Source organism: Mycobacterium sp. OTB74, assembly GCF_029892685.1.
Classification (GTDB): Bacteria; Actinomycetota; Actinomycetes; order Mycobacteriales; family Mycobacteriaceae; genus Mycobacterium.
Window position 1 is genome coordinate 1 of the sequence record NZ_JARXVD010000029.1, and the last position, 57,671, is coordinate 57,671.

49 protein-coding genes and 1 tRNA gene (1 of these 50 running past the window's edge) are annotated in these 57,671 nt (G+C 65.2%); 18 read left to right on the plus strand and 32 right to left on the minus strand.

The window, feature by feature from the left end; all coding sequences use genetic code 11:
- Positions 1-309: 309 nt before the first annotated feature.
- Both tyrS and M2432_RS26160 read right to left on the minus strand, forming a co-directional pair.
- A complete protein-coding gene (gene tyrS / locus M2432_RS26155; protein WP_280829763.1) occupies positions 310-1,584 on the minus strand; it encodes a tyrosine--tRNA ligase in 1,275 nt (424 codons plus the stop codon).
- Positions 1,585-1,601: 17 nt separating this feature from the next.
- Positions 1,602-2,213 carry a DNA-3-methyladenine glycosylase gene (locus tag M2432_RS26160; protein WP_280829764.1) on the minus strand — a complete coding sequence of 204 codons (612 nt, stop codon included), beginning with the start codon at positions 2,211-2,213 and terminating at the stop codon, positions 1,602-1,604.
- Positions 2,214-2,271: 58 nt separating this feature from the next.
- Here M2432_RS26160 and M2432_RS26165 point away from each other — a divergent pair, with 58 nt between their 5' ends.
- From M2432_RS26165 to M2432_RS26175, 3 genes are read left to right on the plus strand one after another with little or no spacing between them, the layout of a single operon-like run.
- On the plus strand, positions 2,272-3,027 hold the full coding sequence (locus M2432_RS26165; RefSeq protein WP_280829765.1) for an ABC transporter ATP-binding protein: 756 nt from the start codon (positions 2,272-2,274) through the stop codon (positions 3,025-3,027).
- Entirely contained in the window at positions 2,964-3,779 is an 816-nt protein-coding gene (locus tag M2432_RS26170) for an ABC transporter permease (protein WP_280829766.1), read from the plus strand. The genes M2432_RS26165 and M2432_RS26170 overlap by 64 nt, the downstream gene beginning before the upstream one ends.
- Positions 3,776-4,381, plus strand: coding sequence for a TetR family transcriptional regulator (locus tag M2432_RS26175; protein WP_280829767.1), 606 nt, complete (start codon positions 3,776-3,778; stop codon positions 4,379-4,381). Before M2432_RS26170 ends, M2432_RS26175 begins: the two co-directional genes overlap by 4 nt.
- Here M2432_RS26175 and M2432_RS26180 read toward each other — a convergent pair.
- The 3 genes from M2432_RS26180 to M2432_RS26190 all read right to left on the minus strand — a co-directional run bounded on the left by M2432_RS26180 (position 4,378) and on the right by M2432_RS26190 (position 8,060).
- The gene (locus M2432_RS26180) at positions 4,378-4,584 is read right to left on the minus strand and encodes a Trm112 family protein (protein ID WP_280829768.1); all 207 of its coding nucleotides are present in this window, start codon (positions 4,582-4,584) and stop codon (positions 4,378-4,380) included. The genes M2432_RS26175 and M2432_RS26180 overlap by 4 nt on opposite strands.
- 4 nt (positions 4,585-4,588) lie before the next feature.
- Positions 4,589-5,029, minus strand: a complete 441-nt coding sequence (locus M2432_RS26185) for a hypothetical protein (RefSeq protein ID WP_280829769.1) — start codon at positions 5,027-5,029, stop codon at positions 4,589-4,591.
- A 64-nt stretch (positions 5,030-5,093) separates the two neighbouring features.
- Positions 5,094-8,060 carry an acyl-CoA synthetase gene (locus tag M2432_RS26190; protein ID WP_280829770.1) on the minus strand — a complete coding sequence of 989 codons (2,967 nt, stop codon included), beginning with the start codon at positions 8,058-8,060 and terminating at the stop codon, positions 5,094-5,096.
- A 124-nt stretch (positions 8,061-8,184) separates the two neighbouring features.
- On the opposite strand from M2432_RS26190, the gene M2432_RS26195 reads away from it, so the two are divergent.
- Entirely contained in the window at positions 8,185-9,981 is a 1,797-nt protein-coding gene (locus M2432_RS26195) for an ABC-F family ATP-binding cassette domain-containing protein (protein WP_280829771.1), read from the plus strand.
- A gap of 16 nt (positions 9,982-9,997) precedes the next feature.
- On the opposite strand, the gene argH is transcribed toward M2432_RS26195, so the two are convergent.
- The 8 genes from argH to argC all read right to left on the minus strand — a co-directional run bounded on the left by argH (position 9,998) and on the right by argC (position 18,497).
- Complete coding sequence (argH, locus tag M2432_RS26200) at positions 9,998-11,422, minus strand: argininosuccinate lyase (RefSeq protein WP_280829772.1); 1,425 nt, start codon at positions 11,420-11,422, stop codon at positions 9,998-10,000.
- 88 nt (positions 11,423-11,510) lie between these two features.
- Entirely contained in the window at positions 11,511-12,710 is a 1,200-nt protein-coding gene (locus M2432_RS26205) for an argininosuccinate synthase (RefSeq protein WP_280829773.1), read from the minus strand.
- 27 nt (positions 12,711-12,737) lie between these two features.
- Entirely contained in the window at positions 12,738-13,211 is a 474-nt protein-coding gene (locus M2432_RS26210) for an arginine repressor (RefSeq protein WP_280829774.1), read from the minus strand.
- 31 nt (positions 13,212-13,242) lie between these two features.
- Complete coding sequence (argF, locus tag M2432_RS26215) at positions 13,243-14,175, minus strand: ornithine carbamoyltransferase (protein WP_280829775.1); 933 nt, start codon at positions 14,173-14,175, stop codon at positions 13,243-13,245.
- On the minus strand, positions 14,172-15,374 hold the full coding sequence (locus tag M2432_RS26220; RefSeq protein ID WP_280829810.1) for an acetylornithine transaminase: 1,203 nt from the start codon (positions 15,372-15,374) through the stop codon (positions 14,172-14,174). The genes argF and M2432_RS26220 overlap by 4 nt, the downstream gene beginning before the upstream one ends.
- 8 nt (positions 15,375-15,382) lie before the next feature.
- Positions 15,383-16,264, minus strand: coding sequence for an acetylglutamate kinase (gene argB / locus M2432_RS26225; protein ID WP_280829776.1), 882 nt, complete (start codon positions 16,262-16,264; stop codon positions 15,383-15,385).
- On the minus strand, positions 16,261-17,466 hold the full coding sequence (argJ, locus tag M2432_RS26230) for a bifunctional glutamate N-acetyltransferase/amino-acid acetyltransferase ArgJ (RefSeq protein WP_280829777.1): 1,206 nt from the start codon (positions 17,464-17,466) through the stop codon (positions 16,261-16,263). Before argJ ends, argB begins: the two co-directional genes overlap by 4 nt.
- A complete protein-coding gene (gene argC / locus M2432_RS26235; protein ID WP_280829778.1) occupies positions 17,463-18,497 on the minus strand; it encodes an N-acetyl-gamma-glutamyl-phosphate reductase in 1,035 nt (344 codons plus the stop codon). Before argC ends, argJ begins: the two co-directional genes overlap by 4 nt.
- 160 nt (positions 18,498-18,657) lie before the next feature.
- Here argC and M2432_RS26240 point away from each other — a divergent pair, with 160 nt between their 5' ends.
- Entirely contained in the window at positions 18,658-21,816 is a 3,159-nt protein-coding gene (locus tag M2432_RS26240) for an adenylate/guanylate cyclase domain-containing protein (RefSeq protein WP_280829779.1), read from the plus strand.
- Positions 21,817-21,831: 15 nt separating this feature from the next.
- Here M2432_RS26240 and pheT read toward each other — a convergent pair whose 3' ends face one another.
- Together pheT and pheS are read right to left on the minus strand one after the other, a co-directional pair.
- The gene (gene pheT, locus M2432_RS26245; protein WP_280829780.1) at positions 21,832-24,318 is read right to left on the minus strand and encodes a phenylalanine--tRNA ligase subunit beta; all 2,487 of its coding nucleotides are present in this window, start codon (positions 24,316-24,318) and stop codon (positions 21,832-21,834) included.
- Positions 24,318-25,391 (minus strand): phenylalanine--tRNA ligase subunit alpha, encoded by a 1,074-nt coding sequence (pheS, locus tag M2432_RS26250; RefSeq protein ID WP_280829781.1) that lies wholly within the window; start codon positions 25,389-25,391, stop codon positions 24,318-24,320. Before pheS ends, pheT begins: the two co-directional genes overlap by 1 nt.
- A 64-nt stretch (positions 25,392-25,455) precedes the next feature.
- Here pheS and M2432_RS26255 point away from each other — a divergent pair, with 64 nt between their 5' ends.
- Positions 25,456-27,024 carry an FMN-binding glutamate synthase family protein gene (locus M2432_RS26255; RefSeq protein WP_280829811.1) on the plus strand — a complete coding sequence of 523 codons (1,569 nt, stop codon included), beginning with the start codon at positions 25,456-25,458 and terminating at the stop codon, positions 27,022-27,024.
- On the opposite strand, the gene M2432_RS26260 is transcribed toward M2432_RS26255, so the two are convergent.
- Positions 27,012-27,764 carry a rhomboid-like protein gene (locus tag M2432_RS26260; protein WP_280829782.1) on the minus strand — a complete coding sequence of 251 codons (753 nt, stop codon included), beginning with the start codon at positions 27,762-27,764 and terminating at the stop codon, positions 27,012-27,014. The genes M2432_RS26255 and M2432_RS26260 overlap by 13 nt on opposite strands.
- Positions 27,764-28,669 (minus strand): adenylate/guanylate cyclase domain-containing protein, encoded by a 906-nt coding sequence (locus M2432_RS26265; RefSeq protein ID WP_280829783.1) that lies wholly within the window; start codon positions 28,667-28,669, stop codon positions 27,764-27,766. Before M2432_RS26265 ends, M2432_RS26260 begins: the two co-directional genes overlap by 1 nt.
- Positions 28,670-28,904: 235 nt before the next feature.
- Between M2432_RS26265 and M2432_RS26270 the strand changes: the two genes are divergently transcribed.
- Together M2432_RS26270 and M2432_RS26275 are read left to right on the plus strand one after the other, a co-directional pair.
- Positions 28,905-29,966 carry an oxygenase MpaB family protein gene (locus M2432_RS26270; RefSeq protein ID WP_280829812.1) on the plus strand — a complete coding sequence of 354 codons (1,062 nt, stop codon included), beginning with the start codon at positions 28,905-28,907 and terminating at the stop codon, positions 29,964-29,966.
- A gap of 4 nt (positions 29,967-29,970) precedes the next feature.
- Positions 29,971-31,248, plus strand: a complete 1,278-nt coding sequence (locus tag M2432_RS26275) for an acyl-CoA dehydrogenase family protein (protein WP_280829784.1) — start codon at positions 29,971-29,973, stop codon at positions 31,246-31,248.
- Here M2432_RS26275 and M2432_RS26280 read toward each other — a convergent pair.
- The 5 genes from M2432_RS26280 to infC form a co-directional block, all read right to left on the minus strand.
- Complete coding sequence (locus M2432_RS26280; protein ID WP_280829785.1) at positions 31,237-31,680, minus strand: hemerythrin domain-containing protein; 444 nt, start codon at positions 31,678-31,680, stop codon at positions 31,237-31,239. The genes M2432_RS26275 and M2432_RS26280 overlap by 12 nt on opposite strands.
- A gap of 99 nt (positions 31,681-31,779) precedes the next feature.
- Positions 31,780-32,520: an RNA methyltransferase gene (locus tag M2432_RS26285; RefSeq protein ID WP_280829786.1), complete on the minus strand. Its 741-nt coding sequence runs from the start codon at positions 32,518-32,520 to the stop codon at positions 31,780-31,782.
- A 41-nt stretch (positions 32,521-32,561) separates the two neighbouring features.
- Positions 32,562-32,951, minus strand: coding sequence for a 50S ribosomal protein L20 (rplT, locus tag M2432_RS26290; RefSeq protein ID WP_280829787.1), 390 nt, complete (start codon positions 32,949-32,951; stop codon positions 32,562-32,564).
- Between the two features lie 37 nt (positions 32,952-32,988).
- A complete protein-coding gene (rpmI, locus tag M2432_RS26295; RefSeq protein WP_280829788.1) occupies positions 32,989-33,183 on the minus strand; it encodes a 50S ribosomal protein L35 in 195 nt (64 codons plus the stop codon).
- Between the two features lie 70 nt (positions 33,184-33,253).
- Positions 33,254-33,853, minus strand: coding sequence for a translation initiation factor IF-3 (infC, locus tag M2432_RS26300; protein WP_280829813.1), 600 nt, complete (start codon positions 33,851-33,853; stop codon positions 33,254-33,256).
- A 259-nt stretch (positions 33,854-34,112) separates the two neighbouring features.
- Here infC and M2432_RS26305 point away from each other — a divergent pair, with 259 nt between their 5' ends.
- From M2432_RS26305 to M2432_RS26325, 5 genes are all read left to right on the plus strand, one after another.
- Positions 34,113-34,484 carry a DUF1844 domain-containing protein gene (locus M2432_RS26305; protein ID WP_280829789.1) on the plus strand — a complete coding sequence of 124 codons (372 nt, stop codon included), beginning with the start codon at positions 34,113-34,115 and terminating at the stop codon, positions 34,482-34,484.
- 82 nt (positions 34,485-34,566) lie between these two features.
- Entirely contained in the window at positions 34,567-37,905 is a 3,339-nt protein-coding gene (lysX, locus tag M2432_RS26310) for a bifunctional lysylphosphatidylglycerol synthetase/lysine--tRNA ligase LysX (protein ID WP_280829790.1), read from the plus strand.
- Between the two features lie 114 nt (positions 37,906-38,019).
- Positions 38,020-39,348 carry an alpha/beta hydrolase-fold protein gene (locus M2432_RS26315; protein WP_280829791.1) on the plus strand — a complete coding sequence of 443 codons (1,329 nt, stop codon included), beginning with the start codon at positions 38,020-38,022 and terminating at the stop codon, positions 39,346-39,348.
- A 57-nt stretch (positions 39,349-39,405) separates the two neighbouring features.
- Positions 39,406-39,741 carry a hypothetical protein gene (locus M2432_RS26320; protein WP_280829792.1) on the plus strand — a complete coding sequence of 112 codons (336 nt, stop codon included), beginning with the start codon at positions 39,406-39,408 and terminating at the stop codon, positions 39,739-39,741.
- Between the two features lies 1 nt (position 39,742).
- A complete protein-coding gene (locus M2432_RS26325) occupies positions 39,743-40,909 on the plus strand; it encodes a winged helix DNA-binding domain-containing protein (protein ID WP_280829793.1) in 1,167 nt (388 codons plus the stop codon).
- A 6-nt stretch (positions 40,910-40,915) separates the two neighbouring features.
- Here the strand turns inward: M2432_RS26325 and M2432_RS26330 are convergent, their stop codons facing one another.
- The gene (locus M2432_RS26330; RefSeq protein WP_280829794.1) at positions 40,916-41,545 is read right to left on the minus strand and encodes a flavin reductase family protein; all 630 of its coding nucleotides are present in this window, start codon (positions 41,543-41,545) and stop codon (positions 40,916-40,918) included.
- A 64-nt stretch (positions 41,546-41,609) separates the two neighbouring features.
- Between M2432_RS26330 and M2432_RS26335 the strand changes: the two genes are divergently transcribed.
- A complete protein-coding gene (locus tag M2432_RS26335; protein ID WP_280829795.1) occupies positions 41,610-42,293 on the plus strand; it encodes a winged helix-turn-helix domain-containing protein in 684 nt (227 codons plus the stop codon).
- Between the two features lie 23 nt (positions 42,294-42,316).
- On the opposite strand, the gene uvrA is transcribed toward M2432_RS26335, so the two are convergent.
- Positions 42,317-45,211 carry an excinuclease ABC subunit UvrA gene (gene uvrA / locus M2432_RS26340; RefSeq protein ID WP_280829796.1) on the minus strand — a complete coding sequence of 965 codons (2,895 nt, stop codon included), beginning with the start codon at positions 45,209-45,211 and terminating at the stop codon, positions 42,317-42,319.
- Between the two features lie 123 nt (positions 45,212-45,334).
- On the opposite strand from uvrA, the gene M2432_RS26345 reads away from it, so the two are divergent.
- Complete coding sequence (locus tag M2432_RS26345) at positions 45,335-46,009, plus strand: MBL fold metallo-hydrolase (RefSeq protein ID WP_280829797.1); 675 nt, start codon at positions 45,335-45,337, stop codon at positions 46,007-46,009.
- A 4-nt stretch (positions 46,010-46,013) separates the two neighbouring features.
- Here M2432_RS26345 and M2432_RS26350 read toward each other — a convergent pair whose 3' ends face one another.
- The 6 genes from M2432_RS26350 to uvrB all read right to left on the minus strand — a co-directional run bounded on the left by M2432_RS26350 (position 46,014) and on the right by uvrB (position 52,598).
- On the minus strand, positions 46,014-46,928 hold the full coding sequence (locus tag M2432_RS26350; protein ID WP_280829814.1) for an LLM class F420-dependent oxidoreductase: 915 nt from the start codon (positions 46,926-46,928) through the stop codon (positions 46,014-46,016).
- Between the two features lie 132 nt (positions 46,929-47,060).
- On the minus strand, positions 47,061-47,504 hold the full coding sequence (locus M2432_RS26355; RefSeq protein WP_280829798.1) for a universal stress protein: 444 nt from the start codon (positions 47,502-47,504) through the stop codon (positions 47,061-47,063).
- Positions 47,505-47,786: 282 nt separating this feature from the next.
- The gene (locus M2432_RS26360) at positions 47,787-48,647 is read right to left on the minus strand and encodes an acyl-CoA thioesterase domain-containing protein (RefSeq protein WP_280829799.1); all 861 of its coding nucleotides are present in this window, start codon (positions 48,645-48,647) and stop codon (positions 47,787-47,789) included.
- A gap of 126 nt (positions 48,648-48,773) precedes the next feature.
- Positions 48,774-48,844 (minus strand) — tRNA-Cys (locus M2432_RS26365).
- Between the two features lie 190 nt (positions 48,845-49,034).
- A complete protein-coding gene (locus tag M2432_RS26370; protein WP_280829800.1) occupies positions 49,035-50,432 on the minus strand; it encodes an MFS transporter in 1,398 nt (465 codons plus the stop codon).
- Positions 50,433-50,438: 6 nt separating this feature from the next.
- On the minus strand, positions 50,439-52,598 hold the full coding sequence (uvrB, locus tag M2432_RS26375; RefSeq protein ID WP_280829801.1) for an excinuclease ABC subunit UvrB: 2,160 nt from the start codon (positions 52,596-52,598) through the stop codon (positions 50,439-50,441).
- A gap of 97 nt (positions 52,599-52,695) precedes the next feature.
- Here uvrB and M2432_RS26380 point away from each other — a divergent pair, with 97 nt between their 5' ends.
- Positions 52,696-53,205 (plus strand): DUF402 domain-containing protein, encoded by a 510-nt coding sequence (locus M2432_RS26380; protein WP_280829815.1) that lies wholly within the window; start codon positions 52,696-52,698, stop codon positions 53,203-53,205.
- 39 nt (positions 53,206-53,244) lie between these two features.
- The gene (locus M2432_RS26385; RefSeq protein WP_280829802.1) at positions 53,245-53,829 is read left to right on the plus strand and encodes a hypothetical protein; all 585 of its coding nucleotides are present in this window, start codon (positions 53,245-53,247) and stop codon (positions 53,827-53,829) included.
- Here M2432_RS26385 and coaE read toward each other — a convergent pair.
- Both coaE and rpsA read right to left on the minus strand, forming a co-directional pair.
- Positions 53,826-55,040: a dephospho-CoA kinase gene (gene coaE / locus M2432_RS26390; protein WP_280829803.1), complete on the minus strand. Its 1,215-nt coding sequence runs from the start codon at positions 55,038-55,040 to the stop codon at positions 53,826-53,828. The genes M2432_RS26385 and coaE overlap by 4 nt on opposite strands.
- A gap of 164 nt (positions 55,041-55,204) precedes the next feature.
- Positions 55,205-56,644 carry a 30S ribosomal protein S1 gene (gene rpsA, locus M2432_RS26395; RefSeq protein ID WP_280829804.1) on the minus strand — a complete coding sequence of 480 codons (1,440 nt, stop codon included), beginning with the start codon at positions 56,642-56,644 and terminating at the stop codon, positions 55,205-55,207.
- Positions 56,645-56,897: 253 nt separating this feature from the next.
- Here rpsA and M2432_RS26400 point away from each other — a divergent pair, with 253 nt between their 5' ends.
- Positions 56,898-57,671, plus strand: partial view of a PrsW family intramembrane metalloprotease gene (locus tag M2432_RS26400; protein ID WP_280829816.1) — the 5' portion only. It continues 327 nt past the right edge of the window; only the first 774 of its 1,101 coding nucleotides appear in the window; it begins with the start codon at positions 56,898-56,900; its stop codon lies beyond the right edge, outside the window.

Sequence of the window (57,671 nt, forward strand, 5' to 3'; positions counted from 1 at the left end):
CAACCACACCCCACAAACGGGAAAACACGAGGTGCAGCCAAAAAACAACAAACAAAAACCACCAAACACACTATTGAGTTCTCAAACAACACGCCCGACCTGACCGCGCAACAAACCCGCGGCTAAAAGCCGCGGTCCGTGTGCGGGCATTGAGGAACCCCCACTTAATGGGTGTTACTCTCGGATTTTATCTTCGCTCTCCGGCGCTTGTCCGTGTCGCTCTGACCTGGAATAAGTTACGTGAGGGCATACGCAGAGTCAAATCGGCAGGTAGACGGCCTATAGACGGTGAAATCCCGTCGTCGGACCTCAGCCCGCACGGCGTATGCCGGCGATGTTCCGCTTGCCCCTACGCACCACTAACCAGCGACCGTAAAGGAAGTCCGACGACTGGGGGGCCCATTCGTCGGATTCGATGCGCTGGTTGTTCACATAGACACCGCCCTCGGCGATGGTTCGCTTTGCCGCCCCCTTGCTCGGCGACAACTTCGAGGCGACCAGCAGGTCGGTGATCAGGTCTGGTCCGCCAGGTGCCAGCTCGGCGACCTCGGTTTCGGTCAGCGCTGCGGCCAGCGTGGGCTCGTCAAGATCTGCCAGGTCGCCGCGTCCGAACAGCGCGTGTGACGCGTATTCGACTGCATCGGTGGCTGACTGACCGTGCACTAGCGTCGTCAGCTCGCGGGCCAGTCGCTTCTGCGCTGCCCGCTCGTGCGGACGTTCGGCCGTTGCAATTTCCAGTTCGCCAAGCTCATCGGAGCTCAGGAAAGTGAACCAGCGCAGGTACCTGACCACATCAGCGTCGGCGGTGTTGACGAAGTACTGGTACCAGGCATAGGGCGTGGTCAGGTCGGGATCCAGCCACAAATTGCCGCCACCGGTCGACTTGCCGAACTTCTTGCCGTCGGACGAGGTGACCAGCGGCACCGTCAGCGCATGAGCGGTGGCGCCGAGCTTCTGCCGGACCAATCGCACCCCGGCGATGATGTTGCCCCACTGATCAGAACCACCAATCTGCAGCGTGCAGCCGTGCCTCTGGTGCAACTGCACGAAGTCGTTGGCCTGCAACAGCATGTAGCTGAACTCGGTGTAGGAGATGCCGTCGCCTTCCAGCCGGCGGCGAATGGTGTCCCGGTCGAGCATCACGTTGACTGAGAAGTGCTTTCCCAGGTCACGCAGGAACTCGATGGCTGACATCGGTCCCGTCCAGGTCAAGTTGTTCTCGACGATGGCACCGGTGTCTGAGTCATTGAACTCGACAAATCGCTCGAGTTGGCCGCGGATGCGTTCGGCCCACTCGGCCACGGTGTCCGTGGTGTTGAGCGTGCGTTCAGAGCTTTCCCGCGGATCGCCGATCAGGCCCGTCGCGCCGCCGGCCAGCACAATCGGCCGGTGACCGGCCTGCTGGAACCGACGCAACGTCAACAGCGGCACCAAGTGACCGGCGTGCAGGCTCGGCGCGGTCGGATCGAAGCCCGCATACAGCGTCAGCGGCCCCTCTGAGGTCGCGGCCGCAAGCGCATCACGGTCGGTTGATTGCGCGATCAGGCCGCGCCAGTCCAGCTCTTCGAGGATGTCGACACCCATGTGTCGATTTTGGCCTATCAGTCGCTGCCGCCGGGCGCGGGTGCACGCGGACTGCGCCGATAGGCCGAAACTTCCGGCGTATCGGCCAGCCAAAACCGCCATTCACGATCAGCAGCTTTACTGACGCCGACTCGCGGGCCCCGTCGCACGTCACCCGCCGATGCCAGCTCCAGCTGCAGCTCGGTCTGCGGAGAGAACAGATCAATTCCGTTGTCGCCCATAGTGATTCCCAGGGCGGCACACAGATTGCCCGGTCCCCTGGCCAGCGCGCTGGTCGCAACATCAGGTCGACGTCGGTGTCGCGCGATGTCGACTCCGTCGGTTATTCGGGCGGCGCGCACCAACACCGCAGCAGCCTCGTCGGCACCACCGCAGACCACATTGGCGCAGACGTGAATGCCGTGGCTGCGGTAGGTGTACAGCCTGCCGGGCGGCCCGAACATGATGCTGTTGCGTGCGGTCGGGCCGCAGTACGAGTGCGCAGCGGCGTCCGGCCACGAGCCGCCGGTGGGGCCGCCGTAGGCCTCGACCTCGACGATCGTGGCGCGTGCACCGCGGCCGTGCAGGGTCGCACCAAGCAATGCCAGCGCGGCATCGACCGGATCGACGGGCAGGTGACCGGCACTCATTCCCGCGATTCTGCCGTGCCCATTGACCGGGTAGGCAGTCTGGAGGATTATTCATCCTATGGTGATTTCATCCAGTGATGAATTTATCCCGGCCGAACCCGCCATCGCGGTCGACCACCTCACCGTGGTCCGCGGCAAGCGCACCGCGCTCGATGACATTTCTGTCCAGATCGCCCGCGGCACCATCACCGGACTGCTCGGGCCGTCCGGGTGCGGCAAGAGCACTCTGATGCGGAGCATGGTGGGCACCCAGATCATCGCGAAGGGCACCGTCACCGTGTTGGGCCGCCCGGCCGGTTCGGCCGAGGTGCGCAGGCGAGTCGGCTACGTGACCCAGGAGGCCACCGTCTACGACGACCTACGGGTCATCGACAACGTGCGGTACTTCGCCGCACTTACCGGCGCCACCCCCTCGGCCGCCGACAATGCAATCACCGCGGTCGGCTTACAAGACCATCGAACGGCGTTCTGCGGCAACCTGTCCGGCGGACAACGAACCCGCGCATCGCTGGCCTGTGCGCTGGTGTCCGATCCGGAACTGCTGGTCCTGGACGAGCCGACTGTCGGGCTGGACCCGGTGCTTCGCGTCGACCTCTGGGAGCAGTTCCGCGAACTCGCCCGGGCCGGAACCACTTTGGTGGTGTCCAGCCACGTGATGGACGAGGCCGACCACTGCGGCGACCTGGTGCTGATGCGCGAAGGTCGGATACTCGCCCACACCACGCCCACGAAACTACGAGAGGACACCGGATGCACGTCACTGGAAGAAGCGTTTCTCACCGTCATCCGGCACAGCACCGCAGCAACAGCCTGACCCTGCGGCCCTACCTGGCCAGTACCGCACGGATCCTGCGACAGCTCGCGGCCGATCACCGCAGCATGGCGATGATCCTGGTAGTGCCGAGTGCGGTTATCACGTTGATGTACTTCATGTTTAACGATCTGCCGCATCTGCCGGGCATGCCGTCGCCGTTCAACAACGCGTGCCTGATCCTGCTCGGGCTGTTCCCCCTGATCGTGATGTTCCTGATCACCTCGATCACCATGCAGCGCGAGCGGGTGTCGGGAACGCTGGAGCGGATTCTGACCACTCCCTTGCGCCGGGTAGATCTGTTGGCCGCGTACGGCACGGCGTTTTCCATCGCAGCGGCCGCCCAGGCGAGTCTGGCCTGCGCGGTGTCATTCGGGTTCCTCGGCTTCAACACCGAAGGGAGTCCCGCGCTGGTGTTCGTCATCGCCATCGTCAACGCAGTCCTCGGCGTCGGGCTCGGCCTGCTGTGTAGTGCGTTCGCCCGTACCGAGTTTCAGGCGGTGCAGTTCATGCCGGTGGTGATCGTTCCGCAGCTGTTGTTGTGCGGCATCATCGTTCCCCGCGAAGCGCTACCCGACTGGCTGCGCTGGATCAGCAATGCGCTACCGGCGAGCTACGCCCTTGAGGCACTGCAGCAGGTCGCCGCCCATCGCGACGCAACGGCGACCGTCATCCGCGACATCGCCATCGTGGTGGCGTTCGCGCTAGCCACGCTGGTGCTAGCCGCCGCCACCTTGCGCCGACGGACGCCATGACCGGCCGGAAGCGTCCCGGCCGACCAGCCGGCGCCACGGATACCAAGGAACAGATCCGGGATTGTGCGCGGGAACTGTTCGCCCGCAATGGTTTCCAGAACACGTCGATCCGGTCCATCGCAGCGGCGGCCCGTGTCGATTCAGCACTGGTGCATCACTATTTCGGTACCAAGCAGCAGTTGTTCGCGTCCGCCGTACACATTCCAATCGATCCCGCCCAGGTGCTGGGGCCATTGCATGACACCCCGGTCGAGGACCTCGGGCTCACCCTGCCGGCACTGTTGCTACCACTGTGGGATTCGGAACTGGGAACCTCGTTCATCGCGGCGCTACGGTCGATGCTGGCCGGTGACGAGGTCAACCTGCTGCGGACTTTCCTGCAGGAGGTCATCACCACGGAAGTTGGCCCACGCGTTGATAATCCGCCCGGCACGGGCAGACTCCGCGTGCAGTTCGTGGCGTCCCAGCTGATCGGGGTGGTGTTGACGCGGTACATCTTCGAGCTGGAACCGTTCGCGTCACTGCCGGTTGACCAGATCGTCGAAACCATCGGCCCGAACCTGCAGCGCTATTTCACCGGCGAATTGCCAGCTCTGACTTAGCTTTTCGCGCTGTCCAGCAGCCTCTGATGCTCGGCGTCGTCGGTGACGTCAACGGCTTCATCGATCAGCAGCACCGGAATGCCGCCGTCGATGCGGTAGGCGCGACGTAACCGGGGGTTGTACAGGCACTCATCGCCGACCAGCAGCAACGGGCCCCGGTCCTGTGGACAGACCAGAATGCTGCGCAGAGCCTCGTCGATCATTGCGCTAACCTCCGGCGATCGGAATGTTCGAGCCACCGGTACCGGGCAGGATGCCTGGTGGGAATCCACCGCCGCCGATCTGAACCGGGCTCTGGTGTGTGGGCTGCGAACGAGCCTGATTGCGCTGCTGGAACTTCACCGTGTTCTGTAGCGCGGTGATCAACGGAACCTGATTGGGCCGCGCGTCCAGCCCCGCCTGAATGTCGGCCAGATTGCCCTTCGACGGACCGAACCCTTGGGCTCGCAACTTCAACACCTTGTGGATCAGTAGCGAAATCTCGCCACCGCCGGCACCGGTGTCGTACTGGGCGTCGATGTCGTCGAGCACGTCAGCACGGGCCGGGCATGCTGAGACCACCGCGCCGGCCGACATGACACCGACGGTCAGCGAACCCACCAACAGCACGCCGGAGACACCGCGTCGCCATCGCCTAGCAGAAGTCATCTGTCCTCCGTTCCAGCGTCGACCCGACCGCAGCCTAACAGCGCCGGGCAGCCCGAGCCGAGCCTCACTGTCCTGATCCGGAGGTCACTGCGGCGCTCGCGGCCTCGGTGAACTCCTCGAACGACTCACTGACCGTGTCGAAGTACCAGGCCGAGTCCGACGGCCCAGGAAGCCCAAAAGCCCGCAGTTCGCTGAGGTCCGGACGGTACGCCGCAGTCAATGACACCCGTGGCACCACGTACACCACATCCGGTGCAACGCCGACCGAGAGGTCGGCCAGTGCCTCCGACAGGTCCGCAGCAGACACCGATCCGCCCGGCTGCAAGTCGAGAGCGGTCACCGCGACTTCACGATCGCCGACGTCCACCCGATATGTCAGGGCCAGGTCGACGGATGCGATAGCACCCAGCGCGTCGCTGATCGCCTTGGTGAACACCGGGCCTCGTGGCGTGCGGATAACGGTTCGACGGTTGCCGACCATCCAGTAGTCACCGTCGTCGTCCCGACGGAACAGGTATTCGGTGGACACCCATGTGTCCCCTGGCGCGAAGACGCCGCGCTTGACCGACGCAGTGGGGTCCACCGGTCCCCGCGGACTGGCCAGCAGGACACCGACCTCGTTCGGATGGGCGTGCTCGACAAAGCCACGTTCGTCCTCGAGGATCAGGTCGTCCTCGACGTCGTAGGCCGCAAGCGCGATCCGACCGGCTCCGGGCAGCACCCGGCCCTCGCTGCCGACCTTGGCTCCAGACACATTCGCCAGGACCGCCTGACCATCGGTGGTGGCGAAAAACTCAACGACGTGTGCCGGGTGGAACGCCTCTTCAACGCGGCGCCACAGTCCGGCCGGCATGCCCGAACCAATGAACAACCGAACCGGATGGGTTCCGTTGAGCACGAACGACGGGTCATCGATGACGTCGCGCAGCATGGCCCAGGTGTAGGACACCACGGTGACGCCGTACTGACGTAGCTCGTGCAGGAACCGGTCCGGTCGCAGCCCACGGGACAGCGCGATGCGCGCACCGCCGACCACCGCGCCGCCGAGGGCCACCAGCAGGCCGGACGGGTGGTGCAGTGGGGTCAGGCAGTAGACGGTGTCGCCGCGGCCCAGGTTGGCCGCCGACGCGGTGCCGAACGCTGACAGGGCCCACCGGAAGTTGGTGATCTGGCGGGCCACCAACTGACCGCTGACGTTGGCGAACGCGATGTACGCCAGATCCTGGGCATAACCCGGATTGGGGCGGTACCAGCCGGGCAACTCGACGACGTCGGGGTCGATCTTCTCCATGTCGATGACGTCGGCGTCGCCCGGCAGATCCAGTTCGCGGGCCTCGCCGCCACCGAGAACCAATACGCGCATGGGTAACTGACGCGCGGAGTCCAGGTTGCTCGGGTCGCAGATCACCTCGGACACGGCACCGAGTCGGGCGGCTTCGGCCAGGTCGGCGTCCGGTGGCATCAACACCGCCACCGCGCCAAGCCGGGACAGCGCGGCAATAGCAACCAGCGCGCTGGGCCGAGTCTCCATCAGCACACCCACTCGGGTGCCTTGCCTGACCCCCACGCCTATCAGACCGCGCACCACGTTGTTGATGCGTCGGTCCACCGCTTCATAGGTATGCACCCGGCCGTCAAAGAGCAGGAACTCGCCGCCGGGCGCACCCTCGGCCTGCTCAGTGATGATGCGGCCCAACGAGATTCGGGTGTGATCGTTGATCTGCCCGAGCCGGGCCAGGCGCGGCAGTGTGCGGATGGTCTCGATGGCCAGGGCCCGCGCGGACTTGTTGGCCGACACCACCGCGCCCGCCGCCGACCTGGCCAGCGTGAACGTCATCTCCGTGGCTGCAGCGGCGCCGTGCGCGACCCGGGTGGCCAGCGGGACAGTTTCGCTCTGCGTTGCCGACTGCAGCGGCATCGGCACGACGTCGGCCGGCATCTCGCCGTCCTCGTCGAGCCACTTGACCCACGCAGCCACGGTGGGCCAGCTCTGGGTGGCTGCTTTGGAACCCACGACCAACCCGAAATGTCCTGCGCGGATGAGGTATTCGTATACATCGGCCTGCGGAGCTGCGCGCTTGATGCCACGTACTGCGGCCGGCTGGCCGATGTCGTCGACCTCACCGACCACAGCGAGCACCGGGCAGTCGATGTCGGACAGCGTCACCAGATCGCCGTGAATGGCGAAGCCTCCGCTCATCATCCGGTTGTGGGCGATGAACTGCTTGAGCAGTTCGGCGATGGCCGGACCCGACCATGCGATCCAGCCGTCGGAGGCGAGAAAGCGGCGTTGCTGTTCGCGCGGCAGCAGCGCCTCTCGGTCGTGTAGCTGGAACAGGAAATCCAGCCGGGACTGCGCGGTCTTGATTGGGTCGAGCATCTGAAAACCGGTGCGCGCCAACCAACCGGGGATGTCAAGGCGGCTGAAAACGTGGTCGGCCATGAAGTCGGCGGCACCGGCTGCCAACCCTGCCGGCAAGCCCATCGGCATGGCGGCCAGGGTGTCCACCGGCGCACCGAACGCCACGATGCTTGCCAGATCACGGGATTGGCGATAGGCAGCGGTCTGGTAGGCGAACATGCCGCCCTGTGAGTAGCCGGCCAGATGCACGTCGCGACCGGTGACCTGTTTGACGGTGTCGATCGCCTCGCTCAGTGCGACAACGTGATCGGCGAGGTTGCGGTCCATGCCGCCCTCGACCTGATCGGGCGAGCCGAAGTCGATCACCCACGGGTCGATACCCGCAGCGTGCAGGATGCCCACCGCGCCGTCGTCGCGGGTGACGTCCCACATGTCCGCCGACATCATCATCGGATGCACCATGAGAACCGGAGGCCCGGCAGGTGCCGCCCCTGGACGCGCGTCCGGCGGAAAGTAGCGCCGCAGGCGATACATCGGGACGCTTTGCACAATCTGGAACGGTGACGGCAACGCGCCAGTCTCCAGTCCCCCATACCTCAGCACTTCAAGGCCGTTCTGGGCGGTTGCTACCAAACGCCCGACCGGTCCGGTGACTGCTGAAAAATCCACCCGCGCCCACTCCCTCGTGGTCAATTGTTTAACCATCCCCCGATTGACGTGGCCATCATGGCATAACGCGCAGATCGCCCCGTACGAATGGGTGTCGCGTCGGTCAACCTAGAATCGGCTGCTGATGGCGCACCTACTGGGGGCTGAAGCCCTGCATCTGGAATACCCGACCCGCGTGGTTTTCGATTCGCTGACGATCGGCATCGAGGAGGGTGACCGGATCGGCATCGTCGGCCGAAACGGCGATGGCAAGTCGAGCTTGCTCGGCATGCTTGCCGGCCGGGTGCAGCCGGACTCGGGCCGGGTGACGGTGCGCGGCGGCGTCCGGATCGGGGTGCTCGACCAGGGCGACACCCTCGACCCCACCGACACAGTCGGCCACGCCGTCGTCGGTGACGTTCCCGAACACGAATGGGCCGGCGACCCGCGCGGCCGTGACGTCATCGCCGGACTGCTCGGCGACCTGGATCGGAATGCCGTGGTGGGCATGCTGTCGGGCGGTCAGCGCCGACGGGTGGCGCTGGCCCGACTGCTCGCCGGTGATCACGACGTGTTGATTCTCGACGAGCCGACCAACCATCTCGATGTCGAAGCGATCACCTGGCTGGCCGCTCATCTGAAGAACCGATGGGCCGCCAACGCCGGCGGCCTGCTGGTGGTGACGCACGACCGCTGGTTCCTCGACGAGGTCTGCACCAGCACCTGGGAGGTGCACGACCGCATCGTCGAACCCTTCGAAGGCGGTTACGCGGCTTACATCCTGCAGCGGGTGGAGCGAGACAGGCAGGCCGCGGCCAGTGAGGCGCGGCGACAGAACCTGGCGCGCAAGGAACTTGCCTGGTTGCGCCGCGGCGCACCGGCCCGCACCTCCAAGCCCAAGTTCCGGATTGACGCCGCCAACGCACTGATCGCCGATGTGCCCGAGATCCGCGACAAGGTGGCGCTGCAGTCGCTGGCGGTAACCAGGCTGGGCAAGCAGGTCGTCGACCTTTTGGACGCATCAGTCACCTACGGCGACCGCGAGGTGCTGCACGACGTCGAGTGGCGGATCGCACCCGGCGAACGCACTGGCATCCTCGGGGTCAACGGCGCAGGCAAGTCGACGCTGCTCGGCCTGATAGACGGCTCGGTCGAACCGACCGGAGGCCGGGTCAAACACGGTAAGACCGTGCAGATCGCCACCCTCACCCAAGGGGTCGAGAAGCTCGCCGAACATCTCGACGAGCCAGTGCGGGTGGTCCTGAGCCGACTGGCCACCACCTACACGTTCGGCTCCGGTTCCAAGGCACAGGAACTGTCGCCGAGCCAGTTGTTGGAACGCCTCGGGTTCTCCAGCGCCCAGCTGTCCACCCCGGTGCAGGACCTATCCGGCGGCCAGCAGCGTCGACTCCAGCTGCTGCTGATCCTGTTGGAACAGCCCAATGTGCTGATCCTGGACGAGCCGACCAACGACCTGGATACCGACATGTTGGCCGCCATGGAGGATCTGCTCGACTCCTGGCCCGGCACACTCATCGTGGTCAGCCACGACCGTTACTTCCTTGAGCGGGTGACCGACCAGCAGTTCGGAATCCTGGGCGGCCGGTTACGTCACCTGCCTGGCGGGGTCGACGAGTATCTGCGCCTGCGCGCCTCCCATGCCGCTCAGACCGGGACCGCGGCAGCCAAGCCGGTCGCGGCGGTATCTGAGGGTTTGTCCGGTGCCGAATTGCGCGCGGCCCAAAAGGAACTCACCGCGATCGAACGGCGACTGGAGAAGCTCGCCGGCCAGATCGACACCGAGCACCAGCGTCTCGCCGAGCACGATCAGGGCGATTACGAAGGGCTGCAACGCCTTACGGGCGCACTGAGGGAGCTCGAATCCGAGGTGACCACCCTGGAAGACCGGTGGATGGAACTGTCCGAGGAGATCAGTAGCTGAACGCGGTCGCCAGTATCTAACTGATAAGCGAACGCAGTCGCGTCGCCGCATCCCGAACGATGTTGAGCTGCTCGGCAACCCGGGTGGGCGCGGTGCCGCCGCGCGCGTCACGGGAGTTGACCGAGCCCGCGATGGTCAGCACGTCCCGCACCTCCGCGGTGAGTCCCGGGTGGATGCCGGCCAGCTCGTCGTCGGCAAGCTCCTCGAGTCCAACGTTTCGGGCTTCGGCGGCCTTGACCGCGGCGCCCGCGGCCTCGTGCGCGACACGGAACGGAATCCCCTGGCGCACCATCCATTCCGCGATATCCGTGGCCAGCGTGTAACCCAGCGGAGCGAGCTGTGCCATGCGGTCCGTATCGAACGTCAGGGTGCCGACCAACCCGGCCATCGCCGGCAGCAGCAACTGGAGCTGAGCGACGGAGTCGAAGACCGGCTCTTTGTCCTCCTGGAGATCCCGGTTGTAGGCCAGCGGCTGAGCCTTGAGCGTGGCCAGAAGTCCGCTCACGTTGCCGATCAGCCGGCCGGACTTGCCGCGAGCCAGTTCGGCGATATCGGGGTTCTTCTTCTGCGGCATTATCGAGCTGCCGGTCGACCACGAGTCGTGCAGCTTCACGTAGCCGAATTCGGTTGTGCTCCAAAGGATGATGTCCTCGGAAAGCCGGGACAGGTCAACCCCGATCATGGCGCAGACGAATGCGGCCTCGGCTGCGAAGTCACGCGACGAGGTGGCATCGATCGAGTTGTCGGCTGCCGCGGTGAATCCCAGGTCGGCGGCAATGGCGTCAGGGTCCAGCCCCAGCGAGCTGCCCGCCAAAGCGCCTGAGCCGTAAGGTGATACCGCAACTCGCTTGGCTAGATCCAGCAGCCGGTCGACGTCACGCAGCAGCGGATGTGCATGGGCCAGCAGATGATGCGCCAACAGCACCGGCTGAGCCGACTGCAGGTGGGTCTTGCCCGGCATGATCGCCGTCGGGTGCGCGGCAGCCTGGGTCGCCAACGCCGCAACAACGTCGAGCACCCCGTTGCCGAGCGCCCTGATAGCCTCCCGCAACCACATCCGGAACAGCGTGGCCACCTGGTCGTTACGGGACCGGCCCGCACGCAGCCGACCACCCAGGTCGTCGCCGACCCGGTCGATCAGCCCACGTTCCAGCGCGCCGTGCACGTCCTCGTCGGTGGGTAACGGGCCGAAGCTGCCGTCGGCAACATCGTTGCCCAAGCTGTCCAGACCGGCCAGCAAGCCGTCGCGCTGCTCCTCGGTGAGCAGCCCGGCGCGGAACAGCACTCGGGTGTGGGCCTTGGAGGCCTTGACGTCATACGGCGCCAGTGCCCAGTCAAAGTGCGTCGACTTGCTCAGCGCGGCAAGCGCTTCGGACGGGCCGGAGGCGAATCGACCGCCCCACAGGGAGCCTTCGTTGGTCGAACTTTCGTTGGTACTCATGTCATTTCCCCTCCCGCCGCGCCGAGATCGACGTTTTGGCCGGATCTACTCGCACTTTTCGGCCCGTTTGTCCGTTTGGGCGAAATGGTTACAGGCCCAGGTCGCGCTTGGCTGAAATCTTCGAGCTCAGACCGTGCAGCTGGACGAAGCCCTTGGCGGCGCTCTGGTCGAAGCTGTCGCCCTCGTCGTAGGTGGCGAGGTTTAAGTCGTACAGCGACTCGCCCGAGCGGCGGCCGTTGACCGAGATGTGCCCGCCGTGCAGGACCAGCCGGATATCGCCGGAGACGTGCTGCTGGGTGTGCTCCACGAATGCCTCCAGGGAGGCCTTCAGTGGGCTGTACCAGAGGCCGTCGTAAGTGAGCTCGCCCCACTTCTGGTCCACGCCACGCTTGTACCGGCCGAGCTCGCGTTCGAGGGTCACGTGCTCGAGCTCGGTGTGTGCGGTGATCAGCACCATGGCGCCCGGAGCCTCGTAGATTTCGCGGGACTTGATGCCGACCAGGCGGTCCTCGACCACGTCGAGGCGGCCGACGCCCTGAGCACCGGCCCGGGCGTTGAGTTCCTGGATTATCTGCAGGACGCTCAGCGGCCGGCCGTCGATGGCAACCGGGCGGCCCTTGTCGAAGCTGATGATCAGCTCGTCGGGGGTGTTGAAGTGGACCGTCGGGTCCTCGGTGTAGTCGTAGACGTCCTTGGTCGGGGCGTTCCAGAGGTCCTCGAGGAAGCCGGTCTCGACCGCGCGGCCCCAGACGTTTTGGTCGATCGAGAACGGCGACTTCTTTGTGACGTTGATCGGGATGTCGTTCTCCTGCGCGAAGGCGATGGCCTTCTCGCGGGTCCACGCATAGTCGCGAACCGGGGCGATCACCTCCAGCTCAGGAGCCAGGGTGTTGAAGCCGACCTCGAACCGGACCTGGTCGTTGCCCTTGCCGGTGCAGCCGTGCGCGACGACGGTGCCGCCATGGCTGCGCGCGGCCTCAACCAGGTGCTTGACGATCAGCGGCCGGGAGATGGCCGACACCAGCGGGTACCGGTCCATGTACAGCGCATTGGCCTTGATGGTGGGCAGGCAGTACTCGTCGGCGAACTCATCGCGGGCATCGACCACGACGGACTCGACGGCGCCGCAGTCCAGGGCACGCTGGCGGACCACCTCCATGTCCTCGCCGCCCTGGCCGAGGTCGATGGCGACGGCAACGACCTCTTTGCCGGTCTCCTTGCCGATCCAGCTGATCGCGACCGAGGTATCCAGACCGCCGGAATACGCCAGGATGACGCGCTCGGACATGTGTCAATCTCCTTCTTGTACTGCTATCTACAGATTTTCGAAAGTGGCGGCGAGCTCGGCGCCGCTCATCGGTTCGCGGGCAACCACAACGATGGTGTCATCACCGGCAATCGTGCCCACAACATAAGGCAGGGCCGCCCGATCTATTGCACTGGCCAGGTATTGCGCGGCCCCCGGTGGCGTACGTAACACCGCCAGGTTGGCGCTGGCATCGGTGGACACCAGCAGTTCGCCCAGCAGCCTGGCCATCCGCTCGGTTCCACCGGTCACTCCTTTGACCGGGCTACCGTCCTCGGGGACGACGTATATCCCGGTCCCACCATCGGCGCCGCGCAGTTTCACCGCGCCCAGCTCCTCCAGGTCGCGCGACAACGTGGCCTGCGTGACCTCGATGCCCTCCCCGGCAAGCAGAGCGGCCAGCTCAGTCTGGCTGCGCACCGGGTTACTCGACAGGAGCGCGACGATGCGCGCCTGCCGTCCGGCCCGAGTGGCGGCGGTCATGCTGCGGCCATCTGTTCTTCGCGCAAGCGGCTCATCGCCCGCGCCGTTCCAGGAGCCAGACCAGCAACGCCTTCTGGGCGTGCAGCCGGTTCTCGGCTTCGTCGAACACCGCGCTCTGCGGACCGTCCATCACCTCGTCGGTGATCTCGTAACCGCGGTGCGCCGGAAGGCAGTGCAAGACAACGGCATCGGCGTTGGCACGGCCCAGCAGCGCAGCGTTGATCTGGAACGGACGGAACGGACGCACCCGGTCCAGACCGTCGTTCTCCTGCCCCATCGAGGTCCAGGTGTCGGTCACCAGGACATCAGCGCCATCGGCGGCGGCCTCGGCGTTGTCGGTGAGCGTGACGGTCGCGCCGGTGTCGGTGGCCCGCTTCCGCGCAGCCTCGACGAACTCCAGATCGGGCTCGAAACCGCTTGGCGCCGCGATGGTTACGCTGATGCCGGCGGTGACGCCACCCAGCATCAGTGAGTGCGCCATGTTGTTGGCGCCATCACCGAAGTAGGACATGTTCAGCCCCTGCAGTTTTCCCTTGCGCTCGGCCAAAGTCTGCAGATCGGCCAGCACCTGGCAGGGGTGGAACTCGTCGGACAGCGCGTTGACGATCGGCACGGTGGCGCCGGAGGCCATGGCGGTCAGGCGTTCCTGGGCGAAGGTGCGCCAAACGATGGCATCGACGTAGCGGGACAGCACCGCGCCGGTGTCCTCGAGGGTCTCCTCGCGGCCCAGCTGGGTGCTGCGACCGTCGACCACGACCGCGTGTCCACCGAGTTGAGCTACGCCCATCTCGAAGGAGAACCGCGTGCGGGTGGAGTTCTTGTCGAAGATCACCGCGATGCCACGGGGACCTTCCAGCGGGCGGCGGCTGAACGGCGCCTTCTTGAGTTCGGCGGCAAGCGCCAGAACCTCGGCCTGTTCGTCGGGGGTCAGGTCGTCGTCGCGAAGGAAATGGCGAATTGTCATGAGGCGTCCAAAATTCCGGGAAGGGCGGTCAGGAATGCATCGATCTGTTGGTCGGTGATAACCAGTGGCGGGGCCAGTCGTACCACGTCGGCCGCGGCCGCGTTGACCAGGAACCCGGCCTCCCGGGCTGCAGTCTCGACGGCCTTGGCTTGCGGGGCGGTCAGCACCACGCCGAGCAACAGCCCACGACCCCGCACATGGTCGACGAGCGGATGGCCGAGCGACTCGATGCCGTGGGCCAAGGTCTTACCCGCGGCGTCGGCCCGGTGCACCAGGTTCTCGTCGGCGAGGGCGTTGATCACCGCGAGTCCGGCCGCGGTGCACACCGGGTTGCCACCAAAAGTGCTGCCGTGCATGCCCGGCTGCATCAGATCGGCCGTGTCCCCGACGGCCAGGCAGGCGCCGATGGGCAGGCCACCGCCGAGGCCCTTGGCCAGGGTGATGACGTCGGGGGTGATGCCGTCGTGCTGGTGGGCGTAGAAGGTGCCGGTACGGCCGATTCCGGTCTGCACCTCGTCAAGCACCAGCAGCGCACCATGTTTGGCGGTGATCTCCCGGGCCTTGACCAGATAACCGGCGGGCGGGGTGACGACGCCGCCCTCGCCCATGATCGGTTCGAGGAACACCGCCGCAGTCTCGTCGGTGACCGCCGCTTCGAGTGCGTCGACGTCGCCATACGGAATGTGCATGACGTCGCCGGGAAGCGGCAGGAACGGCTCTTGCTTGCCCGGCTGACCGGTCAGCGACAACGAGCCCATGGTGCGGCCGTGGAAAGCACCTTGGGCCGCAACGATCTTGGTACGACCCGTGAGCCGGGTGATCTTGAATGCCGCCTCGTTGGCCTCAGCGCCCGAATTGCAGAAGAACACCCGCGCTGGCGAGCCCAGCTGGGCGACCAGTGCTTCGGCCAACGCGATACCGGGCTCGGTGGCATACAGATTCGAGGTGTGGCCCAAGGTATTCAGCTGACGGGTGACGGCCTCGATCACCGCGGGGTGCCGATGGCCGAGCACGTTGACCGCAATGCCGGCCAGGAAGTCCACATAGGTCTTGCCGTCGGCATCGGTGACCACCGCGCCGTCGCCGCTGACCAGCGCAACCGGCGGGGTGCCGTAGTTGTTCATCATCACCGCTTGCCAACGGGCTTGCACCGCACCCGTCGACTGAGGCGAGCGAAGCGACGGGAGATTATTGGTCATGTCTTGAGTCATGCGGGTACCACCTTCGTCCCCGTTCCTTCGTCGGTGAACAGTTCCACCAGCACGCAATGTTCGACGCGACCGTCGATGACGTGGGCACTGGGCACGCCGTTGGCCACCGCCCGCAGACAGGCCTCGATCTTGGGCACCATGCCCGATTCCAATCTGGGCAGCAGCTGTTCCAGTGCGGCCGTGTCGATTTCGCTGACCAGAGAACCCCGGTCCGGCCAATCGGTATACAGGCCCTCGACATCGGTTAGCATCAACAGCTTCTCGGCACCGAGCGCTTCGGCCAGTGCTGCCGCAGCGGTGTCGGCATTGATGTTGTGCACCACACCGTCGGCGTCGGGCGCGATGGTTGATACCACCGGAATCCGACCGGCGGCAATGAGATCGCGTACCGCGTCGGTGTTGACATGCTCCACGTCGCCCACCAGACCGATGTCGGTAGCCACACCGTCCACCTTGACGCTGCGCCGTACTGCGGTGAACAGTTGGGCGTCCTCTCCGGTAATGCCGACGGCGTACGGACCGTGCGCGTTGATCAGGCCGACCAGTTCCCGGCCGACCTGTCCGAACAACACCATGCGGGCGACATCGAGAACCTCCGGTGTGGTGACTCGGAAGCCACCCTTGAAATCACCTTCTATGCCAAGGCGTTTGAGCATGGCGCTGATCTGTGGACCACCCCCGTGCACCACCACAGGCTGGATCCCGCAGTTGCGCAGGAAAGCCATGTCGGCGGCGAAAGCGGCCTTGAGGGTGTCGTCGGTCATGGCGTTGCCGCCGTACTTGACCACGACGATCTTGCCGTGCAACTGCTTGAGCCACGGCAAGGCTTCAGCCAGAACTGCCGCTTTGGTCGCGGTGGACAACCCGGCAGTGGTCATGAGCTGTAGGCCGAATTCTCTTCGACGTAAGCGTGCGACAGGTCGGTGGTTCGGACGGTTGCTTCGCCGGCACCGATCTTCAGGTCGACGACGACCTCTATATCCGCGCCGGAGAGGTCCACGTCCCGGGCGCCAGGAGCACCCGCGCCGTCGATGCACACCGCGGATCCGTTGAACGACACGCTGATCCGGTCGACTTCCAGCTCGATCGGTGCGATACCGATGGCGGCCAACACCCGGCCCCAGTTTGGGTCCGAGCCGAACAGCGCGGTCTTGACCAGACTGTCGCGGGCCAGTGCCCGGGCGCCCACCAGCGCATCGTCCTCACTGGCCGCGCCCTTGACGGTGATCGCGATGCGTTTGGTGACACCTTCGGCGTCGGCCTGCAGCTGGGCGCACAGGTCGTCGCACACGGTCAGTACGGCCGCGTCGAGTTCGGTTTGGCTGGGCCGGATTTCACTGGCGCCGGAAGACAGCAGCAGCACTGTGTCATTGGTCGAACAGCTGCCGTCGATGTCGAGGCGGTCGAAAGTTTTCGCAGCCGCACGACGCAGCGCGTCGCGCAACGCGTCAGAGCTGGCGACCGAATCGGTGGTGATGACCACCAGCATGGTGGCCAGCGACGGCGCCATCATGCCCGCACCCTTGGCCATGGCACCCACAGTCCACTTGTCCGGGTGGTGCAATGAAACCTGTTTGGGCACAGTGTCAGTGGTCATGATGGCCCGCGCGGCCTCGTCACCACCGGACAACCCGCCGGCCATCTCGTGCACGATTTCGTTAACGCCGGCCAGCATCTTGTCCATCGGCAGCCGATCGCCGATAAGACCCGTGGAGCACACGGCCACCTCGACGGCGCCGGTCTCGGTACCCCAATCGGACAATGCGGTGGCGACGGCCTCTGCGGTCTGGTGGGTGTCCTGAAACCCGCCTAGCCCGGTGCAGGCGTTGGCCCCGCCGGAATTTAGGATCACCGACCGCAGCCGACCAGTGGTCAGCACCTGCTGGCTCCACTGCACCGGTGCGGCCTTGACCTTGTTCCGGGTGAACACCCCGGCGGCAGCCAGATCCGGGCCCTCGTTGAACACCAGGGCCAGGTCGGGCTTGCCAGATGCCTTGATACCGGCGGCAATTCCGGCTGCCCGGAAGCCTGCGGGCGCGGTGACGCCCTGGTTGCGATGCAGGGACGGGGTTTCGGTCACGGCGCTACTCCCACAGTCGATAGCCCTTCGGTTTCCGGCCAGCCCAGGGCGATGTTCATCGATTGCACAGCGGCACCGCCCGTGCCCTTGGTCAGGTTGTCGATGGCGCACAGAGCAACCAGCGTCTGGGCGTCCTCGTCGACCGCGACGGCGATCTGAGCGGCATTGCTGCCGATCACCGAACCGGTCTTGGGGAGCTGCCCTTCGGGCAGCAGATGAATAAATGGTTCGCTGCCGTAGGCCTTTTCGTAGGCGGCGCGAATCTCGTCGATGGACGCGGTGGTACGCGCGGTGCAGGTTGCCAGGATTCCCCGCGAGGTGGGGATCAACACCGGAGTGAATGACACCGTCACGTTCTGGTCGGTGACCGCACGCAACCCTTGGGCGATTTCCGGGGTGTGCCGATGCGCGCCCCCGACGTTGTAGGCCCGGGCCGAACCGATGACCTCTGAGGCCGACAGGTCGACCTTCGCGGCCCGACCGGCACCGGAGGTGCCGCTGACCGCCACGACAGTGACATTGGGCTCAACCAGTCCGGCCGCGACCGCGGGCACCAGCGCCAGCAGGGCCGAAGTTGGGTAGCACCCCGGCACTGCAACACGCTTGGTGCCCTTCAGCGCGTCGCGACCGCCGGGCAGTTCAGGCAAGCCGTACGGCCAGCTGCCGGCGTACTCGGAGCCGTAGAACTTCTCCCAGGCCTGTGCGTCGGTGAGCCGGAAGTCGGCGCCGCAGTCGACGATCAGGGTATCCGGGCCGAGTTGTTGAGCCAGAGCGGCCGAATGTCCGTGCGGCAGAGCCAAAAACACCACATCGTGGCCGGCCAACACGTCGATCCCCGTAGGCTGCAAGACCTGCTGCGCCAGCGGCAGGAGGTGCGGGTGGTGCTCCCCGACCGTGGTGCCGACGTTGCCGGCGGCGGTCAGTGCACCGATGGTCAGGCGTCCGTCGGCGTACGCCGGGTGGCCCAGGAGTAATCGCAGGATCTCGCCGCCGGCATAGCCGCTGGCGCCGGCGACAGCCACAGAAGTCATGCGATCCATTCTGCATCGTTATGCAACGACTCGCAAACTCATTAACGCGTCTGGCGATGGCCTGCGGATACGGGTCGGAAATGCACAGAAACAGGGGGTTCATCCCGCGCGCAATCTAGGGTAGAGGTCACACCGTGTTGAGCCGCTGCTGGAGATTTCGATGGGACCACGATCCTGCCGAGCATGTGGCCTGGTTCTGCGTGACGACGCGCGGTTTTGCGACGGTTGCGGGTCCCAAACTTCTGATCCCGACCTCGCCGAATACAAATACGTCACGGTGATGTTCGCCGACGTGGTGGGGTCCATGGACATCGCCCGATCGGTCGGTGCAGAGCGTCTGGGCGAGATCATGGCCAAGCTGGTCCGGCGCGCGACCCACGTCGTGCGCAACCACGGCGGGGTGGTCAACCAGTTCACCGGTGATGGATTGATGGCAGTCTTCGGCGCCCCGAACGCACTAGAGGGCCACGCGGTGCTCGCATGCATCTCGGCGCTGGGGATCCTCGATGAGGCTCGCGAAGTTGCCGCGGAAGCGGCACAGCGCGACGGCATCGAGTTGCACTTACGTATCGGCCTGAACTCAGGTCAGGTGGTCACCGGACCGATTGACTCAGGGGCACTTGGCTACTCCATGATCGGCGAGCACGTCGGTTTCGCGCAGAGGATGGAATCGATTGCGCCACCAGACGGCGTCATGTTGAGCGAGGCCACGGCCAGACTTGTCGAGCAATATGCGGTCCTCGGCGCACCCGAATCCGCCTCGGTGAAGGGTCGGTCCGCGCCGGTGCCAGTGCGGAGGCTGCTAGCGGTGAGAACTGACCACGCCTCTCACCGCGGCCGCTGGGAGCCGGCGCTGGTCGGCCGCTCGCAAGAGTTGGATGCGATCACTGCAGTTCTCGATGGACCCACTGACAATGGAGCCGTAGTACGGGTCATCGGGCCAGCCGGCGTCGGTAAGACCCGGATCGTCGATGAAGTGATCGCACTGACAGCCGTACGAGCAGTACCCGCGTACTCGACCTACTGCGAATCACATACCCGTGAGGTTTCCTATAGCGCCGCCGCACGGCTGCTGCGGGCACTGTTCGCGGCCACCGCCCCCGAACCCGAGATTGCGCGCGCGCAGCTGCGCTCTCGGCTGGCCCACGCCGAACACGCCGACCTCCTCATCCTCGATGACCTACTCGGCATCAGTGAAGCGGCGATCGGCGTGCCCGACATCGCTCCTGACGCGCGGCGACGCCGGGTAATTTCATTGGTGCGCAGCAGTATTCAAGCGCGAGGGACGCCTTCCGTTTTCGTCATCGAGGACGTGCACTGGATCGATGAGGCGAGCGAATCCCTGTTCGTTGAACTCACCGGTGAGCTGCGCGGCACACAATCGCTGATCCTTTTCACGCAACGGCCCGACTATTCCGGCGCGCTCGCGCAAATCTCCGATATTCAGTCAATTGCGTTAACGCCCCTCACCAATCAGCAAACCACGACACTGGCCACCGAGCTCCTCGGTACAGATCTGTCAGTGCTGCCGCTGGCGCGCCAGATCGCCGATACCGCCGCAGGGAATCCGTATTTCGCGACCGAGATCGTTCGCGATCTGGCTGAGCGGGGCATCCTCACCGGGCAGCGCGGGCACTATCGCTGCCACGCCGACGTCACTGAAATCACCGTGCCCGCCACCCTGCACTCGACCATCGCCGCACGCATCGATCGTCTCGAGCCCACAGCGAAATCGGTGCTGTACGCGGGCGCTGTCATCGGGCTCCATTTCGATGACGATGTTCTGGAAAGCGTCCTCAACGGAGCGGACGTGGTGTCGACTGCGATCGCCGACCTTTGCACTGCCGAGCTCGTAATGCCGCACTCCTCTTCCGGGTACACGTTCCGCCATCCCTTGGTCCAGAAGGTCGCATACGAATCGCAGCTCAAATCGTCCCGCGCGCAGATGCACCGGCAGGTGGCCCTAGCGATTGAGAACGCGGATTCATCCTCTGCCGAGCAAAATGCCGCGCTGATCGCGACCCACCTGCAAGCTGCCGGCGAACTGCGTGCGGCGTTCGACTGGCACATGCGCGCTGGCCGCTGGTTCAGTTCCCGCGACCGGTATGCGGCCTGGACCAGCTGGCAGCACGCCCGCGCGGTTGCCACCCGGCTGCCCACCGGAGACCCGGAACGCGACGAGCGCCTGACAACTGCGCTGACACGTCTGTGCGGCGAAGTCTGGAGGACCGGCGGTGACCTACGCGAAGCCGGACTCGAAGAGCTGCGGAAACTGTGCCGCAAGTCCGGCGACGAGCGGTCTCTGGCCATCGGAACCGCCGGGATGATCATGGCGCTGACCGGACAACACCGACACCGTGAGGTAGCCGACCTGATCCCCGAACTTCTCGAGCTGATCAGCTCGACCGGGGATCCATCGATAGCCTGCGGCCTGCTACTGGCGGTCACCTACGCCAAGTCGGAAGTCGGGGAACTGCGTGAGGCCCTGCGCGTGGCGCAAGATGTCATCGATTTGACCGGTGGCGACCTGGCCAAGGGCGGCGTCCTGTTCGGCTCACCGCTCGCGAGCGCCACCAGAATGCGTGGCCTATATCGGCTCTGCCTCGGTGTCGAGGGATGGCGAGCCGACGGTGACGCTGCGATCGAATTGGCGAGAAGTCTCGATCCGACCAGTCGCGTCGCAGCGATTCTGTACAAATACATCCTTTCCGTCCCCGTCGGCGCACGCCAAGTAGACGCCATCGCTGTGCAGGAGACAGCCGACGCACTACAGATCGCCGAACAGACCGGGGATGAACACACATTGACGCTGGCCCGCATCGTCAGAGGTCTTGTGCTCGTCTACGGAGACATGGTCGGCAACGCCGGCGGCACTGAAGGTATCGACGTGCTCCAGATGGCTCTCGAAACCACGACGCGCCGCGGATTCACCCTGAACGCAACGGCTCTCATCGAGCCTGCGTTGGCGCGACACATGGCCCGCCACGGAGACATCGACGGTGCTGTCGAACTCGCCCACCGCGCAATCGCCCACATGTCAGACCATGGCGAGGTGCTCTCCCAAGGAGTGGCCACGACGGTGCTCGTCGAATCGTTGCTGCTGCGCGGCGGCACCGACGATCGCGCCGCGGCAATCACCGCCGTTGATCACCTGGCGTCGATCCAGACCGATGACGGATTCGTCCTCAACACCGTGCCGGAGTTGCGCTGCCGTGCGCTCATCGCTGAATCCTCGGGCGACACCGCCACGGCACGAACTTTTCGGCAGCGCTATCTCGAGGCGGCCCTAGCTGCAGGCTTCGATCCCCCGAACGACTGAGATTCTGACCCGACCTCAGCGGCGCTGCTGGGCGCCGAGCCGCTCAGCCGCCAATGCCACGGCAGCATCGCGTGCCGCGCTGGCTTCGTCCTCGGTCAGCGTCCGGTCCGGTGCCCGGAAGCGCAGCGCCAGGGTCAGCGACGTGCGGCCCTCCCCGATCTGCGGACCGGTGTAGACGTCGAACAGCCGGACACCCTCCAACAGTTCACCCGCGCCTTCGCGCACCACATCGACCACTGCGGCAGCAGCGACGCCATCGCCGACAATCAAGCTGACGTCCTGGAAAACCGCGGGGTACGGCGACACCGACGGCACAATCGCACGCTCGACTACCGGGATGGCATCGAGATCCACCTCGACCGCGCAGGTGCCCTTGGGCAGCCCGGTGCGTTCGATCACTGCCGGGTGCAACTGCCCTGCGTAGCCGACCACCACGCGGCCGACGAGCACCTCGGCGCAACGGCCCGGATGCCACGGAAGCTCTTGCGCGCTACGCAATGTCACCTCGACACCGCAGGCGCGGGCGATGATCCGCACGGTTTCGAAAGCATCTGTCGCGTCCACCGCACGGCCCGAACCCCACGGGCCGGCAGGTTCGCGCAGTCCGGTCAGTACCGCCGCGACATGCAGCGGCTGGCGCGGCAGCGCACTGTCGATCTCGGCCAACTCGCCGTCGGTGGGACGACGGTCCACCGGGATCGGCCCCACTGCACGAGTGGTGGATGTCGCGTGCACCACCTGCTCGATACCGAACAACGCGACATCGGCAGCACCGCGGGACACGTTGCGTACCAACGCTTCCAGCAGACCCGGCAGCAGTGTGGTGGCCAGCGCGGGCCGGTCGGACTCCAGCGGGTTGAGCACCGAAATGGTGGCGCGACGCGGATCGTCGGCGGCCAGCCCCCAGGCGTCCAGCACCCCGGCCGGCAGGAACGGCGTCGGCAGAACCTCGACGAAACCGTTGAGCGCCAGCGACTTACCGATCGCGCGGCGGCGCTGCTGGGTCGCCGTCAAGCCACGACCGGCCGGCGCCTGCGGCAGGACCGACGGAATGGCGTCGAGCCCTTCCAGCCGCAGCACCTCCTCGACCAGGTCGGCGGGTTGCTTCATATCAGGCCGCCAACTCGGCGGAACCACCGTCGCGGTGTCACCGTCGACCGTCACCGAAGCCCCAATCTGGGTGAGCCGGCGCGCAGTGGTGCCCTCGGGGTAGCTGACACCGGCCAGTCGGTCCGGCAGATCCACGGCCATGGTGACCGGTGGCTGCGACCAATCCGGCGCAGCGCCCTCACAGTGCCAGTCGGTCAGTGTGGGTTCGACTGTGCCACCGGCGATCTCGGCCAACAGCGAAGCGCAGCGGTCCAACGCGGCCCGGGAGATCGCGGGGTCGACAGACCGCTCGTACCGGCGGCTGGCCTCACTGACCAGATGCAACCGACGCTGCGTGCGGGACACCGCAGCCGGATCCCAGACCGCGGCTTCCAGCAGCACATCGGTGGTGGTGTCGCGGACCTCGGTAGTACCGGCACCCATCACGCCGCCGATGGCGGCGGTGGCCACGTCGTCGACGATCAGTACGTCGGCCGGATCCAGTTTGCGCTCAACATCATCGAGGGTGACGACGGTCTCCCCCGGCTTGGCGAAGCGCACGTCGAAACCGCCGGTGATCAGGCTGCGATCGTGGGCATGCATCGGGTGACCGAGTTCAACCATCACGTAGTTGGTGACGTCGACGGCTGGCGAGATGGCGCGGATGCCGGACAGCAGCAGGCGGCGCTGCATCCACCACGGCGACGCCGCCGCCGGATCGATGCCCACCACCGGCCGCAACCCGAAACGCTGCACACCGGTACCGGGCTGCACAGTCAACGGCCAGGCCTCGCCCTCGACGGGCAGGGCCGGCACGTCGGCCGGGTCGACGAAATCCAGGTCGTAAGCGCAGGCGATCTCGCGCGCCATGCCGCGAATGGACAAGCAGTAGCCGCGGTCCGGCGTGATGGCGAGGTGGAACACCACGTCGTCCAGGCCCAGCACCTCGGCGCCCGACGCACCGGGCTCGGCGGTGCCCGGCGGCAGCACGATGATGCCGGAATGGTCGGAGCCGAAGTTCAATTCGGCGGCCGAGCAGATCATGCCGTCGGAGACCTTGCCGTAGGTCTTGCGCGTCGCAATCTTGAAATCGCCCGGCAGCACGCAGCCCGGCAGCGCCGCTACCACCAGGTCACCGACCGCGAAGTTTCTTGCCCCACAGACGATGTCGCGTGGTTCGGCTTCACCGACGTCGACCTTGCAGGCCCGGATCGGCTTCTTGAACTCGGTGAGCTCCTCGATCTCGACGACCCGACCGACAGTCAGCGGGCCGGTGACGGGCCCGGCACTGATGACGTCCTCGACCTCATGGCCGATCCGGATGAAGGCCTGTTCCAACTCTTCTGGCGACACGTCCCAGCCCGGGGCACCGGCCTGAACGGCTTCACGCAGCCAGCTGTACGGAAGACGCATCAGGCACCCACCCCGAACGGCAGGGAGAAGCGCACGTCGCCCTCAACCATGTCGCGCATGTCAGGAATTCCGTTGCGGAACTGCAGGGTTCGCTCCAATCCCATGCCAAAGGCAAATCCGGAGTATTCGTCTGGGTCAATGCCGCAGGCGCGCAACACATTCGGATTGACCATGCCGCAGCCGCCCCATTCCACCCAGCCGGGGCCGCCCTTCTTGTCCTGAAACCACACGTCGACCTCGGCCGACGGCTCGGTGAACGGGAAGAAGTGTGGACGGAACCGAGTGCGACCGTCGGGGCCGAACTGGGCACGGGCCAACGCATCCAGCGTGCCCCGCAGGTTGGCCATGGTCAGGCCCTTGTCCACGGCCAGACCTTCGACCTGATGGAAGACCGGGGTGTGGGTGGCGTCGAGTTCGTCGGTGCGGAAGGTGCGGCCGATGGAAACGATGTACACCGGAAGTTCGCGCTCCAGCAGGGCGCGGATCTGTACCGGCGAGGTATGTGTGCGCAACACCTGGCGCGACCCTTCCTGGGCGAGCGAAGCGTCGCTAGAAGTCACCGGAGCGATGTGGAAGGTGTCCTGCTCGCTGCGTGCCGGATGGTCCGGCGGGAAGTTCAGCGCGTCGAAGTTGAACTGCTCGGTTTCGACCTCGGGGCCCTCGGCCAGTTCCCAGCCCATGGCCACGAAGGTGTCGGCGACGTTCTCGGCCAGGATCGTGATCGGATGCCGCGCGCCGATGGGCTGGCGGGTCGACGGCAGCGTCACGTCGATGCGCTCGGCGATCAGGGCCGCGGTGTCGCGCTCGACCCGCAGCACCTCCAGGCGGGTGTCATAAGCCTGTTGGGCCTCGGTTCGCGCCACGTTGACCCGCTTACCTGCGTCGGCACGGTCAGTCTTGGGCAACGTCCCCAGCGCCTGACGCGCCAACGCGATGGGCGCCTTGTCGCCGAGGTGCTCGGTCTTGGCGCGGGCCAGCGCGTCCAAGTCAGCGGCCTGTTCAAAGGCAAGCCGAGCTGCGCTGACGGCTGCTGTCAAGGCTTGTTCTGAGAGGTCATTGGGCTGCTCCGGCACCCGCCGATCATAGCGACGCGCACCCAGCGGGCCGCGATACCCTCACGCGGTGCTCGTACGTCCGATGCTCGTCACGGTCCTCTGGTTGTGTGCAGTAGTGGCCGCATTCGCGGCAGTGACCGTCAATCCGTGGTGGACGGTAGCTGCAGCGGTGCTCCTGGCGCTGGCAGCGCTGGGCACCTGGGACCTGGTGCAGACCCGGCATTCGATTCTGCGGATGTACCCCGTGCTGGGTCACGTCCGGTTCCTGATGGAGTTCATCCGCCCGGAGATCCGGCAGTACTTCATCGAGTCCGATACCGAGGCCACGCCGTTCGACCGCGAGACCCGCGACCTGGTCTACGAACGCGCAAAGGGCACCAAGGGTGACGAGCCGTTCGGCACCGACCGCGACGTCAACGCAGTGGGGTACGAGTTTCTGCGACATTCGCTGCGCGCCCGGACCGCCGACGACCTCAACCCTCGGGTGCGGCTCGGCGGGCCGGGATGCACCCAGCCTTATGACATCGCTCTACTGAACGTGTCGGCGATGAGCTTCGGGGCGTTGTCAGCCAACGCCATCGAGGCACTCAACGGCGGCGCTGCGCGCGGCGGGTTCGCCCACGACACCGGCGAAGGCGGCATCAGCCCGTACCACCTGCGCGGTGGCGGGGACCTGATCTGGGAGATCGGCTCGGGATACTTCGGATGCCGCGACGCCGAAGGCCGCTTCGATCCGGACCTCTTCACCCAGAAGGCAGCGCTGCCGGCCGTCAAGGCCATTTCGATCAAACTGTCGCAAGGCGCCAAGCCAGGGCTCGGCGGCGTACTGCCCGGCCCCAAAGTCAGCCCCGAAATCGCCGCAACCCGTGGAGTTCCGGCAGGGCGCACCGTGGTTTCCCCACCGTCGCACAGTGCCTTTGGCACCCCAACCGAACTGCTCGAGTTCATCGCGACGCTGCGCCGACTGTCCGATGGCAAGCCTGTCGGCTTCAAACTGTGCATCGGCGCACGCACGGAATTCTTGTCGATCTGCAAGGCGATGCTGGCCACCGGTATCACCCCGGATTTCATCATCGTCGACGGCTCCGAGGGCGGAACCGGTGCAGCGCCACAGGAATTCGAGGACCACGTCGGCATGCCGCTGACCGAGGGCCTGATGCTGGTGCACAACAGCCTGGTCGGGACCGGGCTGCGGGACCGGATCCGGATCGGCGCCTCGGGCAAGGTCGCCAGCGGCGTGGACATTGTGAGCCGGATGTGCCAGGGCGCCGATTTCACCATGGCGGCGCGAGCCATGATGTTCGCCGTCGGCTGCATCCAGGCGCTGAAGTGCCATACCAACCGCTGCCCGGCCGGAGTAGCCACCCAGGACCCCGCGCGGGCTCGTGCGCTCGACGTCCCGGACAAGGCCACTCGCGTCTACAACTTCCAGCGCGGGACCGTGGCCAGCGCGGCACAGATCGTGGCGTCCATGGGATTGGACGGCTTTCACCAGTTGGCTCCGGCGATGCTGAACCGACGCATCGACGGTCAGCGCACCCATACCTATGCCGAGATTTACGAGTGGCTACGGCACAGCGAACTGTTGACTCATCCGCCCGAGTCGTGGCGCGCAGACTGGGCCGATGCCCGGGCCGACTACTTCGTCTGACGAAGGCGGGTCACCAACGCGGCAGCCGTGGCACCGACCGCTGCCGCAGGGGTCGCGGCCACGACTAGGTCCGGCGTGTGGGCGAGTACGGCATAACCGAAACCAACGCCCAGCCCGAACAGCACGCGTCTGGCTCGGGTCCAGAATGCCGGCGGTTCCAGCCTGGTCGACATCAGCATGCCGAGCACCAACGCGACCACGTGACCGGTGTCGGTGAAGTCGGTACTGACCAGCACCACTGCCACTGCCGCCGGCAGCCACCAGCTGAACCACAACGGTTTGAACCGGTGCGGGACCGCCGAGGTCAATGCGCCAACCACTGCCATCACCGCGTAGCTGACCCCGACATCGGCGACCCGGCTGATCGATCGCGGCAGCCAGCCGAGTTCTACGGCCAATGCCAGCCCGGCCGCGACCAGGATCGTCGCCCCGACGTGGCCGACGACGAGGACTACCAGGAGTCGTCGGCCGTGCCACAGCAGTTCAGCTGCCGCCAGCAGACAAACCAAGCCGGGCAGCCACAGATAAACCAATTCGGTCTCAGCGACGAACGCGCTGCCCAGCAGTGTTCCGAGCCGGCCATGAGCGAGGTTGTGCAGATTGGTACTTTCGTGCCGGATGACCTGATCACGAATCTTGGGCCCGAGCGCCACCAACGTCACCATGACGACGCACAACGCCGCGGTGTAAACGACGGTGACGCGAACCCGGACCAGTCGGGCCCACACCGTCGACAGCACTACTCCGGCCCGTCGGTCTCGCTGTAGTCGATATCAGCCGCCGCGTCCTTGCGCTGCTTGACCCAGTACATGACCAGGTCGTCGGGAACCCCGGAAATCTTCGGCGCGAACAGCTGTTTGCGTACCCTCTTGAAGCTGACGCCCAGGGCGTCCAGGTACTGCTCGTCGATCTGATCCACGACCGCCTGCGAGACGATCAGCCCGCCCTTGGTAGCCCGTTCCATGACACGGGCGGCGATGTTGACGTCGACGCCGAGCCAGTCCGATCCGATGCGCTGCGGCCGACCGGTGTGGATGCCGACGCGCATCTTGGGCCGATAACCTTCTATCTCAACGGTTTTCAGCGCGTCCATCGCCTCGATGACCGACCGCAGCGCGGTCACCGGATCAGCGAACACAGCCATCGAGCCGTCGCCCATCCGCTTCACGATATGCCCGCCGGCAGCCAGCATCGGGGGCTCGACGACCTGCGCGACCCGCCGAAGTAGCCGCAGCGTGGTTTCGTCACCGGCCCGAAGCGACCACGCGGAGAACGCAACCAGGTCTGTGAAGACCAGCGTCACTTCAGGGTTCGCCGGCTTGCCCGAAACCATCTCGGTCAATGCCTGCCACACCTGAAGTCCGGCCAGACTGACCTCGTGGGTGGCGCCGCCACGTGACAACAACCTGTCCGCAGCGCGCGCGACGGCGCTGGGACCGCCCTCGCCCGCGGTCGACAAGGGGTCGCCGAATTCGGGGTCACCCGGCAATGATCGCCGGGCCCGCCTGACCAGATCGATGACGGGCTGACTCTGATTGGTGCTCCGCAACCACCCCAACAGACCCGAAGAGGTCGGCGCGATGCCATTCGGCGTGTCCAACTCGCCAATACCGTCGGACCGTTCTTCGAACGATTCGACATCCACGACGCCACATTAGGGGTCGACGACCCCACCGGCAACGTCGGCCACCGCAGCGTCGCCGCCGGGCCGCCGCACCTTGGCCGGAGAAGCCGCGAACCTGCAGGTCACCGCGATATGGCGGCTCTGTGGACACCGGGTAACAGTGCCGGGCGACGCGCCGCAGTTTGATGGACAACGCACGTTGTCACGATTATCGTGGCGGCCACACCCCTCGGTTTCGACGATGAGCGAGGACACCATGGACGCAAGATCAACGACCGCCGCACCCGATGCCGCAGCTACCGAACAAGCTGTTGGACATCCCCTTGGTCCGGATTCACTGACCTGGAAGTACTTCGGCGACCTGCGCACCGGAATTCTGGGCGTGTGGATCGGCGCGATCCAGAACATGTACCCCGAACTCGGGGCGGGCGTCGAAGACCATTCCATCCTGCTGCGCGAACCGCTGCAGCGCGTGGCCCGCTCGGTCTACCCGATCATGGGTGTGGTCTACGACGGCGACCTCGCAGCGCAGACCGGAGCCCAGATCCGCGGCTACCACAACACCATCAAGGGCGTCGACGCCGAGGGCCGGCGTTACCACGCGCTCAATCCTGAGACCTTTTACTGGGCACACGCTACGTTCTTCATGCTGATAATCAAGACTGCCGAGTATTTCTGCGGCGGGCTGACCGAAGCCGAGAAGCGCCAGTTGTTCGACGAGCACGTGCAGTGGTACCGGATGTACGGCATGAGCATGCGACCCGTTCCGAAGACCTGGGAGGACTTCCAGATCTACTGGGATCACAAGTGTGCCGAAGAATTGGAGATCAACCGGGCCACACTGGACATCTTCACCATCCGTATCCCCAAACCCTGGTTCGTGTTGATGCCGACCACCATGTGGGACGAGATGTTCAAGCCGTTGGTAGCCGCACAGCGCTGGATCGCCGCGGGCGTTTTCGACCCGGCGGTTCGGGAGCGCGCGGGGATGCGCTGGACTCCGGGCGACGAGGTTCTCCTGCGGATATTCGGCAAGGCCGTCGAATTTGCATTCCTGGCGGTTCCCGACGAAATCCGTTTGCACCCAAGGGCACTGTCCGCGTACCGCCGGGCCTCAGGGCGGGCTGCGCCCGACGCGCCACTGGTCGAAGCACCGGGATTCATGGCCCCGCCGAAAGACCGCCGGGGGCTCCCGATGCATTATGTGCCTCACCACAGAACGTTGATGGAGCGTGCCGGGTCACTGGTACACACCACCTTCTCGTTGGCCGGCCGCCGTCCTGCGCGTGGCCGGCAGAAACCCGGAAAGGCTGCCTGAGTAAATGCTTGATTGGTCCGACGTCGACCTTGCCGTGCGCGATGCAGTGCGGGAGTTCGTGGACAAGGAGATCCGCCCGCACCTCGACGAGTTGGAAAGCGGCGAAATGGAGCCGTACCCGATCGTGCGGAAGTTGTTCGCCACGTTCGGCATCGATGCGATGGCCAAAGAAGCCCTGAACAAGCGACTGGCCCGCCTTCGGGACGACTCTGCACCGTCAGCGGGCAAGCCGCGAGCCTCCGGCGGCATGTTCGGCGGCGGACCGGACCAGGCCGGCATGGGCATGGTGCTGATCAGCGAGCTGTGCCGGGTCAGTTCGGGTTTGGTGACCGGTATCGGCGTCAGCCTGGGCCTGACGGTGCCCACCATCCAGAACCGCGGCACCTTGGCCCAGCAGGAACGCTGGCTGCCCGGTTTGGTGACGTACGAGAAAGTCGGCGCCTGGGCGATCACCGAACCCGACTCCGGTTCGGATGCCTTCGGCGGCATGAAGTCCTACGTGGTGCGTGACGGTGAGGACTACATCCTCAACGGCCAGAAGACGTTCATCACCAACGGACCCGATGCCGACGTGGTGGTCGTCTACGCGAAATTAGAGGAGGGCGACGCGCAAGCCGATGGGTCCTCACGCGAGCGCTCGTCCCGTGACAAGCGCGACCGCAAGGTGCTGACCTTCGTCCTGGACCGTGGCATGGAAGGCTTCGTGCAGTCAAAGCCGTTCCGCAAGATGGGTATTCACTCGTCGCGCACCGGCGAGCTGTTCTTCAACAATGTGCGGTTGGGCCGGGATCGCCTGCTGGGTGAGACCGAGGACAACAAAGCGGGGGACGGTCGCGACAGTGCCCGGTCCAGCTTCACCGCCGAGCGCGTCGGGGTGGTGTCCATGTCACTGGGCATCATCGAAGAATGTCTGCGGCTGTGCGTGGACTACGCCAAGACCCGGACCTTGTGGGGCAAGGAAATCGGACAGTTCCAGCTGATCCAGCTCAAGCTGGCCAGCATGGAGGTGGCCCGAATGAACGTGCGCAACATGCTGTTCCGGGTTATCGAGTCCGGCCAGCAGGGGCGGCCCATCCCGCTGCCGGAGGCGTCAGCCATGAAGTGGTACTGCTCGCAGGCCGCTACCGACGTCGCAATGGACGCGATTCAGCTGTTCGGTGGCAACGGGTACATGACCGAGTACCGGGTCGAGCAGTTGGCCCGCGACGCCAAGTCGTTGATGATCTACGCCGGCAGCAACGAGGTACAGATCACCCACGTCGCCAAGGGACTACTGGCTTAGCATCCGCCGGCCCGGATGGGCGCCGTGCCAGCCGTCGAAGGCACGGTCCCAGTCCGGGCCGTCGAGCGCCGTCAGCGAAGCGGGGAACAGGCCGTCTTCCTCTTTGACGACGTGCTCGTACAGTTCCTCGACCGCAGCCCGGATGCGCTGTTGGTCGGTGGCGTCCGCCAGGTCGACGGTGTCCAGCAGTTCAGCGAGCTCGCGGTGTTCGCGCACCAGTGGGTCGATGTATTCGGCATATTCGGGCTCCCGACGCATGACGGCGAACAGGCCGTTCTCCTCACCTTGCCAATGACTACGGAGCTCGTCACCCATCAGCGCGAGATGCTCACGCGCCGAATCGATTTCGCCGCGGTCCAACGCACGGACGGCCTCGCCGCCGTGGTTGAGCGCACGCTCGTGCTCGGCGATGTAGTCACGTAGCAACGGCATCTCACGGCACCCGCAGTATTGACACATAAGCCGAGACTACGTTTTGTTGCGGCGGAATCGTCGCCAATAGCGCCAACAACCGTAGTCCCGGCGACCGGGTCAGGACTGCGCGCGGGCGCTCTCGTACAGGCAGATGGCTGCAGCCGCAGCGACATTCAGACTCTCGGCGCTCCCCCGCATCGGGATGCTCACCCGCTGCGACGCCAGCGCGGCCACCTCGGCAGGCAGACCGTGCGCCTCGGGACCGAACAGCCAGGCCGTACGCGCGGAAAGGTCGGCCGAACGAAGGTCGACAGTCGCGTCCAGCGCAGTGGCCAATACCGCGACCCCGCTGTCCAGGATCGCCGAAACCACCCCCGTCGCATCGGAATCCACCACGACGGGCAAGGAAAAGATGCTGCCCGCCGAGGACCGCAGGCACTTTCCGTTGTACGGGTCGACGCTGTCGCCGGCGAACACCACACCGTCGGCGCCCATGGCATCGGCGGTACGGATCAGGGTGCCTGCGTTACCCGGCTCGGACATCCCCACCGCAACCACCAGCAGCCGCGGACCGGCAGCCAACACGTCGACCAAACCGACGTCAGGAAGCGAACACACCGCCACCAAGCCAACGGGAGTCACGGTGTCCGACAACGATTTCGCGGCACGTTCGGTCACCAGCGTCACGGGAGCCCCGGTCAACAGCGCACCAAACCGGTCCAGCGCCGCGGCGGTCGAAAAGACCTCAGAAACAAGACCGCGCCGCAGCGCCGCCTCGACGAGGTTAGGTCCCTCGGCAAGGAAGCGCCCGGCGCGTTTGCGCCCGACGTGGCGCTGCAGCTTGGCCGCAGCCACCACTCGGGCTGATCGCTCGGTGAGCGCTGAGTCCTCAGTCAGACTCAGGCAGCCTCTCCGGACGGAGCGTTGACGTCCTCGGGCAGGGCAGCCTTGGCGGCCTCGACCAGAGCGGCGAACGCGGTCGGGTCGCTGACGGCGATCTCGGCCAGGTTCTTGCGGTCCACCTCGATGCCGGCCAGCTTCAGGCCCTGGATCAGGCGGTTGTAGGTGATGCCGTTGGCGCGGGCCGCAGCGTTGATACGCGAGATCCACAGCTTGCGGAACTCACCCTTACGGGCGCGACGGTCGCGGTAGGCGTAGGTCAACGAATGCAGCTGCTGTTCCTTGGCCTTGCGGTAGAGCCGCGAGCGCTGCCCGCGGTAACCCTTGGAGGCCTTCAGTACTGTGCGCCGCTTCTTCTGAGCGTTCAGTGCGCGCTTCACGCGTGCCATGAGATGTTCCTATCGTTCGTTCGGGTAGCGGGCTGTACTAGCCGTTCAGCATCTTGTTGACACGCGAGGTGTCGTTCGCAGCGACCACGGCGCGGCCGTCGAGGCGACGGGTGCGCTTGGTGGCCTTGTGCTCCATCAGGTGGCGACGGTTGGCCTTCTGGCGCACAATCTTGCCGGTTCCGGTCTTGCGGAACCGCTTCGATGCGCCACTGTGGGTCTTGGCCTTGGGCATGTGTCCTCAGTTTCTTTCCGTGCGATCACCTCACTGCGGCTGGTGGCCGCAGCGTGGCTTTCGCGACTAACTACGCGGTTGCGTCAGGTTCAGGTGCCGCAGGTTCCGGCCGGCCGGCCGGGGTATCGGCATCGTGCGCCGCCTTGGCGCGAGTCTTCGCGCCGCGGTGCGGTGCCAGCACCATCGTCATGTTGCGGCCGTCCTGCTTGGCGGACGTCTCGATGAAGCCGTATTCGGCGACGTCGGCGCCCAGCCGCTGCAGGAGCCGGTAACCCAATTCAGGTCGCGACTGCTCGCGTCCACGGAACATGATGGTCACCTTGACCTTCGACCCTGCTTCCAGGAAGCGGACGACGTGACCCTTCTTGGTCTCGTAGTCGTGGTCGTCGATCTTGGGGCGCAGCTTCTGTTCCTTGACGACGGTCTGCTGCTGGTTCTTGCGAGACTCACGTGCCTTCTGGGCCGTCTCGTACTTGTACTTGCCGTAGTCCATGATCTTGCAGACCGGCGGCTTGGCGCTGGGCGCAACTTCGACAAGGTCGAGATCGGCGTCCGCGGCGACGCGGAGTGCATCTTCGATGCGCACAATGCCCACCTGCTCACCGTTCGGTCCGATCAACCGAACTTCAGGTACGCGGATGCGCTCATTGACGCGTGTCTCAGTGCTGATGGGGCCTCCCGGGTTGTTCCAGTAGTTCCGTGGGGACCACACCCGGTTCAGCGCATCTGTTCGCACGAACAGAAAAGCCCTGCATATAGCAGGGCCCAATGCCGACCGATCACGGCTCTCGCCGCCTGCGTACCGCGCAGAACAGGCACGTAAAGTGCCTGTGACCGGACCGCCAAGCCGCGAGGCCGACGGTGGGAGTGGGACTCCACTTGCTGTCCTGACGTCAGCCAGGACGGTCGCGCATGACACTCTAGCAGGCATGACCGACCCGAACATAATGCGCGATGCCGAAACTGCAGCTGAGGAAGCGCAGGTACGCGAGCTGGCTGAGATTCCGGCCGTCGAAGTGATCACCCGCTGCGCCGTCATGCTGATGAGTGCCGCCGCCGAGAAATTGGGCCTGGCCGAGGAAGACCCCGACGAAAGCCCGCACCGCGATTTGGACGAAGCCCGCCGGTTGATCACTGCGCTGGCCGGATTGACCCAGGCCTCGGCGGAATATCTGGGGCTGCACGCCGGCCCGGTTCGCGACGGGCTGAAGAGCCTGCAGCTGGCATTCCGGGAAGCCAGCGTCGCACCCGACGAACCGGGGCACGGTCCTGGGGAGAAGTACACCGGGCCCGTCTGGTAGTGCAGCGGGCATGCAGCAACGAGACAGACACGGGCCTGAAGTCTGATACCCATTCAGAGTTTCAGCGCATATTCTCCGGCCCATGACCTTGACCGTGACTAAGCAGTCGCATCGCACGACGAGGTTCTCGTGGGTCCCGGAAGTCGCCGGTGGGACCGTCGGCGTTGTGGCCACATTGTCGCTGGTGGCGAGCATTTCACCGCTGGTTCGATGGATCATTCATGCCCCGCGCGAGTTCGTCAACAGCTATCTGTTCAACTTCCCGGACACCAGCTTCGCGTGGGCATTCGTGCTGATGCTCCTGGCCGCGGCGTTGGCAGCGCACAAACGCATCGCCTGGTGGCTGCTGCTCATCTACATGGTCGGCTCGGTGGCTTTGAACATCTACGGGCTGGCCACCGGAGACCGACCGATGGTCGACCTGACCGTCGTCGAGGATTTCGGTGAAGCGCTTGGTCTGACCTTCCACGTCGCGGTGATCGTGCTGCTGTTGCTGGCCCGCCGCGAGTTCTGGGCGAAAGTCCGACGCGGCGCACTGCTCAAGGCGGCTGCGACGCTGGTCGCGGGTATGGCGGTCGGCATCCTGTTGGCCTGGGGTCTGCTCAAGCGGTTTCCGGGCCACGTCGACCCCGATTACCTGCTGCCCTACGCGATAAACCGAGTCAGCGGGTTCGCCGCCGTCGACAAGGACCTGTTCGGCGGGCAGCCGCACGTGTTCCTCAATGCCCTGTTCGGTTTGTTCGGCGCGGTGGCGCTGATGCTCGCAGCGGTCGTGCTGTTCCAGTCCCAGCGCGCCGAGAACGCCCTTACCGGTGAGGACGAATCCGCCATCCGCGGCCTCCTGGAGCTGTGGGGCAAGCACGATTCGCTGGGTTATTTCGCCACCCGACGCGACAAGGCCGTGGTGTTCGCTCCCAACGGCCGCGCCGCTGTCACCTACCGAGTCGAGGTCGGTGTGTGCCTGGCCAGTGGCGATCCGGTCGGTGACCCACGGGCCTGGCCGGCCGCCATCAACGCTTGGCTGGCGTTGTGCCAGACGTACGGCTGGGCTCCCGGCGTGATGGGCGCCAGCTCGGCGGGCGCCGAGGCGTTCCGGGTCGCCGGCCTCAATGCGCTGCACCTGGGCGACGAGGCGATCATGCACCCGGAGTCCTTCCGGCTGTCGGGGTCGGACATGCGCGCCGTTCGCCAGGCGGTGACCCGAGCCCGTCGAGCCGGCCTGACGGTGCGAATGCGCCGCCACCGCAACATCAGCGCCGACGAAATGGCAGCGGTGATCCGACACGCCGACGAATGGCGGGATACCGAGACCGAGCGCGGCTTCTCCATGGCGCTGGGCCGGCTCGGCGATGCCGCCGACGGTGACTGCCTGCTGGTCGAGGCAGTGCAGCACGCGGGTCAGCAGAACGAGGCCGTCGTCGCGATGTTGTCGTTGGTGCCGTGGGGCAACAACGGGGTATCGCTGGACCTGATGCGCCGCTCTCAAGGCTCACCCAACGGCACCATCGAACTGATGGTCAGTGAGCTGTGCCAGCGCTCGGAAGAGATTGGCGTCACCCGGATTTCGCTGAACTTCGCGATGTTCCGCTCGGCTTTCGAACAGGGTTCGCAACTCGGTGCCGGTCCCGTGCTGCGATTGTGGCGCGCGCTGTTGATCTTCTTCTCCCGCTGGTGGCAGCTTGAGACGCTGTACCGGTCCAACATGAAGTACCTGCCCGAGTGGGTTCCTCGCTACGCCTGCTACGAGGACGCCCGCCTCATCCCGCGCGTCGGTGTGGCCTCCGGTATCGCCGAGGGCTTCCTGGTGTTGCCGTTCTCCAAGCGCGACGAGCAACCGCATACCGGTCACCACATCGCGGCACCGCAGAACCTGGTCGACTCGGGCCGTCTCCATCACGACGGCAGCGCCCCCGACGTCAGCGGGATCTCGACGGTGGAACCCGACGCTGAGAGCGAGCAGCGCCTGCCCGATCAGGTGCGGGTCCGGATGGCGAAATTGAAGACGCTGCAGGACAACGGAATTGATGCCTATCCGGTGGGCCAGCCACCGAGCCACACCATCGCCGAGGCAGTCCAGTCCGCGCCCGATACTCCGGTGTGCGTAGCGGGGCGCGTGCTCCGGCTACGCGACTACGGCAGCGTGCTGTTCGCCGAGTTACGGGACTGGTCGGGCGAAGTCCAACTGTTGCTGGACAATTCGAAGCTGACAGATGGGACGGTGGCGGACTTCACCGGGGCGATCGACCTCGGCGACCTGCTCGAAGTGTCCGGCGTCATGGGCACCAGCCGCAACGGCACCACCTCGGTACTGGTGCACAGTTGGCGCCTGACAGGCAAATGCCTTCGCCCATTGCCAGACAAGTGGAAGGGACTGATCGACCCCGAGGCCCGGGTCCGCACACGCTATGTCGACCTGGCCATCAACGAAGAGGCCCGGCACCTCATCACCGCCCGCAGTCGCGTGTTGCACTCCATCCGGGAGACCTTGGTAGGCAAGGGATTCCTGGAAGTCGAAACTCCGATCCTGCAACAGATCCACGGCGGCGCGAACGCGCGGCCGTTCGAGACCCACATCAATGCCTATGACCTCGATCTGTATCTCCGGATTGCGCCGGAGCTGTACCTGAAGCGACTGTGCGTCGGTGGAGTGGAGCGGGTGTTCGAACTCGGGCGTGCATTCCGCAACGAAGGCGTCGACTTCAGCCACAACCCGGAATTCACCCTGTTGGAGGCCTACCAGGCGCATGCCGACTACAACGTGTGGATCGACGGCTGCCGCGAGATCATCCAGAACGCCGCAGCAGCGGCAAACGGCCGGCAGGTTGTCATGCGGCCGCGCAGCGACGACGGCACGCTGCAACCGATCGACATTTCCGGTCAATGGGCAGTCAAGACGGTCCATGATGCGGTGTCGGAAGCCCTCGGCGAGGAGGTGACCCCGCGGACCGACCTTGCCGCATTGCGCAAGCTGTGTGACGCCGCCAAGATCCCCTACCTAACCCAGTGGGACGCCGGAGCCGTGGTGCTCGAACTGTACGAGCGCTTGGTCGAGGATCGGACCGAGGCGCCGACGTTCTACAAGGACTTCCCCACATCGGTGTCGCCGCTGACCCGCCCACACCGCAGCATTCCGGGCGTAGCCGAGCGCTGGGACCTGGTGGCGTGGGGCGTCGAGTTGGGTACCGCGTACAGCGAGCTGACCGATCCGGTGGAACAGCGGCGCCGATTGCAGGAGCAATCACTGCTGGCCGCGGGCGGCGACCCCGAGGCCATGGAACTGGACGAGGACTTCCTGCAGGCCATGGAATACGCCATGCCGCCGACTGGCGGTCTCGGGATGGGTGTGGACCGCGTGGTCATGCTGATCACCGGTCGCAGCATTCGCGACACGCTCCCGTTCCCCTTGGCGAAGCCACGGTAGCCATCCCGAGCCACCACCAGCTCACAGGAACCTCCCAGCTTCAGCCGTCACCATGTCGCTGTTGTGATCGGGGCAACGGCGGCCGGAACATCTGGCGACCAACAGGTTTCGTTGATGCAAGGTTGGCTGCCGCTAAGTATTCAGATCGCCGCAACGGTGGTGCTGATCGTGGCGGTCGGCTGGCGTAGTCGGCGTTGGCGCACGGTGTGGCTACCTGTCGCCGCGGCCTTCGGTGCGGCGCTGACCGCTGGAGCACACTGGTTCGTCACCTCACAAGGGCTGTCCGATGAACCGGCCCCGACCCAGTTGTGGGTCTGGACCGGGATATCCGGTGCAGCGCTGGCCCTGCTCGTCCTTGGTTGGCGGGCCACTCGATGGTGGCGCCGAGGCCTGGCGGTGCTGTCGGTACCGCTGTGCGCGTTGTGCGCGGCGTTGGCCTTGAACCTGTGGGTGGGCTACTTCCCCAATGTCGAGACCGCTTGGGGGCAGGTCAGTTCCGCGCCAGTGCCGGACGAGACCAAGCCGGAAACCGTGGTTGCCATGCAGAAGGCCCGCCAGATACCACGGACCGGCCAGGTTGTCCCGGTTCAGACAGGCTGGGCTGCATCGGGTTTCAAACATCGCGACGAATTCGTGTACCTGCCGCCGGCGTGGTTCGCCTCCAGTCCGCCGCCGAAGCTGCCGACGTTGATGATGATCGGCGGAGAGTTCAACACCCCGGCCGACTGGCTACGCGCAGGCAACGCCATCAAGACCGCCGACGACTTCGCCGCGGCCCACCACGGCAATGCTCCGGTCATGGTATTCGTCGACTCCGGCGGTGCATTCAACAACGACACCGAATGCGTCAACGGTCCCCGCGGCAACGCGGCCGACCACCTCACCAAAGACGTGGTGCCGTTCCTGAGCGCCACCTACGGCGTCAGCACCGACCGGCGAAACTGGGGCATCGTGGGCTGGTCGATGGGTGGCACCTGCGCGGTCGACCTGGCGGCGATGCATCCGGACCTCTTCAGCGCCTTCGAAGACATTGCCGGCGATATCGCGCCCAACGCAGGCACTCGCACCCAGACCATCCAAAGACTGTTCGGCGGCAACGCATCCCGGTATGCCGACTTCGATCCGATGACGGTGATCGCCCGCCATACGTACAACGACATCTCGGCCTGGTACGACATCAGCGGCCCGGTACTGTCGCGCGCGTCGCGCGTGCTGCCGGCGCAGACCGTCGCGGCCAACTCACTGTGCCGATTGGGCACCACCCACGGAATGCATTGCGTGGTGGTCGAACAACCCGGCAAGCACGATTGGCCGTTTGCCGCACAGGCGTTCACGACGGCGCTGCCGTGGCTCGCCGGTCAGGTCGGCACACCCGAGGTGCTCAAGCAACCACTACCTGGTGCGACGGCTCCGGCCGTCACGGTCGAGGCCGCGCGGCGGTAGCCAGTCGCTGGCCTGGCAACCCATCGGACGCGACTATCCGGCGGGTAACGTGAAGTCATGGCCGACGAATCCGCCGCGCAGCCGCCGTCAAAGGGTCCTGACGAGCCCATCGACGCCGAGATCGTTCCTCTCGAACCGAGTGGCCCCGCAGCTCCGACAGTTCCGGCCGCTCCCGTCGCGCCGGTGGTAGACCCCGGGTACACCGCCGATGGCGTTCCAACGTTCGAGTCGGTGCGCGAGAAGATCGAAAACCGTTACGGCACAGCCATTGGCGCCGCCGAGCTGGCATCGGAGACCCCGGAAGGCCGCTCTGTCGAAGAGCAGTACGAAGCTCGTCAGAAGGCCGCTGCCGAACGGCTCGAGGAAATCCGTCGTTCGATGCGCGACAGCTGACTTGCGTACCTTCACCGTTGCCGAGCGCCGCGCCCGGTTGGCCCGGCGTCATTTCCTGGCAGAACCGACGACTGAGCTGAACCAGGTCACCCGGTCATTGGTCGGCCTGCACGCCACTGACCCGGCGACGCCGTATCTCTCGCTGTGGGCACGTCTGCCCCGCTTCGCCGTCAGCGACCTGGATCAGGCCTTGTACCGGGATCGCGGTCTGGTCAAACACATGGCTATGCGCCGAACCCTGTGGGTGGTGAGCCGTGAGGATCTGTCCGCGGTCCAAGCCAGTGCCAGCGACCGGGTGGCGGCCACCGAGCGCAAGCGGTTGATTGGTGATGTGCAGAAGGCCGGTATCGCCAGCGATGGCACGGTCTGGTTGGAGCGCGCCTCGGCGGCGGTGCACCAACACCTGGCCACGGGTGCCGTTGCCAACACGGCTACGCTACGCGCGGCCCTGCCCGAGTTGTCCGGCCAATGGGATCCGGCGCCCGGAAAGACCTGGGGCGGAAGCACTCCCGTCGCGCCGCGGGTTCTGACGGTGTTATCCGCGCAGGGCACAGTTATGCGCGGACCCAATGACGGCGGGTGGACGACGGCCCGGCCGCTATGGGCATCAGCGGCGCATTGGTTGCCGGCCCCGGTGACCGCACTGGATGCCGGTGTGGCGCGAATCTCGTTGCTGCGCAATTGGTTGCACACCTTCGGCCCGGCCACCGAGGCTGACGTGAAGTGGTGGTTCGGCCAGACGCTGAGCTGGGTGCGGGGCGGGCTGCGGGACGTCGGCGCCGTCGAAGTTGCGTTGGCGGAGTGCAGTACTCCGGGCTATGTGCTGCCTGATGACCTCGACCCCGAACCCGCGATGGCGCCGTGGGGTGCGCTGGTGCCGGCGCTCGACCCGGCCACCATGGGCTGGCAGGTCCGGGACTGGTACCTGGGCATGCACGCCGGGCAGTTGTTCGACCGCTCCGGTAACGCCGGGCCGACGGTGTGGTGGGACGGCCGGGTGGTCGGCGCCTGGGGGCAGGACGCCGACGGCCATGTGCAGCTGGTCTACGCCGAAGATGTACCTACGGCGGCCCGAAAGCTATTGCAACGCAAGGCTGCTGAACTCACCGATTGGCTCGACGGAGTGCAGATCAGGCCGCGCTTTCCGTCGCCGCTGACCCCGCGCTAGGCCGCGTCAGCGGCGACGGGTCTTTCCGAGGCGCCGTCCCGTGCCGAAGTAATCGCGGAAGACGTACAACGCCGGCGACCATGCGTCAGTGTCGATGTAGTTGGTGGCCGTGTCGGCGAGGTGTCTGTCGGCGTGCACGGTCCGGACGTAGGTCTCCACGATCCGGAAGCCGTCTCCGTCCGGCCCGGCCGGCACGTGGATAGCCTGGACTTCGGCCTCACATTGGATCGCGCACTCGGCGATTCGCGGTGGGCCAACCGACGCAGAGGGCTGCGGCGTGAATCCACCCGGCGACCATTTGTCGTTTGTGTAGCAGAACTGGTCAGCCTTGTGCGCCGCTGGCGGGTTACGGCCGGTCAGCAGAGCGATCGCCTCGACCTGCGCCCATCTGTCGGCGTGCGGGTAATTGATCACGCATTCGCCTTCCCGCGCCAGGTTGGCGAACGTTTGGGAGGTCGCCTCCCACCCCAGCACGATGGTTCGTCCGAGCGCCCAGGTCGAGGACATCGGCCCGATGTTGACCGAACCATCGGGACTTGTCGTGGTGACCAGCGCAATCGGTGTACCGACGTACAGCACCTTGGGACGAACGATCACGTGCGTGTGCTCGAGTTGGACCGGGATGTCGGATGGCATGTGTCCACCGTTGCACCGCAATGATTCGGTAGCCGCCGAACTATTGCGTAGTTAGCGTTGGCGCATGCCCACCTACGCCCACTCTGTACCGGACATCGCGGCTATCGGACGCCTGCTCGGCGACGATAGCCGTGCCGCGATGACGCTGGCTCTGATGGACGGCCGGGCGTGGACTGTGGGTGAAATCGCGCGCTATCTGGGTATCGCCAAGTCGACTGCGACCGAACACGCGCACCGACTGGTCGATGGCGGCTTGTTGACTGAGGCCCATCAGGGCCGACATCGCTACCTGAGGCTGGCCGGCCCAGACGTCGCGGAGGCGGTCGAGGCCTTGGGGGCGCTGAGCGGCACAATGCTGACCCCGCAGCACACCCTCTCGGCCGGCACCCGCGACACGGCCCTGCGAGCCGGGCGAACGTGCTATCGCCACCTGGCCGGCCGGCTCGGCGTCGATTTGGTGGAAGCACTGCACGAACGCGAAATCGTCACCCGGGATTGGGAACTCGGACCGAATGGCGCCGACTGGTTCGCCCAACTCGACATCACGCCCCAGCCATCCCGAAAGCCACTACTGCGAGCGTGCCTTGACTGGACCGAACGGCGTGACCACCTCGCCGGCGCGTACGGCGACGCGCTGTGCGACCACCTGCTGCGGACGTCCTGGCTCGCGCGGCGTGGCACGACACGTGCGGTGCGGCTCACCGACAAAGGGCGGGCCGAACTCGCGCAGCTCGGCATAGACCTGTAGCAGACTGCCGCGACCCTTACGTACTAGGCGCTGACCTTGCGGCGCTTGGCCTTTGGCGGTTCCGGCACGTCGACGAGTTCGGCCAGGAACTGCCCGGTGTAGCTGCCCGAGTTGGCCGCGACATCCTCCGGGGTACCCGACGCAACGACGGTGCCGCCGCCCGCTCCCCCTTCGGGTCCCATGTCCACAATCCAGTCCGAGGTCTTGATCACGTCCAGATTGTGCTCGATGACGATGACCGTATTGCCTTTGTCGACAAGGCCATTGATCACCTTGAGCAACTTGCGGATGTCCTCGAAATGCAGGCCGGTGGTCGGTTCGTCGAGGATGTAGATGGTCCGTCCAGTCGAGCGTTTTTGCAGCTCGGCCGCCAACTTCACGCGCTGCGCCTCACCGCCGGACAGTGTCGGTGCGGGCTGGCCCAACCGAACGTAACCAAGACCCACGTCGACGAGGGTCTTGAGGTAGCGGTGGATCGAGCTGATGGGCTCGAAGAATTCGGTGGCCTCCTCGATGGACATGTCGAGGACCTCGGAGATGGTCTTGCCCTTGTAATGCACCTCAAGGGTCTCCCGGTTGTACCGGGCGCCGTGACAGACCTCGCATGGCACATACACGTCGGGCAGGAAGTTCATCTCGATCTTGATGGTGCCGTCGCCGGAGCACGCCTCGCAGCGGCCGCCTTTGACGTTGAACGAGAATCGACCAGGCTGATAGCCGCGGACTTTCGCTTCGGTGGTGGCGGCGAACAGCGTCCGGATCTTGTCGAACACCCCGGTGTAGGTGGCCGGGTTGGACCGCGGTGTGCGGCCGATGGGCGATTGGTCGACCCGAACCAACTTGTCGAGTTGCTCGAGTCCGTTGATCCGGGTGTGCCGGCCTGGCACCTGCCGGGCACCGTTGAGCTTGTTGGCCAGCACCGAGGCCAGGATGTCGTTGACCAACGTCGACTTGCCCGAACCCGAGACGCCGGTGACCGAGGTCAGTACGCCGAGCGGGAATGCCACGTCGACATCTTTGAGGTTGTGTTCCCGTGCACCGACGACAGTGACCTGCCGTTTGCGATCGACCGGCCGGCGCACCGCCGGGACCTCGATGCTCTCACGGCCCGAAAGATAAGCTCCGGTAAGCGAATTCGGGTTGTCGAGCAACTCCTTGTAGGTACCACTGTGCACGATCTGACCGCCGTGCTCACCGGCCGCCGGTCCGATGTCCACCACCCAGTCGGCGTGCGCGATGGTGTCGAGGTCGTGCTCGACGACGATCAAGGTGTTGCCCAGGTCCCGCAGCCTCACCAGAGTATCGATGAGCCGGCGGTTGTCCCGTTGATGCAAGCCGATGGACGGCTCATCCAGCACGTACAGCACACCGACCAGACCGGACCCGATCTGGGTGGCCAGCCGAATACGTTGCGCCTCACCGCCGGACAGTGTTCCCGCCGCACGGGACAGCGTGAGGTAGTCCAGCCCGACGTCGAGCAGGAAGCCCAGCCGCGACTGCACCTCCTTGAGCACCTGGCCCGCGATGGCCTGCTCGCGGGTGCCCAGAGTCAGCGCATTGAGGAAAACCGAGCAGTCCGAGATGGACAGATCACACACCTGCGCAATGGATTTCGCATCGTCGCCGGCCGACAGCGTGACCGAGAGAATCTCCGGCTTGAGCCGGGTGCCTTCGCAGACGGGGCACGGGATATCCCGCATGAAGCCCTCGTAGCGTTCCTTCATCTGCTCGGATTCGGTCTGCTCCATCCGGCGCTGAAGAAAGGCCAGCACACCTTCAAAATCCGCGTAATATGAGCGCGTGCGACCATACCGGTTCCGGTACCGCACGTGCACCTGATGGTCGGAGCCTTCCAGAATTGCCTTGCGCGCCTTGGCCGGAAGCTGACGCCACGGGGTGTCGACATCGAAACCCAACTCCTCGCCGAGACCCGCCATCATGCGGGTGAAGTATTCTGCGTTGTGGCCCATGGACCATGGGGCGACAGCTCCCTCGGCAAGGGTCAGCTCCGGGTCAGGCACCACCAGGTCCGGGTCGACTTCCTTGCGGATGCCCAATCCGGTGCAGTCAGGGCAGGCACCGTACGGCGAATTGAACGAAAACGACCGTGGCTCAAGGTCATCGACGGCCAGCGGGTGCCCGTTGGGGCAGGCCAGCTTCTCGGAGAACCGCTGCTCGCGGTGCGGCGCATCCTCGTCGACGTCGACGAACTCCAGCACCACGATGCCATCGGCCAACCCGAGCGTCGTTTCCACCGAATCGGTCAGTCGCTGTTTGGAGCTGGCCTTGACGGTCAGCCTGTCGACCACCACCTCGATGTCGTGTTTTTCCTGCTTCTTCAGCTTGGGCGGATCCGTCAGCGGATGCACCACACCGTCGACGCGCACGCGGCTGTAGCCCTGGCTGTTGAGCTTCTCGAACAGGTCGACAAACTCGCCTTTACGGGTACGCACCACGGGCGCGAGCACCTGGAACCGGATGCCCTCATCCATGGCGAGCACCTGGTCGACGATTTGTTGCGGGGTCTGGCGCGCGATGCGCTCACCACACGTCGGGCAGTGCGGGGTGCCGGCCCGGGCGTACAGCAGACGCAGATAGTCGTAGACCTCGGTGATGGTGCCGACGGTCGAGCGCGGGTTGCGGTTGGTGGACTTCTGGTCGATGGACACCGCCGGCGACAAGCCCTCGATGAAGTCGACATCGGGCTTGTCCATCTGGCCAAGGAACTGGCGCGCATAGGCCGACAGCGACTCGACGTAGCGGCGCTGTCCCTCGGCGAAGATAGTGTCGAACGCCAGCGAACTCTTGCCCGAGCCGGACAGACCGGTGAATACGATCAGCGAGTCTCTGGGCAGGTCAAGGTCGATTCCGCGCAGGTTGTGCTCACGCGCACCTTTGACGATCAGACGGTCGGACACGCGTTTCCCTTCACCCCTGCTGTGTGCAATGCAGACACCACAGCGCCATGCTATGTGCCGCCACCGACAAGCCCCAGCCAAGTCCGAGCCCAGTGCCGAGCCCAAGCCCGATACGGTGGCCTTATGACTGTCGTCGATGACACCTACACCGGCCACCTCGAGCCCGGTACCGCAGCGCGTCGCACACTGCCAAGCGCAACCATCATCAAGGCCTCGGTCGGCCCGATGGACAACAACGCCTACCTCATCACCTGTTCCCACACGGGAAAGACGCTGCTCATCGACGCCGCCAATGACGGGGCGGTGCTGGTCGAGCTGATCAAGAGCCAGGCGCCGAACGTCGACCTCATCGTCACCAGCCACCAGCATTTCGACCACTGGCAGGCCCTGGCCGAGGTGGCCGAGGCCACCGGCGCGCCGACGGCCGCGCACGCGCTGGACGCCGAGCCGCTACCGGTCAAGCCGGACCGGATCCTGGCCGACGGCGACACCATCACCGTCGGTCATCTGGTCTTCGACGTTATTCACCTACAGGGACACACCGAAGGCTCGGTGGCGCTGGCGCTGCGCGGCGCCGATAGTGATGTCACTCACCTGTTCACCGGAGACTGCCTGTTTCCGGGCGGCGTCGGGAAGACCTGGCAGGAAGGCGACTTCGAGCGTCTGCTGGGCGACGTCACCCGCAAGGTGTTCGACGCCTACCCGGATTCGACGGTGATCTACCCCGGCCATGGCGACGACACCACCCTCGGGGCCGAGCGGCCGCACCTGGACGAGTGGCGGGCGCGGGGCTGGTAGCCGCTCAGAGCTTGGCGATCACCTGCTCGCCAAACAGCGCAATCGCCTCCTTGGCATGCGCCAGGCTGTCGCCGGGCACTTGCACCTGCACCCAGGTGACGCCGAGTGCGGCCAGCCTCTCGATGCCGCCGAGGTAGGCGTCGGCGTCGAATCCGTCGTGGCCTGGCACGCCGCCCACGTTGTTGCTGAAGGTGATGTCCAACCCATCGGGATTGCGCCCTGCCTCGTCCAAGCGGCGGCGTAGATCCTCGATTCCGGCCTGCAATTCGGCCAGCGACTCCAGCGACGCCGTGCGCGCCGTCTGGGCGAGGACCGCCGGCGCGGGGAACGGGCACCAACCGTCGCCGTAGGCAACCGCGCGACGGCGGGCCGCAGCCGTGTTGCCGCCGATCCAGATAGGCGGCGGAGATGCCGGCCGCGGATGCGCGGTGATGCCCGTCGCGGTGAAGTGCCTGCCCTCGAAGCAGACGTCGTCGGTGGTCCAGATCGCCCGGATGACCTGTAATGCTTCCTCTACCAGCGCCGCCCGCTCTTCGAAATCGACACCCAGAGCGGTGAATTCACGCTTGAGGTAGCCGACGCCGACCGCCAGGGTGAACCGCCCGCCGGACAACAGGTCCAACGTCGCACCGGCTTTGGCGACCAGGAACGGATTTCGGTACGGCAGTACCACCACGTTCGGGATCAATCGCATGGTGCTGGTGTGCGCTGCGGCAAACCCCATGGCAACGAACGGATCCAAGGCGTCGTGGCCGCCTGCCTGCAGCCACTTGTCCGTCGGCGCGGGGTGATCGGTGAAGCCGAAGCCCGCGAACCCCGCGGCTTCGGCGGCGGCCGCGACCGCGGCGATGCCCGCGCCGTCGACCAACTCCGGGTTGTACGGGTGGCTGTGCATCGGGTGGGTGATGGCGAATCTCATCGGACCTGGTTGCGTCACTCACCTACCGTGACACTTTCGCTCATATTTGTAAATGCCAGCGCGGGAACCGATGGCGCACAAATAGCGAGGCACCCGGTGAATCACCGGGTGCCTCCGCCAAACTCGCTGATATCAGGACGTGTGAACAATCAATACATCGACCTTCGAGCGACGCGCGACGTTGGCCGGCACCGAACCGAGCAGCCGGCCGGCGATGGTGCTCAGGCCGACATTGCCGACCACCAGAAGGTCTGCGTTGGCGCCTTCCGCCAGCTCGACCAGCGCGTCGACCGGCGCGCCGACGATGGCCTTCTCCTCGACCTGGGTGGCACCGGCAGCCTCGGCCCGCTCCCTGGCTTCCCGCAGAATCGAGTAGATGGGTGCGTTGCCGGCCATCTGGTAGCCCTCGTCCTTGAGGACGTCCGCGGCACGCTGATCCTCACCCTGAGGGAAATATGCGGTCGCCACGATCAACTTGGCGTTGGCTCCCGCGGCGATCTCGCCGGCGCGATCCACCGCGCGCAACGACGAATCCGATCCGTCCGTACCGACGACCACGGTCTGATAGCCGCTCATCCATGCCTCCCGTTATCCAGGTTTAATCCACGCCCGGTCCACTGTCCGGCGTCAACGCAGACAGTAATCGCTACCGCACCGCACGCGGAGTGGTTTCACCACAAGTTCGCCAGGTTCAGCACACATTATGGTCTCTAGCGGCCCAAATGCGCCGCCAGAGCAAGCATGTGGGCTTGCTCATATTGGCGCGTATTGTCCGTCGACAAACATCAATTGCCCGCAACATGACTGTTTGAATTTATCGTGTCGCGGTCCAAATCAACTCGTCGTGGTGCGACAAAATCAACTCGTCGCACCACGACCGAAATACAACTCCTGTGTTGCGACACACACCAATTCGCCGGAGCGATTGAACATACTCGCACTCGCCAATCCACGACCACCGATTCCGCTGGGCGACAACTGATCGGACAACACCCAATCGGTGAGATCGACCGGTCGGTGAAACCACAGCGCGTGATCGATCAGCGCCGAGAAGGTGTAAGCCGGCACAGCACCCCGCGGGATCATCGCCGCCTCGAGCATGGTGGTCCCAGTCAGATAGGTCAGCAGCGCGGCATGCAGAGCAGGATCGTCCGGCACCGAATCGGTTGGGCGCCACCACATCCGAAGCCGCGACGACTGGTCTGCCAGGTCGAGGGCCAGCCGTGGATGCGGGTCGATGTAGCGCAGATCGAACGGCTGCTCACGTACCCAGAACCCGCGGTGCTCGTCGGCGTAATCAGCCAGCTGCTCGGCCATGGTCGGCACCGAAAGCGGCTCGGGCACATCGGGTATCGGCTCGTGGTAGTCCAGACTGTCGATCGGCGAACTGAACGACGCAAGCGCCTCGAGCAGCACCTCATCATGCTGACACGCGGTGATGTGCCGGGTCGCCAACGTGCCACCGTCGCGGGCGGCATCCACCGATATCTCGACCGGGTGCCGCGCATCTCCGGCCCGCAGGTAATAGACGTGCAAACTGTGCGCAGTGCGGCCGAGCGCCGTACGACTAGCCGCCACCAGTGCCTGCCCGGCGATATGACCGCCGGCGATGTGGTGGCTCGGGTTGTCGAGTTGGGTAGCCCTGAAGCGGTGTTCGTCGATCTGATTGACCAGCAGAGTGGCCACGACATCGGACAGTGTCGGGGAGCGGTACGTCACCCCGGCATCATGCCCGAGTCCAGATCACCGGTGATCACGCCCGTCCACCGATCGGACGCCTACAGAAAAACCCGAACCCTGCAACCAGGGTTCGAGCTATTCCGATGTACTGCAACATCACATGCGAGCGAGTGACGGGATTCGAACCCGCGTAAACGGCTTTGCAGGCCGGTGCCTAGCCATTCAGCCACACCCGCAGTGACACCTAGGTTGCCAGCCGGCCCCCGCTGAATCCATGGTTACGCTCACCGTGATCGCCACTCCCGCCGGCATAGCTATATCGATGAATTCGGTGTGTTGACCGAGGCCGCCCTCAACCAGCATCTGGCGCGAACCGTTCACCGGTATCCGCACAGGATGCTCCTCAACAACCCAGCACGGCTGGATCTACGAGCCCGCTCCCCGGCTGGCCCGGTACGACGCCATCGCGGTCAAACCTGCGATCAACGCGAATATCGCGAACAACCATCGCGCCGCAGTGGCGTCGGTCCGCCCGACGACATTGACCACCACACCCGCCAACCCAGCACCGAACGCCCCGCAGATCAGTTGCACGGTACTGATGGCGGCGGCGGCTACCGCGCCCTCCTTCGGATCGTCGACATGGCCCATGGCCCATGCAGACAAATGGGGCCAGGCCATCCCGACACCTGCTCCGGCCACCAGCAACGCCACAGACCACACCAGAACATGCTCAAGCCCGGCGTCGTGAACCTGGGTCGCTGCGGCCACCGCCCAGCCGACCGCGGTCACCAGCGGGGCCATCGCGACAATCCGCACAACCCACATCCGTGACGAGACTGACGCACTGGCAACCTCCCCGACAGTCCACCCCACGCTGAGTGCGACTCCGAGAAAACCCGCCGCGAAGGGTGCCAGATGTGCCAGATCCTGGCCGAACAGCGGAACGTACATGTTCGCCATCGTCACAGCCATAAGCAGACCCAGGGTGGCGTAATTCCAGCGGAACGCTCCGGTACGAAATGCTGTGTGCGGCAACACCCCAACCGACAACCTACGGTCGACAACCAGGAAAAGACCCACCAACAGCACACCCGTGACCAACAGCGTGACCATCGGCACCGTGCCCCGCTGGATGCCTGCGGTGCTGATCGCCAGCGCCGCGGCACCCAGAATCACCAACGACCACAACGGTATTCGCGTCGGTACGTCATCGGTCGCAGCGGATTTCCCGGGCAGACTGAATGGCACCAGCACAGCAATGGCCACGGTCATGATGGCCAAGGCACCAAAAGCCCAGCGCCACAATCCGATCTGAGCAAAAAGCCCACCTGCAGCCGGGCCGAGCAGCGTGCCCACTCCCCACATCGCCGATACCAACGCCGATGCCTTCGGCCACAATGACTGCGGCAGAGTCGAATTGATCACCGCATAGCCCAGGCCGGCCAGAGCGCCGCCGGCCGCGCCCTGCACCACTCGGCCGATCAGCAGCACTTCCATGCTTGGCGCCAGCGCACAAATCGTGGTACCGACACAGAACACCGCGAATGCCCACAGATATGCAAGCCGTGGTCCGAGGCGAGCCACCAACGCACCGACCGTCGTGGCCGCAACCACCGAGGCGACCAGGTAAACCGTTGTCACCCAGGCATAAAATCGCTCACCACCGATCTCCTGCACCGCGCTGGGCAAGAGGCTGTTGGTGAGGAATTCGTTGGTGGCATACAGCGCGACACCACCGGCGAGAACCGTGGAAGCGCCGAGATGCCTGGGCCCCAGCAGCTCGCGCCAACCGGCGGATTGCTCAGATGCAGTGCCGGTCACCGCGACTCACTTCAGGCCAGCCGCATCCATGCCACGCAGTTCCTTCTTGAGATCGGCGATCTCGTCACGGATGCGGGCCGCCAGTTCGAACTGGAGATCACGCGCCGCGGTCATCATCTGCTCGGTGAGATCCTTGATCAGATCAGCCAATTCGGCCCGTGGCATGTTCGCTGTGTCGCGGCCCTCGACGATGCCGGCACTGACCGCCCGACCCGGTTCACCCTGCGCGCGCCGTCCGCGGGATGCGTTGCGTCCGGAGCCGCCGACTTCTACGGCCTCGGTATCTTCAGCCTCGCGATAGACCTGATCGAGAATGTCAGCAATCTTCTTGCGCAACGGTTTCGGGTCGATGCCGTGCTCGGTGTTGTACGCGATCTGCTTGGCCCGACGCCGTTCGGTCTCCTCGATGGCCGCCTGCATTGATTCAGTGATGTTATCGGCGTACATGTGCACTTCACCCGACACGTTGCGAGCCGCGCGTCCGATGGTCTGGATCAAACTGCGAGTGGACCGCAGGAAGCCCTCTTTGTCGGCATCAAGGATCGCAACCAGCGACACCTCCGGCAGGTCCAGACCCTCGCGCAGCAGGTTGATGCCGACCAACACGTCGTACTCCCCCAACCGCAGCTGCCGGAGCAACTCCACGCGCCGCAGGGTGTCCACCTCGGAATGTAGATAGCGCACCCGGATGCCCGTCTCCAGCAGGTAGTCGGTCAGGTCCTCGGCCATCTTCTTGGTCAATGTGGTGACCAGGACCCGCTCGTCACGTTCGGTGCGCTTGCGGATCTCGCCGATCAGGTCGTCGATCTGCCCCTTGGTCGGCTTGACCACGATCTCCGGGTCGACCAATCCGGTCGGCCGGATGACCTGTTCGACGAACTCGCCCGCGGACTGGGCCATCTCGTACGGCCCTGGCGTCGCCGACAGATACACCGTCTGACCGATGCGATCGGCGAACTCCTCCCAGGTCAACGGGCGGTTGTCGACGGCCGACGGCAACCGGAAGCCGAAGTCGACCAGGTTGCGCTTACGAGACATGTCGCCTTCATACATGGCACCGATCTGCGGCACCGTCACGTGCGATTCGTCGATGACCAGCAGGAAGTCCTCGGGGAAGTAGTCGATCAGGGTCGCCGGCGCTGAACCCGCAGGCCGGCCGTCGATGTGGCGTGAGTAGTTCTCGATCCCCGAGCAGAAGCCGACCTGCTTCATCATCTCGACGTCGTAGTTGGTCCGCATCCGCAGCCGCTGAGCCTCCAGCAGCTTGCCCTGCCCTTCCAGCTGCGACAGTCGCTGCTCCAGCTCCTGCTCGATTGTCGAGATGGCCGCGGCCATCCGCTCCGGCCCGGCGACATAGTGGGTGGCCGGGAAGATGCGTAGCGAATCGACTTGCCGGACCACGTCGCCGGTCAGCGGATGCAGGTAGTACAGGGCCTCGACCTCGTCACCGAAGAACTCGATGCGCACCGCGAGCTCCTCATAGGACGGGATGATCTCGACGGTGTCGCCGCGGACCCGGAAGGTGCCGCGGGTGAAGGCCACGTCATTGCGGTTGTACTGCACGTCGACCAAGAGCCGCAACAGCCCGTCACGGGGCACCTCGTCGCCGACCTTGAGTTCGACCGAACGATCCAGGTAGGACTGCGGCGTGCCCAGACCGTAGATGCAGGACACCGACGCCACCACCACGACGTCGCGCCGCGACAGCAGACTGGAGGTTGCCGAGTGCCGTAGCCGCTCGACGTCGTCGTTGATGGAGCTGTCTTTCTCGATGTAGGTGTCGGTCTGCGCGATGTACGCCTCGGGCTGGTAGTAGTCGTAGTACGAGACGAAGTACTCAACGGCGTTGTGCGGCAACATCTCCCGCAGTTCATTCGCCAGCTGGGCAGCCAGCGTCTTATTGGGCGCCATGACCAGGGTCGGACGCTGCAGTCGTTCGATGAGCCACGCCGTGGTGGCCGACTTACCGGTTCCGGTGGCGCCCAGCAATACGACGTCGCGCTCGCCCGACTTGATGCGCCGTTCCAGTTCGTCGATAGCCGCCGGTTGGTCGCCGGCCGGGTCGTACTGGCTGACCACCTCGAACTCGCCACCGGCCCGCACCATGTCATCAACCGGGCGATACTCCGAATGCGCCAGTACTGGGTGTTCGGTCGCGAAAGCCATAGCCACCAGCGTAGAACCGTGCCCCGACAAGTTCACGTCGTCCCAGGTCAGAAACGGTCGGGCCGCATGACACGGGCGCGGCGGTACGCTGGGCGGCATTCACGCGCCCAAGCACGAAACCTTCGACCTGGCCGCCCGCACGAACACCGACCCCAAAGGCATCGTGCGGGTCGTTGACGTGTACCGGGTCGAACCATGGGGCCTCTACATGGCCCGCCCAACGCCCGGACGCACTCAGTTCCACTACCTGGAATCCTGGCTATTGCCATCAATCGGATTGCGCGCCAGCATTTTTCATTTCAATCCGGGACATGAGAAGGATCAGGACCACTATCTGGACGTCGGGCGATTCATCGCCGGCGAGACGCTCTGGACGGCCGAAGATCATTACCTCGATCTGGTGGTGCGCACCGACCGTGAAGTCGAACTCGAGGACATCGGCGAGCTGCTGGACGCCGTCCGGCACGGTCTACTGACCGCCGCGGACGCCGAACAGGCGATTCGGACAGCCACCTCTGCCGTCGACGGTCTGGCCCGCCACCGGTATCACCTGGGCGATTGGCTGGCTTCCCTGGGCATGCAGTTGACTTGGCAGAACGGCTGCTGACCGCTACAGCGGCAACGGAACGGCGTAATCTCCTCAAACATGACATGGACCACCCGTGGATGGGTCACCGTCGCCTCGATGGTGTGTGCCGCCGCGACTATGAGTTTCTCGCCTTCGGCTGGTGCGGACCCCGCACCGCCGCCCGCCACGGCCGCCGGCGATACGCCGACCAACAGCACCCCTCAATTCGGTCCCGGTCCGCACAACGTCACCTACCGCGCCCGCATCGACGGCGTGTCCCGCGGCACGGTGGTCACCTACCGCATCACCGACGCCCAGCTGAATTCGGCGACCCCCAGTCTGCTGCCGGGCGAGGTCTTCGAGTCCACCGCGGTGATCACCGACCCGCGCAATGCCGGCATGCAGGTTTCCATTCAGTGGCCGTATTCGGCCAGCATGCACTGCGAAATCCTCGTCGATGATCAGATGGTCGCGCAGGCCGACCAGTTCGTCGCGCCGCGCCTGACCCCGCAGCACGACGACCCCGGCTACGGCGTTCTCAGCTGCGGATCAGTGACCGACTTCGTGCCCGGCCAGCAGTACGACACCGAGCTGCCGGGTACGGCCGGCCAGCCAGCGGTGCCACCGAAGCCCGTCGTGCCGGTAACCCCCAAGACGACCTAAGGGCGCCAGCCGGTTTCGTCGGCCCAGGCCCAGGCCCGCCGATACGCATCGGCCAGCCACGGCTCTTTTGCGTCGGCGTAATCGCCGCTGGTTGCTGGGTTTTCGGCCAGCACCTGCTGCTTGAGCTCCAGGTAGGCCTGTTGCTCGCCGGGGTTAGCAGCCAACCAGGCCGGGAACAGCAGCGCGAACTGCTGACCGGGCCAGCCCTGCACCCGGATATGGACATTGGTCGGCCGACCTGGATCAGCTGAAGCATGAAAGCGCTTCTGCCACAACATCTTATCGTCTGAGTGATCGAATGCAGCGTCGGTGCTGCGGGCGTCAGCCTTGGCGGCATCACCGTCGATGTGGCAGAGTACCGGGTACCCGGCAGCCAACAGCGGCCCGGCCAATTCGTCGGCCACCTCCAGCGACTGGACAGTCACCTGCACATCGATGACGTCCTTGGCGGCCATGCCTTTAATCGCAGTGGAACCGACGTGGTCGATGCGCACCGTCCGAGGCCCGCAGGCGGTATTGATCCGGGCGACGATCCGGGCCGCCTGCTCGGGCCAGGACAGGTCATAGGGCACCACCTGCGGCGGCACCGCTACCGGGACGCCAGCCTGCACATTGCGGGCGAACGGAATGATGCGTTTTTCCCACAGTTCGCGGGCTTTGTCAGCCAGGTCCTCGGCGCGTCCCGAATTGTCCAGCCAGACATCGGCCACCAGCTGTCGCTGCTCCACGGTTGCCTGGGCCCTGATGCGGGCGCGGGCGTCGTCCTCGCTGAAGCCGCGGTACTCGATGAGACGCGCGACCCGCACGTCTTCATCGGCGTGCACGATCACCACCAGCGGGAACATCGGTGCCATCTGAGATTCGACCAGCAGCGGAATATCCTCCACCACAACAGAACCCACGGGCGCCGCATCAATGAGCTCGGCACGCCGCCTACCGACCAACGGGTGCACGATGCTGTTGAGGGTCTGCCGCTTCTGCTCGTCACTGAAGGCGATAGCGGCCAGCGCCGGACGGTTCAGCGCCCCGTCGGGCAGCAGAATGCCGTCGCCGAAGGCTTCGACCAGCGCCGCCAGACCCTCGGTGCCGGGCTCAACCACCTCGCGGGCAATAACGTCACCATCGACGATGATGCCGCCACAAGCGGCAAAGGTGGAAGACACAGTCGATTTGCCGGCGCCGATACCGCCGCTCAGTCCAATACGAAACACGCCCAACAGTGTGTCAGGACGCCACGCCGCCACACTCAGGCACCTGCGAGTGTGCGCCTACGTACCAAAGACGGCCGGCGAAAGTTCGCACACAAGCGCACTTTCGACGTCATCAATAACAAATGCCCCGACCCAACGGGCAGGGGCATTTGTTATTGACCTACTTAGGCGTTGCCGGCGAGCTTCTCGCGCAGCGCAGCGAGCTGAGCATCGCTGGCAAGGGTGCCACCGCTCGGCTCCTCGGTGCGCGAGGAACCGCTGGTAGCCGGACGGGCAGCTGCCTCGGCGTCGGCCGCGGCGAACTTCTCCATCTGGGCGGTGTGCATCTTGTGGCGACGCTCGGCCTCGGCGTACCGGGCCTCCCACTCGTCACGCTGCTTCTCGAAACCTTCCAGCCATTCGTTGCTGTCGGCGTCGAAGCCCTCGGGGAAGATGTAGTTGCCCTGCTCGTCGTAGCTGTCGGCCATGCCGTACTTCGACGGGTCGAACTCCTCGGTGTAATCCTCGTTGGCCTGCTTCAGGCTCAGCGAGATGCGGCGACGCTCCAGGTCGATGTCGATGACCTTGACCATCGCGTCGTCGCCGACCTGGACCACCTGGTCCGGGACCTCGACGTGGCGCTCGGACAGCTCCGAGATGTGCACCAGGCCCTCGATGCCCTCTTCGACGCGGACGAACGCACCGAACGGAACCAGCTTGGTGACCTTGCCCGGCACGATCTGGCCGATGGCGTGGGTGCGGGCGAAGTGGCGCCACGGGTCTTCCTGAGTCGCCTTGAGCGACAGCGAAACCCGCTCGCGATCCATGTCGACGTCGAGCACCTCGACGGTGACCTCGTCGCCCACCTGAACAACCTCGGACGGGTGATCGATGTGCTTCCAGGACAACTCGGAGACGTGCACCAGGCCGTCGACACCGCCGAGATCGACGAACGCGCCGAAGTTGACGATCGAGGACACGACACCCTTGCGGACGGCGCCCTTGGTGAGCTGGTTGAGGAACTCGCTACGGACCTCGGACTGGGTCTGCTCCAGCCACGCACGACGCGAGAGCACCACGTTGTTGCGGTTCTTGTCGAGCTCGATGATCTTGGCCTCGATCTCCTTGCCGATGTACGGCTGCAGATCGCGGACGCGACGCATCTCGACCAACGATGCGGGCAGGAAGCCACGCAGGCCGATGTCGAGGATCAGGCCGCCCTTGACGACCTCGATGACGGTGCCCTTGACGGCCTCGTCCTTCTCCTTGAGCTCTTCGATGGTGCCCCAGGCCCGCTCGTACTGAGCGCGCTTCTTGGACAGAATCAGGCGACCTTCCTTGTCCTCCTTGGTGAGGACCAGGGCCTCGACCTCGTCACCGACGGACACAACCTCAGAGGGGTCGACGTCGTGCTTGATCGAGAGTTCGCGGGAAGGGATGACACCTTCGGTCTTGTAGCCGATGTCGAGCAGGACCTCATCGCGGTCCACCTTGACGATGGTCCCTTCTACGATGTCGCCATCGTTGAAGTATTTGATGGTCTTGTCGATGGCGGCGAGAAAATCCTCAGCCGAGCCGATGTCGTTGACGGCTACTTGCGGCGAGGTGACGGAGGGACTTGGCATGTGGTGGGTTGCTCCGGACAAGTTAAATCGTAGGGACAGTTATCTGTATTTTTGTGACGCACCGTGACGCAATGCGAACAAATGCTTCACACGTACCTGGGGTCTCTGAAGACACAGGTATTGGTCAAGGGTACTAGACCCGTACACGCAGGCCAAACCCGGTCCGCGGAGGTGCACGGGAATAGACGTCGAGACCGCTACTCTGCCAATCGTGTATCCGGCCGCCTCACCAGTACCGCCGCCCGATCCGTACATGGCGGCTGTCCCTCGGAGAATCCGTAAAGTCGGCGCGCCGCTGGGCGTGATCATCGCGCTCGGAATGGTGACCGGCATCATTCTGCTGCTCGCCACGCTGAAAAACCCCATTGGCGCAATCACTGGTTTCATACTCGCGAGCTTCGCGATGGGCCTGGTCCTGCTCGCCTACCTGTGGTTCGACCGGTGGGAGCCCGAGCCCCCGCGGTTGCTGGTCTTTGCGTTCATCTGGGGCGCCTCGGTCAGCGTCATCATCTCGCTCATCCTCGAAACTGCGTCGATTCCGGTGCTGGGCAAGGAGGGGTTCGCGCCGATGGCCATCGGTGCCCCGCTCATCGAGGAGGCCGCCAAAGGCGCCTTTCTGCTGCTCATGATGACCGGACGGCGGCGAAACGAGCTGAACTCGCTCACCGATTGCCTGGTCTATGCGGGCTTCGTCGCCGCGGGATTCGCCTGGCTGGAGAACATCTTCTACATCGCCGAGGGTGACTCGCTCACAAAATCGCTCGTCACTGCCGGACTTCGCCTTGTCATGGGACCGTTCGCACATCCCTTGTTCACCAGCATGACCGGTATCGGGGTGTTCATCGCGCTGCAGCAACGCAGTGCCGTGGCCAAGGTGCTGTCGATCCTGCTGGGCTACACCGCAGCTGTCGTCATGCACATGCTCTGGAACGGTTCGGCCGTAGTGGGCGCCTATCTGCCCATCTACGTGTTCTGGATGCTGCCGATCTTCCTGCTGGCCATCGGCATCGCCATGTACAGCCGCCGG

Coding starts and splice junctions, on each gene's coding strand:
- tyrS (WP_280829763.1), bottom strand. CDS start 1,584: ATGGGTGTCGACATCCTCGAAGAGCTGGACTGGCGCGGCCTGATCGCG.
- M2432_RS26160 (WP_280829764.1), bottom strand. CDS start 2,213: ATGAGTGCCGGTCACCTGCCCGTCGATCCGGTCGATGCCGCGCTGGCA.
- M2432_RS26165 (WP_280829765.1), top strand. CDS start 2,272: ATGGTGATTTCATCCAGTGATGAATTTATCCCGGCCGAACCCGCCATC.
- M2432_RS26170 (WP_280829766.1), top strand. CDS start 2,964: ATGCACGTCACTGGAAGAAGCGTTTCTCACCGTCATCCGGCACAGCAC.
- M2432_RS26175 (WP_280829767.1), top strand. CDS start 3,776: ATGACCGGCCGGAAGCGTCCCGGCCGACCAGCCGGCGCCACGGATACC.
- M2432_RS26180 (WP_280829768.1), bottom strand. CDS start 4,584: ATGATCGACGAGGCTCTGCGCAGCATTCTGGTCTGTCCACAGGACCGG.
- M2432_RS26185 (WP_280829769.1), bottom strand. CDS start 5,029: ATGACTTCTGCTAGGCGATGGCGACGCGGTGTCTCCGGCGTGCTGTTG.
- M2432_RS26195 (WP_280829771.1), top strand. CDS start 8,185: ATGGCGCACCTACTGGGGGCTGAAGCCCTGCATCTGGAATACCCGACC.
- argH (WP_280829772.1), bottom strand. CDS start 11,422: ATGAGTACCAACGAAAGTTCGACCAACGAAGGCTCCCTGTGGGGCGGT.
- M2432_RS26205 (WP_280829773.1), bottom strand. CDS start 12,710: ATGTCCGAGCGCGTCATCCTGGCGTATTCCGGCGGTCTGGATACCTCG.
- M2432_RS26210 (WP_280829774.1), bottom strand. CDS start 13,211: ATGACCGCCGCCACTCGGGCCGGACGGCAGGCGCGCATCGTCGCGCTC.
- argF (WP_280829775.1), bottom strand. CDS start 14,175: ATGACAATTCGCCATTTCCTTCGCGACGACGACCTGACCCCCGACGAA.
- M2432_RS26220 (WP_280829810.1), bottom strand. CDS start 15,374: ATGACCAATAATCTCCCGTCGCTTCGCTCGCCTCAGTCGACGGGTGCG.
- argB (WP_280829776.1), bottom strand. CDS start 16,264: ATGACCACTGCCGGGTTGTCCACCGCGACCAAAGCGGCAGTTCTGGCT.
- argC (WP_280829778.1), bottom strand. CDS start 18,497: ATGACTTCTGTGGCTGTCGCCGGCGCCAGCGGCTATGCCGGCGGCGAG.
- M2432_RS26240 (WP_280829779.1), top strand. CDS start 18,658: ATGGGACCACGATCCTGCCGAGCATGTGGCCTGGTTCTGCGTGACGAC.
- pheT (WP_280829780.1), bottom strand. CDS start 24,318: ATGCGTCTTCCGTACAGCTGGCTGCGTGAAGCCGTTCAGGCCGGTGCC.
- M2432_RS26255 (WP_280829811.1), top strand. CDS start 25,456: ATGCTCGTCACGGTCCTCTGGTTGTGTGCAGTAGTGGCCGCATTCGCG.
- M2432_RS26270 (WP_280829812.1), top strand. CDS start 28,905: ATGGACGCAAGATCAACGACCGCCGCACCCGATGCCGCAGCTACCGAA.
- M2432_RS26275 (WP_280829784.1), top strand. CDS start 29,971: ATGCTTGATTGGTCCGACGTCGACCTTGCCGTGCGCGATGCAGTGCGG.
- M2432_RS26280 (WP_280829785.1), bottom strand. CDS start 31,680: ATGCCGTTGCTACGTGACTACATCGCCGAGCACGAGCGTGCGCTCAAC.
- rplT (WP_280829787.1), bottom strand. CDS start 32,951: ATGGCACGCGTGAAGCGCGCACTGAACGCTCAGAAGAAGCGGCGCACA.
- rpmI (WP_280829788.1), bottom strand. CDS start 33,183: ATGCCCAAGGCCAAGACCCACAGTGGCGCATCGAAGCGGTTCCGCAAG.
- M2432_RS26305 (WP_280829789.1), top strand. CDS start 34,113: ATGACCGACCCGAACATAATGCGCGATGCCGAAACTGCAGCTGAGGAA.
- lysX (WP_280829790.1), top strand. CDS start 34,567: ATGACCTTGACCGTGACTAAGCAGTCGCATCGCACGACGAGGTTCTCG.
- M2432_RS26315 (WP_280829791.1), top strand. CDS start 38,020: ATGCAAGGTTGGCTGCCGCTAAGTATTCAGATCGCCGCAACGGTGGTG.
- M2432_RS26320 (WP_280829792.1), top strand. CDS start 39,406: ATGGCCGACGAATCCGCCGCGCAGCCGCCGTCAAAGGGTCCTGACGAG.
- M2432_RS26330 (WP_280829794.1), bottom strand. CDS start 41,545: ATGCCATCCGACATCCCGGTCCAACTCGAGCACACGCACGTGATCGTT.
- M2432_RS26335 (WP_280829795.1), top strand. CDS start 41,610: ATGCCCACCTACGCCCACTCTGTACCGGACATCGCGGCTATCGGACGC.
- M2432_RS26345 (WP_280829797.1), top strand. CDS start 45,335: ATGACTGTCGTCGATGACACCTACACCGGCCACCTCGAGCCCGGTACC.
- M2432_RS26350 (WP_280829814.1), bottom strand. CDS start 46,928: ATGAGATTCGCCATCACCCACCCGATGCACAGCCACCCGTACAACCCG.
- M2432_RS26355 (WP_280829798.1), bottom strand. CDS start 47,504: ATGAGCGGCTATCAGACCGTGGTCGTCGGTACGGACGGATCGGATTCG.
- uvrB (WP_280829801.1), bottom strand. CDS start 52,598: ATGGCTTTCGCGACCGAACACCCAGTACTGGCGCATTCGGAGTATCGC.
- M2432_RS26385 (WP_280829802.1), top strand. CDS start 53,245: ATGACATGGACCACCCGTGGATGGGTCACCGTCGCCTCGATGGTGTGT.
- rpsA (WP_280829804.1), bottom strand. CDS start 56,644: ATGCCAAGTCCCTCCGTCACCTCGCCGCAAGTAGCCGTCAACGACATC.